This is a genomic window from Arthrobacter halodurans, assembly GCF_041877255.1.
Lineage (GTDB): Bacteria > Actinomycetota > Actinomycetes > Actinomycetales > Micrococcaceae > Arthrobacter_N > Arthrobacter_N halodurans.
The window spans coordinates 55894-111690 of the sequence record NZ_JBHDLJ010000008.1; the positions used below are offsets into that span (position 1 = coordinate 55894).

The 55797-nt window shown below is 73.1% G+C and carries 57 protein-coding genes (2 of these 57 cut by a window edge); 10 read left to right on the forward strand and 47 right to left on the reverse strand.

The window, feature by feature from the left end:
- The 3 genes in view from ACETWP_RS11050 to dapA are tightly spaced (at most 50 nt apart) and all read right to left on the reverse strand, a layout consistent with a single transcriptional unit that may run on beyond the window.
- Positions 1–1673, reverse strand: the 5' portion of a protein-coding gene (locus ACETWP_RS11050) for an FtsK/SpoIIIE family DNA translocase (RefSeq protein ID WP_373972299.1). 1243 nt of this gene lie to the left of the window's left edge; 1673 of the gene's 2916 nt are visible here — the first part of the coding sequence; it begins with the start codon at positions 1671–1673; its stop codon lies off the left edge, out of view.
- A gap of 50 nt (positions 1674–1723) precedes the next feature.
- Positions 1724–3430, reverse strand: a complete 1707-nt coding sequence (locus ACETWP_RS11055; protein ID WP_373972300.1) for a ribonuclease J — start codon at positions 3428–3430, stop codon at positions 1724–1726.
- 12 nt (positions 3431–3442) lie between these two features.
- On the reverse strand, positions 3443–4360 hold the full coding sequence (dapA, locus tag ACETWP_RS11060; RefSeq protein ID WP_373972301.1) for a 4-hydroxy-tetrahydrodipicolinate synthase: 918 nt from the start codon (positions 4358–4360) through the stop codon (positions 3443–3445).
- Positions 4361–4421: 61 nt separating this feature from the next.
- Between dapA and ACETWP_RS11065 the strand changes: the two genes are divergently transcribed.
- Together ACETWP_RS11065 and ACETWP_RS11070 are read left to right on the forward strand one after the other, a co-directional pair.
- Positions 4422–5108 (forward strand): class I SAM-dependent methyltransferase, encoded by a 687-nt coding sequence (locus tag ACETWP_RS11065; protein ID WP_373972302.1) that lies wholly within the window; start codon positions 4422–4424, stop codon positions 5106–5108.
- Positions 5105–6358: a heparan-alpha-glucosaminide N-acetyltransferase domain-containing protein gene (locus ACETWP_RS11070; protein ID WP_373972303.1), complete on the forward strand. Its 1254-nt coding sequence runs from the start codon at positions 5105–5107 to the stop codon at positions 6356–6358. The genes ACETWP_RS11065 and ACETWP_RS11070 overlap by 4 nt, the downstream gene beginning before the upstream one ends.
- 37 nt (positions 6359–6395) lie before the next feature.
- Here ACETWP_RS11070 and ACETWP_RS11075 read toward each other — a convergent pair whose 3' ends face one another.
- From ACETWP_RS11075 to ACETWP_RS11115, 9 genes are read right to left on the reverse strand one after another with little or no spacing between them, the layout of a single operon-like run.
- Positions 6396–6863, reverse strand: coding sequence for a hypothetical protein (locus ACETWP_RS11075; RefSeq protein WP_373972304.1), 468 nt, complete (start codon positions 6861–6863; stop codon positions 6396–6398).
- A 3-nt stretch (positions 6864–6866) separates the two neighbouring features.
- Positions 6867–7625, reverse strand: coding sequence for a 4-hydroxy-tetrahydrodipicolinate reductase (dapB, locus tag ACETWP_RS11080; RefSeq protein WP_373972305.1), 759 nt, complete (start codon positions 7623–7625; stop codon positions 6867–6869).
- 19 nt (positions 7626–7644) lie between these two features.
- Positions 7645–8091, reverse strand: coding sequence for a molybdenum cofactor biosynthesis protein MoaE (locus ACETWP_RS11085; protein WP_373972306.1), 447 nt, complete (start codon positions 8089–8091; stop codon positions 7645–7647).
- The gene (locus ACETWP_RS11090; RefSeq protein ID WP_373972307.1) at positions 8081–8593 is read right to left on the reverse strand and encodes a MogA/MoaB family molybdenum cofactor biosynthesis protein; all 513 of its coding nucleotides are present in this window, start codon (positions 8591–8593) and stop codon (positions 8081–8083) included. Before ACETWP_RS11090 ends, ACETWP_RS11085 begins: the two co-directional genes overlap by 11 nt.
- The gene (gene moaC, locus ACETWP_RS11095; RefSeq protein ID WP_373972308.1) at positions 8590–9147 is read right to left on the reverse strand and encodes a cyclic pyranopterin monophosphate synthase MoaC; all 558 of its coding nucleotides are present in this window, start codon (positions 9145–9147) and stop codon (positions 8590–8592) included. The genes ACETWP_RS11090 and moaC overlap by 4 nt, the downstream gene beginning before the upstream one ends.
- Positions 9144–10448, reverse strand: a complete 1305-nt coding sequence (locus ACETWP_RS11100) for a molybdopterin molybdotransferase MoeA (RefSeq protein WP_373972309.1) — start codon at positions 10446–10448, stop codon at positions 9144–9146. Before ACETWP_RS11100 ends, moaC begins: the two co-directional genes overlap by 4 nt.
- Positions 10449–10477: 29 nt before the next feature.
- The gene (locus ACETWP_RS11105) at positions 10478–11299 is read right to left on the reverse strand and encodes an ABC transporter permease (RefSeq protein WP_373972310.1); all 822 of its coding nucleotides are present in this window, start codon (positions 11297–11299) and stop codon (positions 10478–10480) included.
- Entirely contained in the window at positions 11296–12132 is an 837-nt protein-coding gene (locus ACETWP_RS11110) for an extracellular solute-binding protein (protein ID WP_373972311.1), read from the reverse strand. Before ACETWP_RS11110 ends, ACETWP_RS11105 begins: the two co-directional genes overlap by 4 nt.
- Positions 12129–12530, reverse strand: a complete 402-nt coding sequence (locus ACETWP_RS11115; protein WP_373972312.1) for a TOBE domain-containing protein — start codon at positions 12528–12530, stop codon at positions 12129–12131. Before ACETWP_RS11115 ends, ACETWP_RS11110 begins: the two co-directional genes overlap by 4 nt.
- A gap of 217 nt (positions 12531–12747) precedes the next feature.
- Here ACETWP_RS11115 and moaA point away from each other — a divergent pair, with 217 nt between their 5' ends.
- The 3 genes from moaA to ACETWP_RS11130 all read left to right on the forward strand — a co-directional run bounded on the left by moaA (position 12748) and on the right by ACETWP_RS11130 (position 14597).
- The gene (moaA, locus tag ACETWP_RS11120) at positions 12748–13818 is read left to right on the forward strand and encodes a GTP 3',8-cyclase MoaA (RefSeq protein ID WP_373972386.1); all 1071 of its coding nucleotides are present in this window, start codon (positions 12748–12750) and stop codon (positions 13816–13818) included.
- Positions 13819–14205: a MoaD/ThiS family protein gene (locus tag ACETWP_RS11125; RefSeq protein WP_373972314.1), complete on the forward strand. Its 387-nt coding sequence runs from the start codon at positions 13819–13821 to the stop codon at positions 14203–14205.
- Between the two features lie 92 nt (positions 14206–14297).
- Positions 14298–14597, forward strand: a complete 300-nt coding sequence (locus tag ACETWP_RS11130) for a hypothetical protein (protein ID WP_373972315.1) — start codon at positions 14298–14300, stop codon at positions 14595–14597.
- On the opposite strand, the gene ACETWP_RS11135 is transcribed toward ACETWP_RS11130, so the two are convergent.
- The 14 genes from ACETWP_RS11135 to rimP all read right to left on the reverse strand — a co-directional run bounded on the left by ACETWP_RS11135 (position 14590) and on the right by rimP (position 29899).
- Positions 14590–16083, reverse strand: a complete 1494-nt coding sequence (locus tag ACETWP_RS11135) for an alanine/glycine:cation symporter family protein (protein ID WP_373972316.1) — start codon at positions 16081–16083, stop codon at positions 14590–14592. The genes ACETWP_RS11130 and ACETWP_RS11135 overlap by 8 nt on opposite strands.
- A gap of 123 nt (positions 16084–16206) precedes the next feature.
- Positions 16207–17556, reverse strand: a complete 1350-nt coding sequence (locus ACETWP_RS11140; RefSeq protein ID WP_373972317.1) for a M16 family metallopeptidase — start codon at positions 17554–17556, stop codon at positions 16207–16209.
- Between the two features lie 50 nt (positions 17557–17606).
- Complete coding sequence (locus ACETWP_RS11145; RefSeq protein ID WP_373972318.1) at positions 17607–19841, reverse strand: polyribonucleotide nucleotidyltransferase; 2235 nt, start codon at positions 19839–19841, stop codon at positions 17607–17609.
- Between the two features lie 269 nt (positions 19842–20110).
- Positions 20111–20380 carry a 30S ribosomal protein S15 gene (gene rpsO / locus ACETWP_RS11150; protein ID WP_373972319.1) on the reverse strand — a complete coding sequence of 90 codons (270 nt, stop codon included), beginning with the start codon at positions 20378–20380 and terminating at the stop codon, positions 20111–20113.
- Positions 20381–20516: 136 nt separating this feature from the next.
- Positions 20517–21308, reverse strand: coding sequence for a class I SAM-dependent methyltransferase (locus tag ACETWP_RS11155; RefSeq protein WP_373972320.1), 792 nt, complete (start codon positions 21306–21308; stop codon positions 20517–20519).
- Positions 21305–22252, reverse strand: coding sequence for a bifunctional riboflavin kinase/FAD synthetase (locus ACETWP_RS11160; RefSeq protein WP_373972321.1), 948 nt, complete (start codon positions 22250–22252; stop codon positions 21305–21307). Before ACETWP_RS11160 ends, ACETWP_RS11155 begins: the two co-directional genes overlap by 4 nt.
- Positions 22253–22346: 94 nt before the next feature.
- On the reverse strand, positions 22347–22760 hold the full coding sequence (locus ACETWP_RS11165) for a hypothetical protein (protein ID WP_373972322.1): 414 nt from the start codon (positions 22758–22760) through the stop codon (positions 22347–22349).
- Positions 22757–23131 (reverse strand): hypothetical protein, encoded by a 375-nt coding sequence (locus ACETWP_RS11170; protein WP_373972323.1) that lies wholly within the window; start codon positions 23129–23131, stop codon positions 22757–22759. Before ACETWP_RS11170 ends, ACETWP_RS11165 begins: the two co-directional genes overlap by 4 nt.
- Before the next feature lie 75 nt (positions 23132–23206).
- Positions 23207–24115, reverse strand: a complete 909-nt coding sequence (truB, locus tag ACETWP_RS11175; protein WP_373972324.1) for a tRNA pseudouridine(55) synthase TruB — start codon at positions 24113–24115, stop codon at positions 23207–23209.
- A 139-nt stretch (positions 24116–24254) separates the two neighbouring features.
- A complete protein-coding gene (gene rbfA / locus ACETWP_RS11180; RefSeq protein WP_373972325.1) occupies positions 24255–24740 on the reverse strand; it encodes a 30S ribosome-binding factor RbfA in 486 nt (161 codons plus the stop codon).
- A gap of 101 nt (positions 24741–24841) precedes the next feature.
- Positions 24842–27715 (reverse strand): translation initiation factor IF-2, encoded by a 2874-nt coding sequence (infB, locus tag ACETWP_RS11185; protein ID WP_373972326.1) that lies wholly within the window; start codon positions 27713–27715, stop codon positions 24842–24844.
- A gap of 160 nt (positions 27716–27875) precedes the next feature.
- Positions 27876–28217 (reverse strand): YlxR family protein, encoded by a 342-nt coding sequence (locus ACETWP_RS11190; RefSeq protein ID WP_373972327.1) that lies wholly within the window; start codon positions 28215–28217, stop codon positions 27876–27878.
- Positions 28218–28353: 136 nt separating this feature from the next.
- Entirely contained in the window at positions 28354–29328 is a 975-nt protein-coding gene (gene nusA / locus ACETWP_RS11195; RefSeq protein ID WP_373972328.1) for a transcription termination factor NusA, read from the reverse strand.
- 1 nt (position 29329) lies between these two features.
- Positions 29330–29899: a ribosome maturation factor RimP gene (gene rimP, locus ACETWP_RS11200; RefSeq protein ID WP_373972329.1), complete on the reverse strand. Its 570-nt coding sequence runs from the start codon at positions 29897–29899 to the stop codon at positions 29330–29332.
- Positions 29900–30063: 164 nt separating this feature from the next.
- Here rimP and ACETWP_RS11205 point away from each other — a divergent pair, with 164 nt between their 5' ends.
- Positions 30064–31275 carry a hypothetical protein gene (locus ACETWP_RS11205; protein ID WP_373972330.1) on the forward strand — a complete coding sequence of 404 codons (1212 nt, stop codon included), beginning with the start codon at positions 30064–30066 and terminating at the stop codon, positions 31273–31275.
- A gap of 18 nt (positions 31276–31293) precedes the next feature.
- Here the strand turns inward: ACETWP_RS11205 and ACETWP_RS11210 are convergent, their stop codons facing one another.
- From ACETWP_RS11210 to ACETWP_RS11265, 12 genes are all read right to left on the reverse strand, one after another.
- Positions 31294–32121 carry a sulfite exporter TauE/SafE family protein gene (locus ACETWP_RS11210; RefSeq protein WP_373972331.1) on the reverse strand — a complete coding sequence of 276 codons (828 nt, stop codon included), beginning with the start codon at positions 32119–32121 and terminating at the stop codon, positions 31294–31296.
- 10 nt (positions 32122–32131) lie between these two features.
- Positions 32132–33931, reverse strand: a complete 1800-nt coding sequence (locus ACETWP_RS11215; protein WP_373972332.1) for a proline--tRNA ligase — start codon at positions 33929–33931, stop codon at positions 32132–32134.
- A gap of 128 nt (positions 33932–34059) precedes the next feature.
- A complete protein-coding gene (locus ACETWP_RS11220) occupies positions 34060–34860 on the reverse strand; it encodes a hypothetical protein (protein WP_373972333.1) in 801 nt (266 codons plus the stop codon).
- A 111-nt stretch (positions 34861–34971) separates the two neighbouring features.
- Positions 34972–35880, reverse strand: coding sequence for a GNAT family N-acetyltransferase (locus ACETWP_RS11225; protein WP_373972334.1), 909 nt, complete (start codon positions 35878–35880; stop codon positions 34972–34974).
- 122 nt (positions 35881–36002) lie between these two features.
- Complete coding sequence (gene ispG, locus ACETWP_RS11230; RefSeq protein WP_373972335.1) at positions 36003–37163, reverse strand: flavodoxin-dependent (E)-4-hydroxy-3-methylbut-2-enyl-diphosphate synthase; 1161 nt, start codon at positions 37161–37163, stop codon at positions 36003–36005.
- A 123-nt stretch (positions 37164–37286) separates the two neighbouring features.
- On the reverse strand, positions 37287–37586 hold the full coding sequence (locus tag ACETWP_RS11235; RefSeq protein ID WP_373972336.1) for a YciI family protein: 300 nt from the start codon (positions 37584–37586) through the stop codon (positions 37287–37289).
- A gap of 56 nt (positions 37587–37642) precedes the next feature.
- A complete protein-coding gene (locus ACETWP_RS11240) occupies positions 37643–39001 on the reverse strand; it encodes a M50 family metallopeptidase (RefSeq protein ID WP_373972337.1) in 1359 nt (452 codons plus the stop codon).
- Positions 38998–40224, reverse strand: coding sequence for a 1-deoxy-D-xylulose-5-phosphate reductoisomerase (dxr, locus tag ACETWP_RS11245; protein ID WP_373972338.1), 1227 nt, complete (start codon positions 40222–40224; stop codon positions 38998–39000). The genes ACETWP_RS11240 and dxr overlap by 4 nt, the downstream gene beginning before the upstream one ends.
- An 83-nt stretch (positions 40225–40307) precedes the next feature.
- Positions 40308–40712, reverse strand: a complete 405-nt coding sequence (locus ACETWP_RS11250; protein ID WP_373972339.1) for a universal stress protein — start codon at positions 40710–40712, stop codon at positions 40308–40310.
- On the reverse strand, positions 40709–42238 hold the full coding sequence (locus ACETWP_RS11255) for a tripartite tricarboxylate transporter permease (protein ID WP_373972340.1): 1530 nt from the start codon (positions 42236–42238) through the stop codon (positions 40709–40711). Before ACETWP_RS11255 ends, ACETWP_RS11250 begins: the two co-directional genes overlap by 4 nt.
- Entirely contained in the window at positions 42231–42737 is a 507-nt protein-coding gene (locus ACETWP_RS11260; protein ID WP_373972341.1) for a tripartite tricarboxylate transporter TctB family protein, read from the reverse strand. Before ACETWP_RS11260 ends, ACETWP_RS11255 begins: the two co-directional genes overlap by 8 nt.
- Before the next feature lie 2 nt (positions 42738–42739).
- Complete coding sequence (locus ACETWP_RS11265; protein ID WP_373972342.1) at positions 42740–43759, reverse strand: Bug family tripartite tricarboxylate transporter substrate binding protein; 1020 nt, start codon at positions 43757–43759, stop codon at positions 42740–42742.
- Between the two features lie 188 nt (positions 43760–43947).
- On the opposite strand from ACETWP_RS11265, the gene ACETWP_RS11270 reads away from it, so the two are divergent.
- Complete coding sequence (locus ACETWP_RS11270) at positions 43948–45573, forward strand: ATP-binding protein (protein WP_373972343.1); 1626 nt, start codon at positions 43948–43950, stop codon at positions 45571–45573.
- A complete protein-coding gene (locus tag ACETWP_RS11275; RefSeq protein WP_373972344.1) occupies positions 45570–46346 on the forward strand; it encodes a response regulator in 777 nt (258 codons plus the stop codon). The genes ACETWP_RS11270 and ACETWP_RS11275 overlap by 4 nt, the downstream gene beginning before the upstream one ends.
- On the opposite strand, the gene ACETWP_RS11280 is transcribed toward ACETWP_RS11275, so the two are convergent.
- The 8 genes from ACETWP_RS11280 to ACETWP_RS11315 all read right to left on the reverse strand — a co-directional run bounded on the left by ACETWP_RS11280 (position 46343) and on the right by ACETWP_RS11315 (position 54128).
- Entirely contained in the window at positions 46343–46687 is a 345-nt protein-coding gene (locus tag ACETWP_RS11280; protein ID WP_373972345.1) for a hypothetical protein, read from the reverse strand. The genes ACETWP_RS11275 and ACETWP_RS11280 overlap by 4 nt on opposite strands.
- Before the next feature lie 154 nt (positions 46688–46841).
- Entirely contained in the window at positions 46842–47264 is a 423-nt protein-coding gene (locus tag ACETWP_RS11285; RefSeq protein WP_373972346.1) for an organic hydroperoxide resistance protein, read from the reverse strand.
- Positions 47261–47731, reverse strand: coding sequence for a MarR family winged helix-turn-helix transcriptional regulator (locus tag ACETWP_RS11290; RefSeq protein WP_373972347.1), 471 nt, complete (start codon positions 47729–47731; stop codon positions 47261–47263). Before ACETWP_RS11290 ends, ACETWP_RS11285 begins: the two co-directional genes overlap by 4 nt.
- Positions 47732–47858: 127 nt before the next feature.
- The gene (locus ACETWP_RS11295; RefSeq protein WP_373972348.1) at positions 47859–48704 is read right to left on the reverse strand and encodes an HpcH/HpaI aldolase/citrate lyase family protein; all 846 of its coding nucleotides are present in this window, start codon (positions 48702–48704) and stop codon (positions 47859–47861) included.
- Complete coding sequence (locus ACETWP_RS11300; RefSeq protein WP_373972349.1) at positions 48701–49213, reverse strand: MaoC family dehydratase; 513 nt, start codon at positions 49211–49213, stop codon at positions 48701–48703. The genes ACETWP_RS11295 and ACETWP_RS11300 overlap by 4 nt, the downstream gene beginning before the upstream one ends.
- A 10-nt stretch (positions 49214–49223) precedes the next feature.
- On the reverse strand, positions 49224–50387 hold the full coding sequence (locus ACETWP_RS11305) for an acyl-CoA dehydrogenase family protein (RefSeq protein WP_373972350.1): 1164 nt from the start codon (positions 50385–50387) through the stop codon (positions 49224–49226).
- Positions 50388–50389: 2 nt separating this feature from the next.
- On the reverse strand, positions 50390–52510 hold the full coding sequence (locus ACETWP_RS11310) for an acetyl/propionyl/methylcrotonyl-CoA carboxylase subunit alpha (protein WP_373972351.1): 2121 nt from the start codon (positions 52508–52510) through the stop codon (positions 50390–50392).
- 10 nt (positions 52511–52520) lie between these two features.
- Entirely contained in the window at positions 52521–54128 is a 1608-nt protein-coding gene (locus tag ACETWP_RS11315; protein WP_373972352.1) for a carboxyl transferase domain-containing protein, read from the reverse strand.
- Positions 54129–54292: 164 nt separating this feature from the next.
- Here ACETWP_RS11315 and ACETWP_RS11320 point away from each other — a divergent pair, with 164 nt between their 5' ends.
- Both ACETWP_RS11320 and ACETWP_RS11325 read left to right on the forward strand, forming a co-directional pair.
- A complete protein-coding gene (locus ACETWP_RS11320) occupies positions 54293–54898 on the forward strand; it encodes a TetR/AcrR family transcriptional regulator (protein ID WP_373972353.1) in 606 nt (201 codons plus the stop codon).
- 17 nt (positions 54899–54915) lie between these two features.
- Positions 54916–55401 carry a GNAT family N-acetyltransferase gene (locus tag ACETWP_RS11325; RefSeq protein ID WP_373972354.1) on the forward strand — a complete coding sequence of 162 codons (486 nt, stop codon included), beginning with the start codon at positions 54916–54918 and terminating at the stop codon, positions 55399–55401.
- A gap of 51 nt (positions 55402–55452) precedes the next feature.
- Here the strand turns inward: ACETWP_RS11325 and ACETWP_RS11330 are convergent, their stop codons facing one another.
- Positions 55453–55797: the 3' end of a dihydrolipoamide acetyltransferase family protein gene (locus tag ACETWP_RS11330; protein WP_373972387.1), read on the reverse strand. 1053 nt of this gene lie beyond the right edge of the window; 345 of the gene's 1398 nt are visible here — the last part of the coding sequence; its start codon lies off the right edge, out of view — the gene reads right to left on this strand; the stop codon is at positions 55453–55455.

A 55797-nucleotide genomic window follows, 5' to 3' on the forward strand; every position in this document is an offset into this window, starting at 1 on the left:
TCCTTGCCCACGCCCATGACCATGGGGTGGTCCGTCTTCCGCGCGGCGTTCGAGCGGAGCACGTCGCCGAGCGCGACGACCTCCTTGTCCGCGTTGGGGATCTCGATGCCGATCGCGCTGCGTCCCGGGATGGGGCTGAGGATGCGCACGTCCGAGGACGCGACGGCATAGGAGATGTTCTTGCTCAGCGCGGTGACGCGCTCGACCTTCGTGCCCGGGGACAGCTCGATCTCGTAGCGCGTCACCGTGGGGCCGCGGCTGAAGCCGGTGACCTGCGCGTCGACCTTGAACTGGTCCAGGGTCTCGGTCAGCGCCTTGACGACGGCGTCGTTGGCCTCCGAGCGCTCCTTGGCGGGCGGTCCCGACGGCAGGAACTCCGACGCCGGCAGGGTGTACGCGACGTCGCCCGAGAGCTGGAGCTGCTCGGTGCGCTGGGGAATCGGTGCCAGCGGCGCCGGCTGGGCCACCGGCGTCGACGGGACCCGCGGCGCCGCGGCGGCGGCCGCCGCCAGCGCCGCGGTGTCGATCGCCTCGGTCGCGGGCTCGGCCGGCCCCCGCGCTTCCGACGCCGGTCCGTCCGGCGCGGGCGCGTCCGGCGCGGGCGCGCCCAGTCCCACGTCGTCCTTGATCTTCTGCATGGCGCGCTCGGCGGCCGTCGGGCGCCGCACCCCGGCCGGGACGCGCGGCTCGGCGGCGGCCCCGCCCGGCTCCACGTCCTCGTCGGACTCGCGGATCACGGCGTGGTCGTAGGCCTCGTCCCCGGCGAACCCGCCGTCGCCGCGTTCGCGGTCCTCGGCGTCCTTGTCCCGGCCGAACAGCCGGGCCTTGCGGCGCGGCTTGGGCTGCGTCCGGGAGTGCTCGTGCAGGTAGGACTGGTCGTGCGCATCCGCCGCCTCGCGGTCCTCCGCGTAGCCGCCCTCGGGCTGGCCCATGATCCATTCGTAGCCCTGCCGCAGCCGGCCCGGGATGTGCCGGAAGGGGGTGGCCGTGACGATCATGACGCTCAGGAGCAGCAGGACGACCATCAGCGCCAGGGCGCCCCAGACGGTGATGAGCCCCGCCAGCGGCGCGGTCATCAGGAAGCCGAGGATCCCGCCGGCGGACCACAGGACCTCGAACGGGTCGGCCAGCGACGGGAGGCCGCCGACCACGTGCGCGATGCCGGAACCGGCGGCGGTGGCCAGCGCCAGGCCGATGCCAACGCGGCTGTTGGCCCGGTGCTCCTCCGGTCGCCGGAACAGGCGGAAGGCCCCGACCAGGAGGACGAACGGGAGCACGACGGCCATGAAACCGAACGTTCCCCCGAAGACGTTGTGCACGGCGGTCCCGTACCAGCCCTGCCCGCGCAGCCCCCACCACTCGACGCTGGCCACGACCATCGCCACGATGACGAGGAACAGTCCGGTGCCGTCGCGCCGCAGCTCGCGGTCCGGGTGGACGTCGTGGCCGAGCTTCCGGAAGGCCCCCCCGACGACGCGCGCCAACCCCATCCACAGCCCGCGCACGGCGCGCAGGGGGAACGGCAGGTCGTGCTCGACGGGCGCCGGGGCCTGCGGGGCCCGGGGCGCGCGGGTGCGCGCCGCCGTCGTGGTCGTCTTGCTGCGCGCCCCTGCTGTGCCGGCCGTCTTGCGGCCGGAGGCCTTGGGCTGGCTGGGGGAAGTACGGGTCGCCATATGCTCCAGCCTACCGAAGTGCGCCGGCAAACCGGGGATCTACACCCGGACTACGCCTCCAGGACCACGGGCACGATCATGGGACGGCGACGCAGCTTGCGGCTGACCCAGGAGCCGATCACCCGTCTGACCACCTGCTGGAGCTGGTGCGTGGTGTGGCTCGGGTTGTTCCGGACCGCCTCCTCGAGCGCCGCCGCGATCCTCGGCTTGATGTCGTCGAAGACCGCGTCGTCCTCCGCGACGCCGCGGGCGTGGATGTCCGGGCCGGAGACCAGGGTCCCGGTCTGCCGGTTCACGACCGAGATCACGGAGATGAAACCCTCCTCCCCGAGCGTGCGCCGGTCCTTGAGGTCCTCGTCGGTGATGCCGCCGACGCTGGACCCGTCGACGTAGACGAACCCGCACTCCACCTGGCCCACCAGCCGCGCGGTCCCGTCGCGGAGGTCCACGACCGAGCCGTCCTCGGCCAGCAGCACGTTCTGCTCCGGCACGCCGCTCTGCACGGCGAGGCGGCCGTTGGCGACGAGGTGGCGGATCTCCCCGTGCACCGGCATCACGTTCCCCGGGCGGAGGATGTTGTAGCAGTAGAGCAGCTCGCCGGCCGAGGCGTGCCCGGAGACGTGCACCTTGGCGTTGCCCTTGTGCACCACCTCCGCGCCGAGGCGCATGAGTCCGTTGATGATGCGGAACACGGCGTTCTCGTTGCCGGGGATCAGCGACGATGCGAGGATCACCGTGTCGCCGGGGCCGACCGTGATGCTGTGGTCGCCGTTCGCCATGCGGGAAAGCGCCGCCATCGGCTCGCCCTGGGACCCGGTGGACATCAGGACCACGCGGTTCTCCGGCAGGCCGTCGACCTCCTTGAGGTCGACGAGGATGTTCGGCGGCACGTCGAGGTAGCCGAGCTTCGCGGCGATGGCCATGTTGCGGACCATGGAGCGGCCGACGAACGCGACCTTGCGCCCGTGGACGGCCGCGGCGTCCAGCACCTGCTGCACGCGGTGCACGTGCGAGGAGAACGACGCCACGATCAGCCGCTTCCGGGCGTTGCCGAAGAGCGCCTCCAGGACCGGACCGATCTCCTTCTCAGCCGTCGTGAAGCCCGGGACGTCCGCGTTGGTGGAGTCGGACATGAACAGGTCCACGCCCTCCTCGCCCAGGCGGGCGAAGGCGCGCAGGTCGGTGATCCGGCCGTCCAGGGGCAGCTGGTCCATCTTGAAGTCGCCGGTGTGCAGCACGTTGCCGGCCGCGGTCCGGATGAAAACCGCTAAGGCGTCCGGGATGGAGTGGTTCACGGCCACGAACTCGCACCCGAACGGCCCGAGGCGCTCCACCTGGCCCTCGGCGACGGTGAGCGTCACGGGCTTGATGCGGTGCTCCTGCAGCTTCGCCTCGACGAGCGCGAGCGTCAGGCGGGAACCGATCAGCGGGAGGTCCGGCTTGTGCCGGAGCAGGTACGGCACCGCGCCGATGTGGTCCTCGTGCCCGTGCGTGAGGACGACGCCGACGACGTCGTCCAGCCGGTCGCGGATGTAGCCGAAATCCGGCAGGATCAGATCGACGCCGGGCTGGAACTCCTCCGGGAACAACACCCCGCAATCCACGATCAGCAGCGAACCGTCGATCTCGAAGACGGTCATGTTCCGGCCGATCTCGCCGAGCCCGCCCAGCGGGACGATCCGCAGGGTCCCGGGCTGCAGCCCGGGGGGCCCGCTCAGCCGCGCGCCACCGTCCGGGCCCTCGGGGTTGTCGGTCATCTGGCTCCCTTTCTAGAGGTCCCAGCCGGCTTCCGCGAGGTCCGCCCGGACGGGGGCGAGCTCCGCCTCGGTCGCCTCGACCAGGGGCAGTCGCACCGCGGCGTTGGGCAGGACGCCCTGCCAGTGGAGGATGGCCTTCGCCGTGACGGCGCCCTGGAGGTGGGACATCACGGCCCGCTGGATCGGATCGAGCTCGAAGTGCAGGCGCCGGGCCCGCGGCAGGTCCCCGGCGTGCATCGCGTCGACGAGCTCGCGGTACTGCCGGGTCGCCACGTGCGCGGTCACGGAGATCACGCCGACCGCGCCGGCTGCCATCAGGGGCAGCGTCAGGCCGTCGTCCCCGGAGTAGACGTGCAGGTCGGTGCTGGCAAGGACGCGGGTGGTGCTCTGGTAGTCGGACTTCGCGTCCTTGAGGGCCACCACGTTCGGATGGTCCGCCAGCCGGATCAGGGTCTCGGCGGTGATCTCGATGCCCGCGCGCCCCGGGATGTCGTAGATCATGACGGGCAGGTCGGTGCAGGAGGCGATCGCCTCGACGTGCGCCCGCACGCCGGCCTGGCTGGGCTTGTTGTAGTACGGCGCGGTCACGAGGATCCCGTCGACGCCCAGCTCGGCCGCCGCCCGGGTCAGGGCGATCGAGTGCCGCGTGTCGTTGGTCGTGGATCCCGCGATGACCTTGGCGCGGCCCCCGACGGCCTCGCGGACGGCGCGGAACATGCCGAGGTTCTCGGCGTCCGTGAGCGTCGACGTCTCGCCCGTGGTGCCGGTGACGACGAGGTTGTCGCAGCCGTCGTCGACCAGTCGGCTGGCCAGCGCGGCGGCCTGGTCGTAGTCCACCTCCCCGTCGGCGGTGAAGGGGGTGACCATGGCGGTTCCCATGGTGCCGAAGGGGTAGTCGTTCCGCGGGGCATCGAGGTGGGAGGAAGGCATGATCCAACGTTACACTTACGCCCCCGCGCGGAAGGCGCGCCACGGGTCCTAGGCTGGGAACATGACGAACAGCACCCCGCCCGCGGAACCGCCCGCGCCCGGCGGTCCGCCGGAGGTGCCGCCGGGCGCCGGCGCCTCCGACCTCGAGCGCTGGCAGGCGCGCTATGCCCGCACGCGCGCGGCCGGTCCCCCGCACGACGGCGGCGCCCCGAGCTCCCTGTTGGCCGCCGAGCTGGGCGCCCTTCCCGGCGGCGGCCGGCGCGCCCTGGACCTCGCCTGCGGGGCGGGCCGGCACAGCGTCTGGCTGGCGGGCCGCGGCTGGCGCGTGACCGGCGTCGACTTCGCCCCGGCCGGGCTCGCGCGCGCCCGCGACGCCGCCGCGTCGCTGCCGGCGGCGGCCCGCCCGCGTTTCGTGTCCGCCGACCTGGAGGGGTGGCGGCCGGACGACGGCGGCTGGGACCTGATCGTCCTCGCCTACTTCCACCTTCCCGAACTGTTGCGCCGGGTCCCGGCCTGGCTGGCCCCCGGCGGCCGGCTGCTGGTGCTGACCCACGCCCCGGAGTCGCCCGCCGGTCCGGCGAACCCGCGGTACCGACCCACGCTGGCCGGGCTGCGGGAGTCGCTGGATGCCTCCGGGATCGCGTTGGAGTACCTCCGCGCGGACACGGCCGGGGATCCCGACGTCGACCTGGTCACCGTCGTGCACGCCCGGCGTCCGGAGGCCGGCGCGGCGGAGGGGGCGCGATGACGGCCACGCGCGGCCCCGCGGTCCAGCGGCGGCTGGCCGGCGTCGACGCGGCCCGCGGCCTGGCCCTGCTGGGCATGATGGCCACGCACATCGTGCCCCTGTCGCAGCCGGCGGCCGGCGGCGCACTGGCGGACGCGAGCCTCGCCTCCGTCGAGCCGACCTGGGCGGCCCTGCTCTTCGCCGGCAAGGCCTCCGCCCTGTTCGCGATCCTCGCGGGCGTGGGGCTGGCCCTGCTGACCGGCGGGCCCCACCCGCATGCCGCGGCGCGCCTGTCCGCGACGCGCCGGGGCGTGGCCGTGCGCGCCCTGGTCATCGCCGGCATCGGGTTCGCCTCGGGCATGCTCGACACCCACGTCGCCGTGATCCTGACCCACTACGGCCTGCTCTTCGTGCTGGCCATCCCGTTCCTCGGCCTGCCCGCGCGCCGGCTCGCCTGGTGGGCGGGCGGCTGGCTGCTGGTCTCCCCGGCCCTGTGGTGGGCGGCCCACCCGGTGGTGGCCGCGCTCGTCCGGCCCGCCGACGTGGGCGGCTCGCCGCAGTTCGCGGACCTCGCGCGGCCCGCGACCCTCGCGGCGGACCTGCTGGTCACCGGCTACTACCCGGTGCTGGTGTGGACGGGATTCATCCTGCTGGGCCTCACGCTCGGGCGCCTGGACCTCGCCCGCCCGCGCGTGGTGCTGGGCCTGCTCCTGGGCGGCGGCGCGCTCGCGCTCGCGGCCCGCTCGGCGTCGGACGCCCTCGTCGCGCTCCCCCAGGCCGCCGCGGCCCTGCGCGGCGCGACCGGGACCGACGGCGAGGGGCTGCGGCTGGCCCTGTCCACCGGCCAGGGGCTCGGCGGATCCGAGGGCACGGCATGGTGGTTCGCCCTGTCGGCGCCGCACTCGGGCGCGCCGCTGGACCTGCTGCACGTCTCCGGCACCGCCGCCGCCGTGCTGGGCGCGTGCCTCCTCCTCGCGGCGGCCCTGCGGGCGGTCCTCGGGGACGCCGGGGAGCCGGTCCTCTGGCCGCTCGCCGGCGCCGGGGCGGCGACGCTGACCCTCTACACCGCGCACCTCGTGGCCCTGGACCTGCTCAGCGGGCCGACCGCCCAGCTTCCGCGCCACGAGCTCTACCTCTGGTTCTGCGCGGGCGCGGTCCTGGCGGGCATCGGCCTGAAGTGGGCCGGGACGCGGGGCCCGCTGGAGTCGCTGGTGCACGCGGCCGCCGCGTCGGTCGCCTCCGGCGCGGCGGCCGCGCGGGACCGCCGCTAGCCGCGAGCCCCGCGGGACTCGGGCGCTCCCGCGGGACTCAGGCGTTCCCGCGGGTCCGGGAGTCGGCGGAGTCCATGAACGCGGCGATCGCGCTGCGCATGGTCTCGCGGGCCCGGCGCCGGTCGCCGGCGGCGTCGTAGGCCAGGGCGAGCCGGTGCAGGCCGCGCCAGCTCCCGGGATCGGCCTCCGCCTCTTCCCGGTAGCGCTCGAAGTCGGCGTCCGCCGCGTCCTTCACGATGCGGCCCGAGGGGGTGCGCGGCAGCGTGTCCTCCGGCAGCAGGCCCTCGGACTCCAGGATCCGGGCCATGCGTTGCGTGCGCGTGCCAAAGAGGAGCTCGCGGACGAGGATCCACACCCCGATCACGGGCAGGACGAACGCGGCGGCGCCGATGGCCTTCGCCAGCGGCTCGTCGGCCCGCAGGAAGGCGACGGAGCTCGAGAACGACGCGAAGAGGTACAGCACGAACAGGGCCAGGATGGCGCCGACCCACAGCTTGGTCTTCACGCGCTACCGGCCCAGGTCCAGGTAGCCGTCGAGCCCGTAGGTCAGGCCCGGGCGCACGCCGACGGTCCGCAGCCCCAGCAGGACGCCGGGCATGAACGAGGCCCGGTCGAAGGAGTCGTGGCGCAGCGTCAACTGCTCGCCGGCCCCGCCGAACAGGACCTCCTGGTGCGCGACCAGCCCGCGCAGCCTGACGGAATGCACCCGGACGCCGTCGACGTCGGCCCCGCGCGCCCCCTCCAGCGAGGTTTCCGTGGCGTCCGGTCCGGCGGGAACCCCCGCCTCGGCCCGCGCGCGGGCGATGAGCTCGGCGGTGCGGACGGCGGTGCCCGAGGGCGCGTCCACCTTGTCGGGGTGGTGCAGCTCGATGATCTCCACAGACTCGAAGTACTTCGCCGCCCGCGCGGCGAAGGCGCTCGCCAGGACCGAGCCGAGCGCGAAGTTCGGCGCGATCAGCACGCCGGTCTCCGGGTGCCCCGCCAGGAGCTCGCCGAGTTCGGCGCGCCGCCGGTCCGTCCAGCCGGTGGTCCCGACGACGGCGTGCAGCCCGTGCCGGACGGCGAAGCGCACGTTGGCCTCGGTGCTGTCCGGGACGGTCAGGTCCACGACGTGCGTGGCGCGGGCGTCCAGGAGCGATTCGAGGGGATCGCTGCGGCCGAGCGCAGCCACGAGCTCCATGTCGGGGGCGGATTCGACGGCACGCACGGCCTCGGCGCCCATGCGTCCGGTGGCGCCGAGGACGGCGACGTTGATCGGTGGGGTCATGCCCCCTAGGTTAGCCCGCTCAACCGATGCCGACCCATTCCGTGTCACCGTCCTCGAAGTGCTGCTCCTTCCACACGGGGACGCCGTGCTTCACGGCCTCGACCAGGTCCCGGCACGCGTCGAACGCCTCGGCGCGGTGGGCGGACGCGGCCGCGGCGACCAGGGCCGGGTCGCCGACGGCGAGGTCGCCGATCCGGTGCGCGGCCCACAGCCGGGTGCCCGGATGGCGGGCGGCCACCTCCGCGGCCAGCTCGCCCATGCGCGCGTCGGCGGTCGGGTGCGCGCTGTAGGCCAGTCGCACGACGGCGCGCCCTCCGTCGTGGTTCCTGACGATGCCGCCGAACGTCACGACCGCCCCCGTGCTCTCGGTCTCGACGGCGTCCCAGGCGCTGGGCACGTCGATCGGGTCGGAGCTGACGCCGGCGTAGACGACGACCCCGGGGGCCTCCCGCGGATCAGTGGCCATTTTCGCCCTCCATCTGGTCGCAGACGTGCCCGATGATGGGGTCCAGCACGGCCAGCGCGTCCGCGACGCCGCCCGGGGATCCCGGGAGGTTCACGATCAGCGCCGTGCCGGCCGTGCCCGCGTAGCCGCGGCTCAGCGCGGCGCGCGGAGTCTTGGCGAGACCCGCGGCTCGGATGGCCTCCATGATGCCCGGGACCTCGCGGTCCAGCAGCGGCAGCGTCATCTCCGGGGTCGCGTCGGTGGGGCTCAGCCCCGTCCCTCCGCTGGTGAGCACAACGCGCGGCGCGCCCAGCAGGAGGGCGCGCAGCGCGGCGCCGACGGCCTCGCCGTCGGGGACGACGACGGGATCGCCCGTCCGGAACCCGTGCCCGGCGAGCCAGTCGCGGATCACCGGGCCCGTCCGGTCCTCGTAGACCCCGGCGGCGGCGCGCGTCGAGGCGATGAGGACCTCGGCCCGGCGCTGCCCGGCGTCGTGCCCGGCATCGTGTCCGGCGGTGGTCATGGCGCTCCCTGGGTCGTGGTGCCGGCGGCGGCCGGCGCGTGCGGCGCCAGCGCCCAGTCCCCGCTCTTGCCCCCGGACTTCGCGAGGACCAGCACGTCCCCGATCACGGCGTGGGGATCCACCGCCTTGACCATGTCGTAGAGCGCCAGCGCCGCGACCGTGGCCGCGGTCAGCGCCTCCATCTCGACGCCGGTCACGCCGCGGGTCTTGACCGTGGCGAGGATGCGGACCGTGCCCGCGGCGGCGTCGGGTTCGAAGTCGACGGTCGCCTTCGCGAGCGGCAGCGGATGGCACAGCGGCACGAGCTCGGGGGTCTTCTTGGCGCCCATGATGCCCGCGATCCGGGCCACGGCCAGGGCGTCGCCCTTGGGCAGGGCGCCGGAGGCGATCAGCGGGACGACCTCGGGGCGCGTCGTCAGGACCGCCTGCGCCGTCGCCTCGCGCGAGGTCTCGGCCTTGCCGGAAACGTCGACCATGTGGGCGGACCCGTCGGGGCGGACGTGGCTCAGCGCGCGGGCGCCCTGGGCGGGCGCGGAGTCGCGGGGATGGGTCATGGGTTTTCTCCGATCAGCAGGGCTTCCACGGTATCGCCCGCGGACGCCGCCGTGGTCCCGGCCGGGACCAGGATCAAGGCGTTGGCGCTCGCGAGGGCGTGGAGGAGGTGGGACGCGGGCCCGCCGACGGGCCGGATCTCCCCGGCCCCGCCGGCGCCGCCCGGCGAGAAGACGGCGCGGAGCGCCTGCAGCTTGCCGGCGGGGGACGCGCCGATGCCCTCGGCGAGCCGTGCCTCGACAACGCGCCGGGGCGGCAGGCCGAGCAGGTCCGACAGGGCCGGGCGCAGCAGCAGCTCGAAGCTGACGAAGCTGCTCACCGGATTCCCGGGGAAGGCCAGGAACGGCGTCGGCCGCGCGCCGGGCAGCTCGAGCAGGCCGGCGCCCTGCGGACCCCCCGGCTGCATGGCCACCGAGCCGAAATCGACGCCGCGGGCGCAGAGGGCCAGCCGGACCACCTCGAAGGCTCCCTTGCTGATGCCGCCGCTCGTCAGCACCAGGTCGTAGCCGGCTTCACCGGAGCCGGCGACCGGGGCGAGTTCGCGCGCCAGGGCGTCCCCGAACGCCCCGACGGAGTCGGCGCTGATGCCCGCCGCGCGCACCTCCCAGCCGGCGTCCGCGAGCAGGACCGCGAGCAGCGTGGTGTTGGCGTCGTGGATCTGCCCCGGTCCCAGCGGCGCGCCCGGGGCGGCAACCTCGTCGCCGGTGGAGAGCAGCAGGGCACGCGGGCGCCGCAGGACGCCGAGCCCCGCCACCCCGAGCGCCGCCGCCAATCCGAGGTGCGTGGCGCGGAGCCGGGTCCCCGCGCGGAGGGCCGTCGCGCCGGCCGCGATGTCGCTGCCGGCGGCGCGGACGAACTGCCCCGCCGGGACCGCGGACGGGAAGGCGACCCGCGCGTCGGCGTCGTACGGCGCGTCGCCCGCGACGAACGCGGGAAAGGACGGGGGATCCGTGGCTTCCACGGGGACGACCGCGTCGGCGCCGCGCGGCAGCATGGCACCCGTCATGATCGGCGCGGCCGTTCCTGGCTCCAGGAACGGCGCGTCGGCGCCGGCGGGGATCGGCCGGGCCAGCGTCGGCCCCGGCCCCGCCGCGAGCTCGGCCGCGCGCACGGCGTAGCCGTCCATTTGCGAGTTGTCGAAGGGCGGCAGGCTGCGCGGGGCCCGCAGGTCGGCGGCGAGGATGCGCCCGGCCGCGGCCGCCAGCGGCACGGTCTCCGTGCCCAGCGCGGGCGCCAGCGCGGACAGCAGGGCCCGGACGGCGTCGCGGTGCTCGCCGACGGTGCGCCGGAAGGAGTGGTCCATGCGCTTATCCTACGGCCGGCGCCGCCGGCTCAGCGGCGGAAGACGCCGTTGACGCCTGCCCCGGCGAGGATCAGCACGATCAGGTAGAAGCCGATGAGGATGAGCGAGAGCCCGACGGCGGCCTGCGGGTCGTTGGAGTTCAGCGCCAGTTCGATCTGCAGCGGGAGCGTGCGCGTGCGGCCCTCCACCGAGCCCGCGAACGTGATCGTGGCGCCGTACTCCCCCAGCGAGCGCGCGAAGGCCAGCAGCGTCCCGACCACGATGCCCGGCGCCGCGAGGGGCAGCGTGATGTGGCGCAGGACCTGTCCGGCCCCGGCACCGGCGTTGGCGGCCGAGAGTTCCAGGTCGGCGTCGACCGCCTCGATGCTGCTCAGCGCCGCGACGACGAGGAAGGGCAGCGCGACGAAGACCTGGACCACGACGACGGCCGCGGGCGTGAAGCCGACGCCGAGCCCCGCGGCGTCCAGCCATCCGCCCAAAAGTCCCTGGCGGCCCCAGAAGTAGAGCAGGGCGAGTCCGGAGACGACGGGCGAGAGGACCAGCGGCACCACCAGGATGCCGCGGAGGAGCTGCAGCGCGGGCCCGCCCAGCCGCGACAGGAGCACCGCCAGCGGAAGCCCCAGCAGCAGGCACAGCACCGTGCTGGCGGCGGAGGTGGCGAGCGAGAGCCCGAGCGCGGTCCGCGACGCGGGACGCGCGAGGATCTCGGGCAGCTGCTGCCAGTCCGCGGCGCCGAGGAGCGCCACCAGCGGCCCGGCCAGCAGCACCAGGGCGACGGCGGCGGGCGCCCAGAGCCACCGCGGCGTGGTGGCGCGGCGGAGCCGCGGGGAGAAGGAGCGGCGTGACGTCACGGGCGTTCGAAGCCCGCTTCGGCGAGGATCCCGGCCGCGGTGTCCCCGAGGAGCCACGCGGCGAACGACTCGGCCGCCGCGGGCGCGTCCGCGGCGAGCAGCAGGGGGTAGGCGTTCGGCGCGATCTCCACGTCCAGCGGCACCGTCTCGACCGCGTCCCCGGCGGCGGCCGCGTCGGTCGCGTAGACGAACCCCGCGTCGACCTGTCCGCTGGCGACCTTGGACAGCACGGCGCGGACGCTGTCCTCCTCGGTCACGGTCGCCAGACGCAGCCCCTTGCGCTCCAGGTAGTCGCCGGCCGCCCGGCCGCAGGGGACGCTGGGCGCGCAGAGGGCGACGGCGCCGGCGGTGGCCAGCCCGCCGGCGTCGGCGATGCCCGATCCGGGCCTCACCGCGATCACGAGCCGATTCAGCGCCACGTCGCCCAGGCGGCGGAACTCCCCCGGCCGGGCGAGCGCGTCGAGGGACGCGGCGTCCGCGGTGACCATCACGTCCGGGACCTCTCCCGAATTGGCCTGCTGCACCAACCGGGCCGAGGACGCCAGGTTGATGGGGATCCCACGGGTGTCGCCCGTCTCGCGCGCGTACGCGGCCGTCAGCAGGGGTGCGACGTCGGTCAGCGAGGCGGCGGCGAAGAAGCCGATGTCGGAGGCCCCGCGCCCCTGGTCCGACGCGGCGGGGTCCGCGCCGGGGTGGGCGGCGCCGGGGGCTCCGCAGCCGGCGAGCAGGACCGCGGCCAGCAGCGCGGCCAGCGCGCACGCACGGCGCGCCGCCCGGAATGCCGCCCGGGATGCCGCGCCGACCGGGCGGGTTTTCGGGCGCCGGTGAGTCACTTCCTGCGCTCCGTTTCGATGATCACGCTGGTCGACTTCACGACGGCGGTCGCGACGGTCCCGGGCTCCAGGCCGAGCTCGCGGACAGCCTCGCTGCTCATCAGCGAAACCACGCGGAAGGGGCCGCACTGCATCTCGACCTGGGACATCACGCGGTCGGACACCACCTCGGTCACGAGGCCCACGAAGCGGTTGCGGGCGGAGCTGGACACGTCGATCCGGTCCTCGGGCGCCGCGGCGGCCGCGCGGATGTGCTCGGCGAGCTCCCTGCCGTCGACCACCGCGCGCCCCGAGCCATCCCGAAGCGCGGACAGGCGTCCGGCGTCGATGAGCCGGCGCACGGTGTCGTCGCTGACCCCGAGAAAGCGGGCCGCGTCCGAAATCCTCAACTGCGTCATGATCAGATGATAGGCGCCGCATATGCGACGCTCAAGACGGACCGGCGCGGCGGGTGGACGCGGCGCCGGAAGGGATCCGGCGCTCGGGCGCCGTCGCCGGCCGGCCGTCGGCGGAGAACCGCTGATTTCGCCGCGCGAGTGGTCTACGCTCGATGTCATGGAACAAACAGCGCAGCCCCCGGGAGCCCCCGACGGCCGGGCGCCGGTGGCGCTGGGCATGCCCGCGCTTCCGCCACCCGCACCGCCCGCCGCGCCGGCGGGCGATCAGCGGCTCGTCGACCGGTTCGGGCGGGTCGCCACCGACCTGCGCATCTCGCTGATCGACAAGTGCAACCTCCGCTGCACCTACTGCATGCCGGCGGACGGGCTCGCCTGGCTGCCCAAGGAGCGGCTGCTCACGGCGGCGGAGATCCGCCGCCTGGTGCGCATCGGGGTCCAGGACCTCGGCGTGCGCGAACTGCGCCTCACGGGCGGCGAGCCCCTGGTCCGTCACGACCTCGCGGACATCATCGCCGCGGTCCGCGGCGACCACCCCGACCTGCCGATCTCCATGACCACCAACGGCGTCGGCCTGGCCGAGAAGGCCCGCGCCCTCGCCGACGCCGGCCTGAGCAGGATCAACGTCTCCCTGGACACGCTGCACGCCGAGTCCTTCGAGCGCCTGGCGCGCCGCAACTTCCTCGGCCGCGTCATGGCCGGCATCGACGCCGCCTCCGCGGCCGGCCTCACCCCGCTGAAGATCAATGCCGTGCTGATGCGCGGTATCAACGACGCCGAGGCGCCCGAGCTGCTGGCGTGGTCGCTGCTGCACGGCTACGAACTGCGCTTCATCGAACAGATGCCGCTGGACGCCGACCACGGGTGGCGCCGCGACAACATGGTCACGGCCGAGGACACCCGCGAGCTCCTGCGCGGCGAGTACGACCTCACGGTCGACCCGGGCGACCGCGACGGCGCGCCGGCCGAGAGGTACCGGGTGGCCTCGAAGCGCGAACCCGGCGTCGTGCTGGGCACGGTGGGGATCATCGCCTCCGTGACGGAGCCGTTCTGCGCCGACTGCCGGCGCACCCGCATCACGGCCGAGGGACGCGTGATGAGCTGCCTCTTCTCGCGCGAGGAGACGGACCTGACGGCCCTGCTGCGCTCGGGGGCCACCGACCGCGAGGTCGCCGACCGCTGGCGCGCCGCGATGTGGGCCAAGCCGCGGGCCCACGGCATGGGCCACACCGGGCTCGGCGCCGACGACTTCGTGCAGCCGGACCGCTCCATGAGCGCGATCGGGGGCTAGGTGCCGCGCATCAGGTACTACGCCGCGGCGGCGGCCGCTGCGGGCGTGCGCGAGGAGCACGTGGCGCTGGGGGACATCGCGGACGGCGGAGGCACGCTCGGCGCGCTCCTGCGGCACGTCGGCGACGCGCACGCGGCCCCCGTCCTGGAGTCCTCCGTCTTGCGGTCCGCCGCCCCCCGGGGCCCGGCGGCCTCCCTGTCCGGGCCCGGGGGCAGCGGAACCGCACCGGGCCGCGGAACCGCACCGGGCCGCGCGGGCGCGCCACGGCTGGACCGCGTGATCTCGCGCTCCAGCTTCCTGGTCAACGAGGTGAACGAGCGGGACGCCGGGCGCCCGCTGGCCGAGGACGACGTCGTGGACGTCCTCCCGCCCTTCGCCGGGGGCTAGCCGCCCCGGTGTGGACTCCCGGCCGGCCCGGTCCTACGGTGGTGGCACCGGGCGGGGCGGCCGGCCCCGTCCCCGGACCGGGGAGGCTCGGGATGTACACGCTGCAGATCGAACACGGCATCTCGTCGTACGGAGCCTGGAGAACGGCCTACGACGCGGATCCGCTGGACCGCGCGGGCTCGGGCGTGCTGGCCGCGCGGGTGGCCCAACCCGTCGGGGACGACCGCCGCGTCGTCGTCGAGCTGGACTTCGCCGCCGAGGCGCAGGCCGAGCTGTTCCTCGCGCGCCTGCGCTCCGAGGTGTGGGGCACGGGGACCGCGCCGGCGCTGCGCGGCGGCCCGGAGACCCGCATCCTGCGTCTGCTGGACGCGGGCCCCGTGGCCGCTACTTGACGCCGTAGTGGTGGCTGGAGCCCACCACGTCGCCGGACTTCCACTGGTCCCAGCCCGGCTGGTCCTTCATGAACGCCTCGATCTCTTCCTTGCTCGCCTCGAGGCGCGGATCGTGCTTCAGGTAGTGGCGCGTCTCGCGCACGATCAGGCCGGACAGGAGGAGCAGGCCGATGAGGTTGGGCAGGGCCATCAGGCCGTTCATGACGTCGGAGAAGTTCCAGACGACGCCGAGCTGCACCGTGCAGCCCACGAAGACGACCAGCGAGAACAGCACGCGGAAGGGCGTCACGGCCCGGCGGCCGAACAGCCGCTCGACGTTCCGCTCGCCGTAGTAGGCCCAGCCGAGGATCGTGGAGAAAGCGAACATGACCAGGCCGACGGTCACGATCCCGTGGCCCCAGTCCCCCGGCAGCCCCGTGGTGAACGCCTCGCCTGTCATGACCGCCGGGGAGATCTGCTCGCCGGTCTCCGGGTCGGTCTGGTTCCACACGCCGGTGGTGACGATCACCAGGCCCGTGCAGCTGACCACGATGATCGTGTCGATGAAGGTCTGCGTCATCGACACCAGCCCCTGGCGCACGGGGTGGGTGGTCTGGGCGGCGGCCGCCGCGATGGCGGCCGATCCCATGCCGGATTCGTTGGAGAAGATGCCGCGGGCCACGCCGTACTGGACCGCGAGGATGATCGTCGACCCGGCGAAGCCGCCGACCGCCGACGTCCCGGTGAAGGCGTCCGAGAAGATCTGGGCGAACGCGGCGGGCACTCCCTCGATGTTCGCGATGAGGATGAACAGCGCGCCGGCGACGTAGAAGATGATCATGATCGGCACGAACGCGGCGGTCACGCGGCCGATAGACTTGATGCCGCCGACCAGGACGACCAGCGTCATCGCGGTGAGGATCGCGCCGGTGATCCACAGCGGGACGCTGAAGCTGCTTTCCAGGTTGGAGGCGATCGAGTTGCCCTGCGTCATGTTGCCGATGCCGAAGCAGGCGAGCGTCGCGAAGATCGCGAACGACAGCCCCAGGATTTTCCCAAGCGGGCCCCTGATGCCGCGCTCCAGGTAGTACTGGGGCCCGCCGGACTTCTCGCCGGCCGCGTCGGTGCCGCGGTAGCGCACACCCAGGAACGCCTCGGAGTACTTGGACGCCATGCCGAGCAGGCCGGTCACCCACATCCAGAACAGGGCGCCCGGGCCGCCGATGCCGATGGCCGTGGCGACGCCGACGATGTTGCCGGTGCCCACCGTCGCCGCGAGCGCGGTGGTCAGGGCCTGGAACTGCGAGATGTCCCCCTCGGCGCCCTTGTCGCTGCGGGTCAGCAGCCCGAGGCGCAGCGCCACGCCGAGCTTGAGGATCTGCAGCCCGCCGAGCCGGATGGTCAGGTAGAGACCCGTTCCGAGGAGCAGCGGAATCAGCAGGAAGGGTCCCCAGACGACGCTGCCGACGTCCCCCAGGAATGTCTCAACGGCGGACCAATCGATCATGACAGCACCTCTCCCAGCGAATGACGGAACAGCCGCGGCGGTGATCCGTGCCACAGGCACCGTCCATGGTAGCCCCCGGGGCGCCCATCCGGGCAATCCGTGGGCGCGACGGGCCCTCCGGCGCTAGAGGCCGAAGTCTGAGGCGTCGTCGAACGGGCCGACGACCGTGACCGTGCGGCGGCGCCCGGCGAGCTCGCGGGCCAGCGCCTGCACCTGCTCGCGGGTCACGGCCTTGATGCGGTCCAGCGACTCGTCGATGTCGTGGAAGACGCCCGTCACGAGTTCGGCGCGGCCGAGCCGCGACATCCGGGACCCCGGATCCTCCAGGGCCAGCACCATGCCCCCGGACAGCTGTCCGACGGCCTTGCGCAGTTCCTCGTCCGTGACGCCGTCGGCGGCGAGCTTGTCCAGCTCCGCGCCCAGCAGGGTGATGACCTGCCCCGTCTTGGCCGGGGAACAGCCGGCGTACATGCCGAAGTACCCGGCGTCGGAATAGGCCGCGGAGAAGGAGTAGGTGGAGTACACCAGTCCCCGCTTCTCGCGGATCTCCTGGAAGAGCCGGGAGGACATGCCTCCGCCGAGGACGGCGTTGAGGACGCTCATGGTGTGCCGGCGCTCGTCGGTGGCGACGATGCCGGGGCAGCCCATGATGATGTTCGTCTGCTCCACCGGGCGGCGGACGACGTCGATGGTGTGCTGGCCGTGGATCTCGGCGGGCTCCGTGGCGCGGCGCGGCCGGGGCCGGGCGTTCTCGTCCAGCTCCCAGCCGGACGCGCGCAGCGCCTCGAGGACGCGCGCGCAGACCTCGTCGTGGTCCAGGGATCCGGCGGCGGTCACGACGAGCTCGCCGGGCGTGTAGTAGCGCGCGTAGTGGTCCACGACGGACGCGCGCGGAACGGCCAGGATGGCCTCCGGGGTCCCGCCGATGGGGCGCCCCAGTGGGTGGTCGCCGAGGACCGCGGCGACGAACTTCTCGTGGGCGACGTCCCCCGGATCGTCGCTGTCCATCGCGATCTCCTCCAGGATGACGTCCCGCTCCTGCTCCAGCTCGTCCGGGTCCAGGACGGCGGAGGTGACCATGTCGGCGATGACGTCGATCGCGAGCGCGAGGTCCGAGTCGAGGACCCGCGCGAAGTAGCAGGTGTTTTCCTTCGCCGTCGCGGCGTTGGACTCCCCGCCGACCTCGTCGAAGGCCGACGCGATCTCGAGCGCCGTGCGGCGGGTGGTGCCCTTGAAGAGCAGGTGTTCGAGGAAGTGGGTCGAGCCGTGCTGGCCGTCGGCCTCGTCGCGCGAGCCGACGCCGATCCAGAAGCCGATCGTGGCGGAGCGCTGGCCGGGCATGGCCTCGGTCAGGACCCGGACCCCGCCGGGGAGGACGGAGCGGCGCACCAGCGCCCCTCCGGCCTCCCCGTGCAGGATCGTGGGGTCCCCGTCCTCGATGGGAGCGTGCGCTCCCGCCGGGGACGGGGACATTCCAGAGCCGTGGAGCGGCAGAGGAATCATTGCCATCGTGGGGTACGTGCCTACTCTGCGGGAACCGCGGCGTCGGACGCGTCCTCGGCGACGACCGGGGCGAGCGAGAGCTTTCCGCGGTCGTCGACCTTGGTGATCTCCACCTGGATCTTCTGGCCGACGGAGACGACGTCCTCGACGTCGTCCACGCGCTTGCCGCCGGAGAGCTTGCGCAGCTCCGAGATGTGCAGCAGTCCGTCGCGGCCCGGCGTCAGGGACACGAACGCGCCGAAGGTGGTCAGCTTCACGACCGTGCCCACGTACCGCTCGCCCACCTCGGGGACCATCGGGTTGGCGATGGCGTTGATGGCGGAGCGGGCGGCCTCGGCGGACTCGCCGTTGGTCGCGCCGATCAGCACGGTGCCGTCGTCCTCGATGGAGATGTCCGCGCCGGTGTCCTCCTGGATCTGGTTGATCATCTTGCCCTTCGGGCCGATGACCTCGCCGATCTTGTCCACCGGGATCTTGACGGAGATGATGCGCGGCGCGAACTCGGAGAGCTCGTCCGGCGTCTCGATCGCCGAGTTCATGACCGAGAGAATGTGCAGGCGCGCCTCGCGGGCCTGCGTCAGCGCGGCGGCCAGCACGGAGGCCGGGATGCCGTCGAGCTTGGTGTCCAGCTGGATGGCCGTGACGAACTCGGACGTTCCGGCGACCTTGAAGTCCATGTCGCCGAACGCGTCCTCGGCGCCCAGGATGTCGGTCAGCGCCGCGTAGCGGGTCTGGCCGTCCACCTGGTCGGAGACGAGGCCCATGGCGATGCCCGCGACCGGGGCGCGCAGCGGCACGCCGGCGTTGAGCAGCGACAGGGTCGACGCGCAGACGGAGCCCATCGACGTCGAGCCGTTGGAGCTCAGCGCCTCGGAGACCTGGCGGATCGCGTAGGGGAACTCCTCGCGGGACGGCAGCACGGGCACCAGCGCGCGCTCGGCGAGGGCGCCGTGGCCGATTTCGCGGCGCTTCGGGGACCCGACGCGGCCGGTCTCGCCGGTGGAGTACGGCGGGAAGTTGTAGTTGTGCATGTAGCGCTTGCGCGTCACCGGCGACAGCGAGTCGATCTGCTGCTCCATCTTGAGCATGTTCAGCGTGGTGACGCCCATGATCTGGGTCTCGCCGCGCTCGAAGATCGCGGAGCCGTGCACGCGCGGCAGGACCTCGACCTCTGCGGTGAGCTGGCGGATGTCCGTCAGGCCGCGGCCGTCGATGCGGACCTGCTCCTTGAGGATGCGCTGGCGGACGACCTTCTTCGTGACGGCCTGGACGGCCTTGCCGACCTCGCCCGCGCGTCCCTCGAACTCCTTGCCCTCGCCGGCGAGCTGCTCGAGCACCTCGTCGCGGTGGGCGCTGGAGGCGTTCTCGCGCTCCTGCTTGTCGGCGATGGCGAAGATGTCGGTGACCTTGCCGTAGGCCAGGGACTCGACCGCGGCGAAGACATCGTCCTCGTAGTCGCGGAAGACCGGGAACTCGACGGTCGGCTTGGCGGCGCGGGCGGCCAGGTCGGCCTGCGCGTCGCAGAGGACCTGGATGAACGGCTTGGCGGCCTCGAGGCCCTGGGCCACGACCTCCTCGGTCGGGGCGGTGGCGCCGCGCTCCTTGATGAGGTTCCAGGCGTTGTCGGTGGCCTCGGCCTCGACCATCATGATGTTCACGTCGTCGCCGGCAACGCGGCCGGCCACGACCATGCTGAACACGGCGTCCTGAAGCTGGGAGTGCTTCGGGAAGGCGACCCACTGGGCGCCGGCGCCGTCGTCGACCAGTGCGACGCGGACGCCGCCGATCGGCCCGGAGAACGGCAGGCCGCTCAGCTGGGTGGACATGGAGGACGCGTTGATGGCGACCACGTCGTAGAGGTCGTCCGGGTTGATGGACAGGATCGTCACGACGACCTGGACCTCGTTGCGCAGGCCCTTGACGAAGGCCGGGCGCAGCGGGCGGTCCATCAGGCGGCAGGCCAGGATGGCCTCCGTCGACGGGCGGCCCTCGCGGCGGAAGAAGCTGCCCGGGATGCGGCCGGCGGCGTACATCCGCTCCTCGACGTCAACGGTCAGCGGGAAGAAGTCGAACCCTTCGCGGGGGTGCTTGCCGGCCGTGGTGGCGGACAGCATCGAGGTGTCGTCGTCGATCGAGACGAGCGTCGCGCCGGCGGCCTGCTGGGCGAGGCGGCCGGTCTCGAAGCGGATGGTGCGCTGGCCATAGCGGCCGTTGTCGATGACGGCTTCGGCGAACTGGATTTCGGGACCCTCCATGGAGAGTCACCTCCGTTTCTGTTGTTGCGGAGGCAACCGGCATCTGTTCCGGATCGGCCGGAGGCGGCACCCGGTCTTCGATCGAGGCCCACGGGCGCCGGCTGCGTGCCGGGCTTCCCGTAGACCACTACCGAGGACCGCGAATGCGCGCGATGCGGGTTGGCTCCTGGTGTTTTCTCTGTGCGGTGGTGGGGCATGCGCCCCGACCGGGCTTCGGGCGGCGCCCCGCGCCGGGTTGGACCCGGCGCGGGGACCGCCCGCGCGTCCGGCTAGCGGCGCAGGCCGAGGCGCTCGATCAGCGAGCGGTAGCGCTCGATGTCGGTGTCCTTCAGGTAGCCCAGCATGCGGCGGCGGCGACCGACCAGGGCCATGAGGCCGCGGCGGGTGTGGTGGTCGTGCTTGTGCATCTTGAGGTGCTCCGTCAGATCCAGGATGCGACGGGACATCACGGCGATCTGCACTTCCGGCGAGCCGGTGTCGCCCTCGTGGGTGGCGTACGCCTTGATGATTTCGGTCTTGACTGCGGCGTCGAGTGCCACGTGAACTCCTAGAGTTGTACCGCGAACATGGAGCGTGCCGTCTCCGGCACCGGTGCCGCGCAACCGCGGACTGCAGCGGGCACCACCGGACAGTCTAGCATCAGCCTCCCGGCGGGCCCGCCCGCGCGCGGGACCGTCAGCGCCGGGCCGCGCGCCAGGCGTGTGTGAAGTACGGGAGCGCCAGTTCCGCGCGGGGGGCGTGTCCGAGGTGCTCGAAGAGGTACCAGCGCAGGTTCCCGAGGACCTTGGCGCGGGTGGCCTCGTTGGCGCGGAGGTAGTAGCTGCGGCTCTTCGCGAGCTCGAGCAGGCCCTCGGGCGTGGTCCGCTGGTCCCACCGCGCCCCGAGTGGCTCGGGTTCGGCGAACTGCGGCCCCACCGCCGGCCGGAAGTGCGGGCGGTGCACGTCGCCGGCGTGCATGATCCGGCTCAGGCGGTGCACCCACGGGACGGTCACGTCCAGCTGGTTCCACACCAGGCCCAGCGTGCCGCCGGGGCGCAGGATGCGCGCGGCCTCCGCGGACGCCGCGTCGGGGTCCACCCAGTGCCAGGCCTGGGCGCAGAGCACGGCGTCGAACGCGGCGTCCGGGAGCCCGGTCGCCTCGGCCGTGGCCTCGACCGCGGGGACATCGGGCAGCTTGCGGCGCAGCTGGGCCAGCATGTCCGCCGAGGGGTCGACGGCGGTGGCGCGCAGCCCCCGGGCCGCGAGCAGCGCGGTGAGGATGCCCGTGCCCGCGCCCAGGTCGGCCGCGTCGCGCGCGCCGGCGGGCAGCATGAAGTCCACGGCCGCGTCGGGGTAGCCGGGGCGGACGGCGTCGTAGTGCTCGCCCCCGGCGCGGAAGGCCCCGCCGAGCTCGCGGCGCGCCGCGCCGTCGAGCCCGGGGGCGCGGCCCGGGAGGTTGGGGACGGGTGGATGGTCGCGCAGGCTCAATCCGCGGCCAGGATCGCGCGGCTGTTCTCGACGTCGTCGCGCATCTGCTCGATGAGGGCCTCGACGCCGCGGTAGGCGACCATCGGCCGGAGCCGCGCGACGAACTCGACGACGACCTGCTGGCCGTAGAGGTCGAAGTCCTCCACGGCCTCCGTGGGCCGGTCGATCACGTGCGCCTCGACCTGGCGGCTGACGCCCTCGAAGGTGGGGTTGGAGCCGACGGAGATCGCGGCGGGCCAGCGGACGCCGGCCTCGTCCACCAGCCATCCGGCGTAGACCCCGTCCGCGGGGATGATGCCGGACGCGTCGGTGGACAGGTTGGCCGTGGGGAAGCCCAGCGCGCGCCCGCGCGCGGCCCCGTGGACGACCTCGCCGCGCATCCGGTGCGGCCTGCCGAGGATGTCGCTGGCCGTGTGGACGTCGCCGTTGACGAGCGCCTCGCGGATCCACGTCGAGGACCACCGGCGGTCCTCGCCGATGTCGTCGATGCCGAGGACCTCGAAGCCGTGGAGGCGGCCGAGCTCGACCATCGTGTCGAAGTCGCCCTCGTTGTCGCGGCCGAAGCGCACGTCGTGGCCGATGACGACGGCCCGGGCGCCCAGTCGGTCCACGAAGACCTCCTTGACGAACTGCTCCGCGGTGGCCTGGGCGAACTCCAGCGTGTAGCGGATCATCAGCAGCGCGTCGACGCCGCTCTCCGCCAGCGAGTCGATGCGGTCCTCGATCCCCATGATCAGCGGGGGGCAGGTCCCGGGGCGGTGCACCTGGGCGGGGTGGGGGTTGAAGCTGATGGCCACGGCCGTCGCCCCCCGCTCGCGCGCCGCGTCGACGAGTCGGCGCAGCACCGCGCGGTGGCCGCGGTGGACGCCGTCGAAGTTCCCCAGCGTCACCACTGAGGGTCCGTAGCCGGCCGGCACGGCTTCGAGGCCTTTCCAGTAGTGCACGGTGCTCCTTTGTGGGTCTGGCTTGCTGTTGGCGGGCGAACGCCTGTTCCATTATGGACGATGGGCGCGCCGCGACCCATTCGGGCGGCGCCCGCTACGGCCGGTGCCGGAAGATCCACCAGAGGCCGACGATCGGCAGGACCAGCGGCACGTAGCCGTAGCCCTGCCCGAAGTGCGACCAGACGGTCGGATGGGAGAACTGCCCGGGCAGCGCGTAGCTGAGCGCGCCGATGACCAGCACGCCGCCCAGCTCGATCAGCAGCGCCACCAGCGACAGCCGCCAGCTGCCGGGCTTGTGCGAGGCCAGCGCCAGCGTCGCCAGGATGTACACGAGCGCGGCGAGGGCGCTGAGCGAGTAGGCCAGGGGCGCCTCCTCGAACTTGGTGGCGATCTGGTACGCCGCGCGTGCCGTCGACGACAGCGCGAAGACGCCGTAGACGGCGATGATGATGCGTCCCAGGCCGCTCTGGCGCTGCCCGGCTTCGGGCCGGGGCGTGGTGTGGCTCATGCGGGGAGGGCTCCGTCCCAGATTTGTTCCATGCGGTACAGCATGACGAAGATCGTGGCGCCGGCGGCCGCCAGCACGACGTTGGACCAGCGGGTCTTGTCCGTCACGGCCCACCAGAACGCGATGACCGGCACCAGCAGGGCGGTGGCCAGGTAGCCCCAGAACTCCCAGGCCTCCCCCGCGGGGCCCTCCCCGCCCGCCTGCCGGACCGCGGCCGCGACGCCGTAGACCACCAGGAACAGTTCGACCGCCGCGAGCCCCAGGATGGCGAAGTCGTCGGGGTGGTTGCGGATCACGGCGGCGACGACGCCCAGGAGGACCGACGCGGCGCAGAGCGCGGCGCCGGCGATGAAGAAGCCGTCGACGATCACGGGGGGATGTTCCTTTCGGGTGGTGTGGCGGCGGCGCGGCGGTCTCGGCACGGCGGTCACGCCGTGGCGCGCCGGTCAGGCCGTGGCGAAGACGATGTCGGGTTTCGCCGCGTCGCCCTTGTTCTTCAGCAGCGCCACCAGGGTGCCGTCGGGGGCGAAGGCCGCGGTGACCGCGCCGTCGTCGTTCGGGGCGACGCGGCGGCCGAAGGACAGCTCGGTGGTCTCCTCGGCCGTGAGTTCCCGGTTCGGGAACAGGGCGCGCGCCGCGTCGTCGAGCGGGAGCATCTCGAAGTTCCCGGCCAGCTGCTCCATGGTCCTCGCGGCGTCGATCCCGTAGGGGCCCACGCGCGTGCGCCGCAGGGCGGTCAGGTGTCCGCCCACGCCGAGCGCCTCGCCGAGGTCGCGCGCGAGGGCGCGGACGTACGTTCCGGAGGAGCAGTCCACGGTGACGTCGACGTCCAGGACCTTGCCGCCGCGCTCGCGGCGGACGTCGTGGACCTCGAAGCGGCCGACCGTCACGGGGCGCGCGGCCAGGGCCACGTCCTCGCCCTTGCGGACGCGGGCGTACGACCGCTCGCCGTCGACCTTGATGGCGCTCACGCTGGAGGGCACCTGCAGGATCTCCCCCGTCAGCTTCAGCACCTCCGCGCGGATCATGTCGCCGGTCACGGCGGCCGCGATGCGGGCCTGGACCAGCTCCCCCTCGGCGTCGTCGGTCACCGTCGTCTCGCCGAGCCGCATGGTGGCGGTGTAGGTCTTGGAGACGCCGACGATGTAGGTCAGGAGGCGCGTGGCCTTGTTGACCCCCACGACGAGCACCCCGGTGGCCATCGGGTCGAGGGTTCCGGCGTGGCCGACCTTCCGGGTGCCGGCGAGCCGGCGCGTGCGGCCGACGACGTCGTGGCTGGTCCAGCCCTGCGGCTTGTCGACGATCACCAGGCCGGAGCCGACGCCGGACGGGGTGTTCTCGAGACCTGTTTTCACGCCCCCCAGTATAGGCGCGGCGGGGCGGCGCCCGGCGCACCGCGGCCGCGGAGCGCGAACGGTGGACCCGCCCGGGAACGCGTTCGGGGGCCGGAGCGCGGGATTCCTCCCGCGTTCCGGCCCCCGTGGGGCGCGACGGCTAGGCGCGGGGCGCGCCGTCCCCGTCCACGGACGCGTCGTCGTCCGCCGCGTCCTCGTCCGGCTCGTCCTCGTCCCGCTTGTACGGGTCGGGCTCCCCGGCATGGACGGCACCCTGGGCGAGCGCCGCGACCTCGGCGTCGCGCGCCTTGGCCTCGCGGAGCAGCTCCTCGAGGTGGGACGCGTTGACCGGGATCTCGTCCGGGACGAACTCCAGGCTCGGGGTGAGCCGCACGGTGACGTTGCGCCCGACCTCCTTGCGCAGGACCCCCTTGGCCTTCTCCAGCGCCGCGCGGGCGCCCTCCTTGGCCTCCTCGTCGCCAAAGACGGTGTAGTAGATGGTGGCGTGCTGCAGGTCGTTCGTGACGCGGGCGTCCGTGACCGTCACGCCCTCGACGCGGGGGTCCTTCACGACCTTGCCGAGCGCCTGGGCGACGACCACCTTGATGCGTTGCGCGAGCCGTGCCGCGCGGGCCGGATCGGCCATGGTGCCTCCTTCGGAGTGCTGTGGGGGGAAATTGCGGGAGCGGACGACGACGGCGGACACCCGCCGTGGCGGGGCCCGCCGTCGTCGGCCGACCGGTCGTGTTAGTTGCGCGGCTTCTCGCGCATCTCGTACGTCTCGATGAAGTCGCCTTCCTTGACGTCGTTGAACGACCCCAGGCCGATACCGCACTCGAAGCCCTCGCGGACCTCGGTGGCGTCGTCCTTGAACCGCTTGAGCGAGTCCACGGAGAGGTTCTCGCCGATGACCTTGCCGTCGCGGCTGACCCGCGCCTTGGCGTTGCGCCGGATGGTGCCGGAGCGGACGATCGAGCCGGCGATGTTGCCGAACTTGGAGGAACGGAAGACCTCGCGGACCTCCGCCGACCCCAGCTGGACCTCTTCGTACTCCGGCTTCAGCATGCCCTTCAGCGCCAGCTCGATGTCGTCGATCGCCGCGTAGATGACCGAGTAGAAGCGCATGTCGACGCCCTCCTTGTCGGCCAGCTCGGCGACGCGCTCCGCCGGGCGGACGTTGAAGCCGATGATGATGGCGCTGTCCACGGTGGCGAGGTTGACGTCGTTCTGGGTGATGGCGCCGACGCCGCGGTGGATGACCCGCAGCTGGACGCCCTCGCCCACGTCGATCTTGAGCAGGGAGTCCTCCAGGGCCTCCACGGCACCGGAGACGTCGCCCTTGAGGATGAGGTTGAGGGTGTCGATCTTGCCCTCCGCCACGGCCTGGTCGAAGTCCTCCAGGGTGATGCGCTTGCGGCGCTTGGCCAGGGCCGCGTTGCGGTCCGCCGCCTCGCGCTTCTCGGCGATCTGGCGTGCCGTGCGCTCGTCGTGGGTCACCAGGAACGTGTCTCCGGCGCGGGGCACCGTGGACAGCCCGAGGACCTGGACGGGGCGCGACGGCCCGGCGAACTCGAGGTTCTCGCCCTTCTCGTTGAACATGGCGCGGACGCGTCCGTGCGCCTGCCCGGCGACGATGGTGTCGCCGACGTGCAGGGTTCCGGACTGGACCAGCACGGTCGCGACAGCGCCGCGGCCCTTGTCCAGGTTCGCCTCGATCGCGATGCCGCGGGCGTCCTTGTTCGGGTTCGCCCGCATGTCCAGCGCCGCGTCGGCGGTGAGCAGGACGGCGTCGAGCAGCTCGTCGATGCCCTCGATCTTCAGCGCGGAGACGTGGACGAACATGGTGTCGCCGCCATACTCCTCGGGAACCAGGCCGTACTCGGTGAGCTGGCCCTTGACCTTGTCCGGCTTCGCGCCCTCCTTGTCGGTCTTGTTCACCGCGACGACGATCGGCACGCCGGCCGCCTGGGCGTGGTTGAGCGCCTCGACGGTCTGCGGCATGACGCCGTCGTCCGCCGCGACGACCAGCACCGCGATGTCCGTGACCTTCGCGCCACGGGCACGCATGGCGGTGAACGCCTCGTGGCCCGGGGTGTCGATGAAGGTGATGGCGCGGTCGGTGCCCTCGTGCTCGTGCTGGACCTGGTAGGCGCCGATGTGCTGGGTGATGCCGCCGGCCTCGCCCTCGATCACGTTCGTCTTGCGGATCGCGTCGAGCAGACGGGTCTTGCCGTGGTCGACGTGGCCCATCACGGTCACGACCGGCGGACGGGACATGAGGTCCTCGTCGCCCTCGTCCTCGAGCTCCTGGTCCAGGTCGATGTCGAAGGACTCGAGCAGCTCGCGCTCCTCGTCCTCCGGCGACACGACCTGCACCTTGTAGCCGAGCTCGGCGCCGAGCACGTCGAACGTGGCCTCGTCCAGGGACTGCGTGGCCGTGGCCATCTCGCCCAGGTGGAACAGGACGGTCACGAGCGCCGCCGGGTTCGCCTCGATCTTGTCGGCGAAGTCGGTGATCGACGCGCCGCGCCGCAGCCGGACGATGGTCTCGCCGTTGCCGCGGGGCACGCTCACGCCGCCCAGCGACGGGGCGCTCATCTGCTCGAGCTCCTGGCGCTTCGCCCGCTTGGACTTGCGCTGCTTGCCGCGGCCGGCGCCTCCCTTGCCGAAGGCGCCCTGCGTGCCGCCGCGTCCGCGGCCGGCGCCGCCCTTGAAGCCGCCGCCTGCCGGGGCGCCGCCCGGGGCGCCGCCCGGACGTGCCGGGCCTCCGCGTCCCGGCGCGCCGGGACGGCCGCCCGCGGGCGCCGCGGGGCGCTCGGTGCGGTTGGGCATCATGCCCGGGGTGGGACGCGGGCCGCCCGGACGGGGGCCTCCCGCTCCGGCGCCGGCCGGACGGGGACCGCCCGGACGCGCGGCACCGGCCGGACGGGGACCGCCCTGGCCCGCGGGGGGACGCGGTCCCGCGGCGCCGGCGCCGCCGGGACGCGGCGCGCCGGAGCGCATGCCCTGCTGCGGGGCGAACGGGTTGTTGCCCGGACGCGGCGCGCCCGGCTTGGCGCCCGGACGCGCTGCGCCGGGGCGCGGACCACCCGGACGCTCGGAGTCTCCGGCCCCGCGCATGCCCTGCTGCGTGGAGAACGGGTTGTTGCCCGGACGCGGCGCGCCGGGCTTGGCGCCCGGTGCCGGGCGGGTGCCCGGACGCGGAGCCTGGGACCGCGGCTCGGCCGGGGCCTCGGGCTGCGCCGCGGCGGTCTCCGGGGCGGCGGGCGCCTCGGCGGTCGGCTGCTCGGGCGCCTGGGCGGCGACCGGGGCCTCCGGCTGGGCCGCCGGCTTCGGGCCCGGCTTGAAACCGGACGGGGCCGCTGCGGCCTTCGGCGCGGTGTCCTGCGCCGACGGCGCGGCCGGGGCGGCGGGCTGCGCCGGGGCGGGAGCCTTGGTCGCCGGCTTCGCGGCCGGCTTCTGGCCTCCCGGGAAGGCGTCGCGGAGTTTCCTCACGACGGGCGCCTCAATGGTCGAGGATGCGGAACGGACGAATTCGCCCAGCTCCTGCAGTTTGGCGACTGCATCCTTCGAAGTGATGCCGAGCTCTTTGGCGAGCTCGTGTACGCGGACCTTAGCCACATTTCTCCTGTCTCGGTCCGCCCCCGCACTCACTTCTGCCAGGTACGAACCGTCTTTGGTTTGCTTGCGCGGCCGCCGTCGGAGGACGGCGTGCCGATTGCTGCGCTTAACTGCCGTGTCATAGCTAGGCGCTCATCGCTTGACACTCATCGGGTTTCCATCAGTTTTCTGACCCGCTTTCAGGTTGGACGGTTGTTTCGGCGCGACTCCCACGGGGGAACGCGCCCAGCGCTGCCAGCACCGCTTCCAGCGTGACGGCGTCTGCGGGGGCCCGGAAGGCCCGCGCGAACGCCCGCCGCTTCACGGCGAGGGCTGCGCATTCCGGAGAGGGGTGCAACCAGGCACCCCGACCGGAACGGCGGCGGGAAGGATCGGCGACGATGGCGTTCCCGCCCTCGCCCGCCTCCACGACCCACCGCGTCAGCTGGTCCTGTTCGCCGGTGGTCCGACAGCCGATGCACGTGCGCCGCGGCTTGTGCTGCGCACTCACGTTCGGAAACACTCCTGCTTCGGGCTGTCGGCCCGGACCCGGACCATTGACCAGTCTACCGCGTTTCGCGTTCGGCGGCGCGCAGGCCGCTACGCGGGAGGGCGGCGTCCCGTCGGGGACGCCGCCCTCCGGCGCGGGGCACGGCGCGCTACTCCGGCTTCGGCGCGTCCGAGACGATGTCGATGCGCCAGCCGGTCAGCTTGGCGGCGAGGCGGGCGTTCTGGCCCTCCTTGCCGATGGCCAGCGACAGCTGGTAGTCGGGCACCACGACGCGCGCCTGCCGGGTGGCGGGGTCCGTGATGGTCACCGAGTTCACCCGCGAGGGCGACAGCGCGCTCGCGATGAACTTCGCCGGGTCCTCGTTGTAGTCGACGATGTCGATCTTCTCGTCGTTGAGCTCGTTCATGACCGCGCGGACGCGCGATCCCATCTCGCCGATGCAGGCGCCCTTGGCGTTCACGCCGGCGACGCGGCCGCGGACCGCCATCTTCGTGCGGTGCCCGGCCTCGCGGGCGAGGGCCACGATCTCCACGGACCGGTCGGCGATCTCGGGGACCTCCAGCTCGAACAGCTTCCGCACGAGGTTCGGATGCGACCGCGAGAGCGTGATCGACGGGCCCTTGGTGCCCTTGTGCACGTCGGTGACGTAGGCGCGGATCCGGGAGCCGTGCGTGTACTTCTCCCCCGGGACCTGCTCCGGCGGCGGCAGCACGGCCTCGACGGTGCCCAGGTTCACCTGGATCATGTGCGGGTTGGAGCCCTGCTGGATCTGGCCGGAGACCAGTTCGCCCTCCTTGCCGCGGAACTGCCCCAGGATGTTGTCGTCCTCGGCGTCGCGCAGCCGCTGCAGGATGATCTGCCGGGCCGTGCTTGCGGCGATGCGGCCGAATCCCGACGGCGTGTCGTCGAACTCGGCGAGCTCGTTGCCGTCCTCGTCCGTGTCGGTCGCCCAGATGGTCACGTGGCCCGTCTTGCGGTCCAGCTCGGCGCGGGCCTTCTCGATGGCGCCCGGCGACTTGTGGTAGGCCATCAACAGCGCCTGCTCGATGGTCGGGATGAGCAGCTCCAGCGGGATTTCGCGTTCGCGCTCCAACAGGCGCAGCGCACTCATGTCGATATCCATGTCAGGCCTCCTCTTCCTCGTGGTCGATCTGCGGCGTGTGGGCATCCGGCTCTTCCGGACGGGTGAAATCGACATCGACCGTGCCGCGGCGGACGCGGTCGAACCCGAGGGCGAGCGGGGCGCCCTGCTTGGGCTTCATGCCCTTCTTGACGGGCAGGTCCGGGACGACGACGATGCCGTCCTCCGTGGCCTCGACCAGCCGGCCGGCGATGTTCTCCTCGCCGATGAGGTTGACCTTGACGAGGCGGCCGACGTTGCGGCGCCAGTGCCGCGGCTCGGTCAGCGGCCGGCCGACGCCGAAGGAGGAGACCTCCAGGTCGTAGGCCGCGCCACGGTCTCCCGGATCGGCGTCCATGGCCTCCGACAGCGAGCGCGAGACCTCGGCCAGCGAGTCGAGGTCCACGCCCTCGGTGCCCTCGCGGCGGTCCACGACCACGTGCACGGTCCGCTGGTCCGCCGTGGCGCGCACCTCGACCTCCTCCAGATGGAGGTCGTGGGAGGCGACGGTGGGCTCCAGGTAGTTCCTGAGGCGCTCGGCCTCCTGCTGGGTGTCTGCCGACTGGCCGGACATTCTTTCCTCCCACGTGATGATGTTGTGCCTAACAGAGTATCGACTTTCCGGGGCGAATGGTTCCGCCCGGTGGCCCGGGGCGCCCGCCGGACGCCGTCCCGGGCGCGGCCCGCAGCCGGAACGGGACACGACGGCGCCACGCGCTCCGTGGGATGATCGAACCGATGTCTTTCCTTCCCCACGCCTCCGCCGCGCGCCGCGGCGCCGGCGACCGCCCGCTGCGCCGCGCCCTGCGCCGGTGCCGCCGGGCCGCGGGACTGGGGATCGTCGTGGCCGTCGTCGCCGGCCTGTGCACCGCCGCGGGGCCGCAGAACGGCGCCGCCCCGGGGCCGCCGGGCGAGGTCGCGAACCCGCCGTCGCGGACGGCCGAGGAGCTGCTCCCCGGCCTGCTGGCGGCCGCGGAGCGGATGGCCGCCCGTCCGGACCCCGGGACGGAGTCGGAGCCCGTCGGCGGCGTGGCCCCGGTCGGGAACGCCGGCCGCGGGAGGCCGTGGCCTGCCCCCGAACTGTCCGCCGTGCACAGCGTCGTGGGACGCCATGTCGATTTGCTCACACCGGGCGGCCGCGCCGCGGCGGCCCTGGCCCTTCCGGCCGTTCCCGACCCGGCGGCCGCCGGTCCGCTGGGACTCGCGGCGCGCGTCGCGGAGTCGGGCAACGCGCTGGTGTCGGCCTCCTTGGCGACCGAGGGGACGCGGTCCCGGGCCCTGCTCGGCGCGGGGCTCGAGGAGGCGCTCGCGGCCCGGCGCCTGGCCGCGGCCGTCGGCGGACCCCGGGCCGCCGACGCCCTGCCCTCCCCGGTCTTCGCCGCCCCCGGCGCGGCGGACCCCGCGGACCCCGACGCCGTGTGGGACGCGGCCCAGGCGGCGGCGGCCGTGGACGGCGCCTGCCCGGACGCGCCGGACAAGCCCGGCTCGGCTCCCGTGGGCCCTCCCCCGGGCGTGGCCCCGGACCCGGTCCCGGACGTCGGCGCCTCCGATCCGCGCGCCGCGGTGCCCGACCTCGCCGCCGCCGCCGACGCGGCCTACCGGCTGGCCTACGCCTACCAGGTCGCCGGCGCCCGGCTCGGGGCCGTCCGGCCGGACGAGGCGGACCTCGCGTGGGCCTCCGCCCGGTCGCGCGAGGTCCTGGCCCATCGCCTCGAGCGCCTGGTTCCCGCCGCATGCGGGCCGCGTCGCCTGGCGGCCTATTCCCTGCCGCCGGACTTCGGCGTGGCGCCGGTGGCCCGCGCCGCCGCCGGCGAGGAGCAGCTCGCCGCGGCCCTGCGCGACGCCGCCGCGACGGCGCCGGACGCCCTGCGCCCCGTGCTCGCGGCCGAGGCCTGGCGGGCCGCGCTCGGCGCCGTGCACCGCGGCGACCGGTTCCCGCGCCTGGGCTGACCCCGACGCCGCCCGCGGTCAGGCATTGTGGAGGATGTTCTCCCGCACGACGTCGTAGCCCAGCCGCAGGATGAGCGCGCCGACCACCACCAGGAACACCACGCGGATGAAGCGGCTGCCCCGGCTCACCGCCATGCGCGCGCCGAGGTACCCGCCGACCATGTTGGCCACGCCGAGGACGAGGCCCAGCCCCCACAGCAGGTGGCCCGAGGGCAGGAAGAACGCCAGCGCGCCCAGGTTCGTGGCCAGGTTGACGATCTTGGCCTTGGCGCTCGCGGCGAGGAAGTTGTAGCCGAGGAACACGACCATCGCGATGATCAGGAACGAACCCGTGCCGGGGCCGATCAGCCCGTCGTAGAAGCCGATGACCAGCCCGATCAGCGCGGCCACGGCGTGGTGCGTCCGCCCGTGGTGGCGCAGCGCGGTGAGCTCCCCCACGGTGGGCCGGAAGGCCGTGAACAGCGCGACCGCGACCAGCGCCGCCACGATGATGGGCTTGAAGACGCTGGGGGGCAACACCGTGGCCACCATGGCGCCGCCGAAGCTGCCGGCCAGGGCGACGGCGGCCATGGGCAGCGCCGTCCTCAGGTCCGGATGGGCCCGCCGGTAGTACGTGACGGCGCTGGTGGCCGTCCCGAAGACGGACCCCAGCTTGTTGGTGGCCAGCGCCTGCACGGGGGTGATGCCGGGGACCAGCAGCAGGACGGGCAGCTGCAGCAGGCCGCCGCCCCCGACGACCGCGTCGATCCATCCCGCGGCGAGCCCGGCCGCGACGAGCAGCAGGAGGGTGCCGGCCTGGATGTCCTGGAGTCCGGACCCCTCGAGCGAACCGAGCCAGTCGAGCACGCGGAGCCCGCTAGCCGCGGACGGCCGACACGAGGTACTCCACGACGTCCGCGACGGGCACGTTCTCGGCGGTGCCCGACGCGCGGTCCTTGACCTCGACGACCCCGTCGGCCAGGCCGCGCCCGACGACGGCGATCGTCGGCACGCCGATAAGCTCGGCGTCGCCGAACTTCACGCCGGCCGACACCTTCGGGCGGTCGTCGAAGATGACCTCCACGCCGCGGGCCTCGAGCTCGGCGGCGATGCGCTCGGCCTCCGCGAAGAGCTCGGCCTGCTTGCCGGTCACCATCAGGTGCACGTCGGCCGGGGCGACGTTGCGCGGCCACACGAGTCCGCGGTCGTCGTGGTTGGACTCGGCCAGCGCCGCGACCGCCCGGGTCACGCCGATGCCGTACGAGCCCATGGTGACCGTGACGAGCTTGCCGTTCTGGTCCAGGACCTTGAGGTCCAGCGCCGCGGCGTACTTCCGGCCGAGCTGGAAGATGTGGCCCATCTCGATGCCGCGCGCCGTCTCCAGCGGGCCGGACCCGTCCGGCGCGGGATCGCCCTCGCGGACCTCCACGCACTCGATCGTGCCGTCCCAGCCGAAGTCGCGGCCGGCCACGAGCCCGAACACGTGCTTGCCGTGCTCGTTGGCGCCGGTGATCCAGCTGGTCCCGGACACGACCCGCGGGTCGACCAGGTAGGTGATGCCGGTGGAGCCCTCCGCGCCGAGCACGGCCCGCTCGGTCCCGAGCGCCGGGCCGATGTAGCCCTTGACGAGTCCCGGATGCCTGCGCAGGTCCTCCTCGGACGCGGCCTCGATGCCGATTTCCCCGCCGACCGGCAGGTGGGCCCCGATGTTCGCCTCGACGCGCTTCAGGTCCACGGCCCGGTCCCCCGGGAGGCCGATGACCACGAGGTGGCGCTCACCGGTGGGCAGGAGTGCCGCGAGCACGACGTTCTTCAGGGTGTCCGCCGCGGTCCACGCGCCGGACGCGCGGGGGGCGAGGCGGTTCGCGGCCTCGACGAGCGTGTCGATGGTCGGGGTGTCCGGGGTGTCGCGCACCTCGAACGGCGGCAGGCCCGCCGGGTCGATGTCCTCGGGCACCACGGTCGTGACGGCCTCGACGTTGGCGACGTAGCCGCCGGCGGAGCGGACGAACGTGTCCTCGCCGATGTCGGTCGGGTGCAGGAACTCCTCGCTCCGCGAGCCGCCCATGGCCCCGGCCGTGGCCAGCACGGGCAGGACCTCGAGGCCCAGCCGCGCGAAGATCCTCAGGTAGGCCTCGCGGTGCTTGGCGTACGCCGTGTCGAGACCGGCGTCGTCGACGTCGAAGGAGTAGGAGTCCTTCATGATGAACTCGCGCCCGCGCAGCAGGCCGGCGCGCGGACGGGCCTCGTCGCGGTACTTGTTCTGGATCTGGTAGAGGTAGGCCGGGAGGTCCTTGTACGAGTTGTAGAGGTCCTTGACGAGCAGCGTGAACATCTCCTCGTGGGTCGGCGCCAGCAGGTAGTCCGCGCCCTTGCGGTCCTTGAGCCGGAAGATGCCCTCACCGTACTCGGTCCAGCGATTGGTGGCCTCGTAGGGCTCCTTCGGCAGCAGCGCCGGGAAGTGGACCTCCTGGCCGCCGATGGCGTTCATCTCCTCGCGGACGATGGCCTCCACCTTGTTCAGCACGCGCAGGCCCAGCGGCAGCCAGGTGTAGATGCCGGGGGCGGCGCGGCGGATGTAGCCGGCCCGCACCAGCAGCTTGTGGCTGGCGACCTCGGCGTCGACGGGGTCTTCGCGCAGCGTGCGCAGGAACAGGGTGGAAAGTCGAAGGACCACGCGTGATGTCCGTTTCCGCGGCCGCGGGCCGCAATCGGTGGGATGGCTCCCGGAGGGAACCCTGTCTAATTTACCCGCCCGGCGGGCCGCGGCCGAACGGCGGCACGGCGCCGCACGGGCCGGGCGGCTCAGCGCGAGCGCAGCGCCTCGAGCCCGCGCTCTGCCGCCTCGGCGGCGAGCCCGAGCGCCTCGGCCTGGTCGGCGAGTCCGGTCACCGACCCCGACACGACGACGTGACCGTCGCGTGCCGCGACGGTCACGGTGGACAGCTCCCGGTCGGCGGCCAGCACGGTCGTCGCGTTAGCCGTCGTGGACTCCGCGGAGGTCTCCGCCTCCAGGGCGGACACGGTCGTGGTCACGGTCTGCCCGCCGAGGTTCATGGTGAACTCGCCGCAGTCCTCGACCATCCCGGCGCCCTTGCCCTGGTCCTCCTGGAGCTCGGCCCGGTCCTCGTAGGAGGAGAAGTTGACGGTGGTCTCCTGCGTCTCGGACGTCCCGGGCAGGCTCACCCCGGCGACCTCGGCGCGTTCGAGCTGGTCCGCGACCGACACGTTCATGAAGACCGCGCAGGCGGCGGGCGAGACCTCCATGCGCTGGAGCAGGGCCTCGCCCGCCGGGGCCAGCTCGGCGATCTGGGCCTCGTTGGTGACGCGGGCGCCGGCCTCGCCGTCGGCGAGGTCGCGGGCCACCGCCTCCAGCTCGTCCGCCGTGAAGTGGCGCAGCCGGCCCGCCGCGTCCGGCGCGCCGGACGACGGCGCCGACGAGGTGGGCGACGATGCCGACGGGGCGGGGGCCGACGCGGAAGCCGAGGCGCCGGGGCCGGTGGCCGGCGCGCCGGTTCCGGACGGGGCGTCCCCGCCCGGGTCCGGGGCCGAGCAGCCCGCCAGCAGCAGCGCCGCGGCCAGCGGCAGCGCGAGTGTTTTCCTCATGGGTCCCCCCGGGGTTCGGGTCCGGCGTCCGGCCGGATGGCGGCGTCGTCCCCAGATTACCCGGCGGCAGGCGCCGGCCGCGCCGCCATGGTCGCGGACGTCCGCGGACCCTCAGAAGAGGACGGTCGCGAACTCGCCCGCCTGCCGGAAGCCGACGCGGCGGTACGTGGCCAGGGCCGCCGCGTTGTAGTCGTTGACGTAGAGGCTCGTGACCGGCGCCAGCGAGAGCGCGTAGCCGGCCACAGCCGCCATGTAGGGGGCAGCCAGGCCGCGGCCCCGGTGCCGCGGGTCCATCCACACGCCCTGGATCTGCGTGGCCCGCGGGGACACGGTGCCCAGTTCGGCCTTGAAGCGGACCGCGCCCGACGCGTCGAAGTCGACCAGCGAGTGCCCCTGGCGGATGAGGGAGCGGACGCGCGACCGGTAGTACGAGCCCCCGCCGGTCAGCGGCGAGTAGCCCAGCTCCTCCTCGAACATGCGGGCGCAGGCCGGGAGGACCGCGTCGTAGTCGGATTCGAGCGTGGGGCGCAACCCGGTCGCCGGGCCCGCCGGCGGGGCGTGGTCCAGGATCATCAGAGGCTGGCGGGCACGGATGTCGAACGCGCGCTGCGGGCCGTCCTGCAGCCGTGACCAGATCGACAGGACGGCCTCGGAGAGCCCGAAGACCGAGGAGAAGCGCCGCCCCAGCGGGAGGATGGCGTCCGCGAACTCGACCGCGGCCTCGGCGGACGCCTCGATGGGCACGACGTTCGCCCCGACCCAGCAGGCGGAGTCCAGCATCCCGCCGTCGAACCTCCCCAGCACCATGCCGCCGCTGGATGTCGGCGCGGCCGATCCCGAGGCGGCGAGCTGAGCGTCGATGAAGACATTCGCGACCGGATCGCGCGCCACGAGCTCCCCGAGGAGTCCGGTGTCGGAGGCGCCGAGGACGCGGACGGTGCCGGTGAGGCACTCCCCCTCGAGCCGGCGGCTCGGGGCGGAGGGCAGCCACGGGGCGACCCTCGAGAGAATCCTGGCCACCGCTGCCACCCCGTTCCCGCCGCGTCGGTCGCGGCCTGCGCACCAGTGTCTCAAAAACCGCCCCGATCGGAACAGCCCCGCGCCGCAGATGACCTCCGCGCCGCGCGGGACGCCCGCAAGGGTCAGGAAACGCTGACCGTCGGCTTGGCGGCCGAGCCGTCCTCCGGGGCCTCCATGCTCTCGGCGATGCGCATGGCCTCCTCGATGAGCGTCTCGACGATCTGGTCCTCGGGAACCGTCTTGATGACCTCGCCCCGGACGAAGATCTGGCCCTTGCCGTTGCCCGAGGCGACGCCGAGGTCCGCCTCGCGGGCCTCGCCCGGCCCGTTGACGACGCAGCCCATGACCGCGACGCGCAGCGGGACCTCGAGCCCCTCGAGCCCGGCGGTGACCTGGTCCGCCAGCGTGTAGACGTCCACCTGCGCGCGCCCGCAGGAGGGGCAGGACACGATCTCGAGCTTGCGCGGGCGCAGGTTCAGCGACTGCAGGATCTGGTTGCCGACCTTGATCTCCTCCACCGGCGGCGCGGAGAGGGAGACCCGGATGGTGTCGCCGATGCCCTTGGCCAGCAGGGCGCCGAAGGCCGTGGCGGACTTGATGGTGCCCTGGAACGCCGGTCCGGCCTCGGTCACGCCCAGGTGCAGCGGCCAGTCGCCGCGTTCGGCCAGCAGCTCGTAGGCGCGCACCATGACGACGGGGTCGTTGTGCTTCACGGAGATCTTAAAGTCGTGGAAGTCGTGCTCCTCGAAGAGCGACGCCTCCCAGACGGCCGACTCGACGAGGGCCTCCGGGGTGGCCTTGCCGTATTTCGCCATGAGCCGCGGATCCAGCGAACCCGCATTGACGCCGATCCGGATGGACGTGCCCGCGGCCTTGGCCGCCGCGGCGATCTGCTTGACCTGGTCGTCGAACTTCCGGATGTTGCCGGGATTGACGCGGACGGCGGCGCAGCCGGCGTCGATGGCCGCGAAGACGTACTTCGGCTGGAAGTGGATGTCGGCGATCACGGGGATCTGCGACTTCTTCGCGATGATCGGCAGCGCCTCGGCGTCGTCCGCCGAGGGGCAGGCCACGCGGACGATGTCGCAGCCCGAGGCCGTGAGCTCGGCGATCTGCTGCAGGGTGGCGTTGATGTCCGTGGTCGGCGTCGTGGTCATCGACTGCACGCTGATCGGGGAGTCCGAGCCGACGCCGACGGACCCCACCTTGATCTGGCGGGTCTTGCGCCGGGGCGCGATCACTGGCGGCGGTGCGGACGGCATTCCGAGGCTGACCGGGGTCAAGGCTTCCTCCGTGGGTTGCGGTGCTGGTTCGGTCCCCATTATCCCCCGGGCGGGGGCGGCGGGAACCGGCCGGGCCGGGCGGCCCGGTCTGCGCTGACCGGCCCGCGGGGCCGGTCGCCGCGGTCAGGCGTGGTGGGCGAGTTCGCCGGTGACGGGAGACCAGGCCGTGATGCGCAGACCCGCGACCAGGTGCTGGGCGTTGAACGGGTCCCGGGTCAGCGTGGCCGCGAGCTCCTGCTCGGAGCCGGCCTTGAGGATCAGGAGCGCGCCGCTGCCGTCCCCGTAGGGCCCCGAGGCGACCAGCGACACGCCGCCGGCCTCCTGGGTCAGGGAGGACAGGAAGGAGCGGTGGCCGGGCCGGTGCCCGTCACGGGCGGCCTCCGTCCCGGCGGCGTACACGTACTCGACTGCGAAAATCGTCATGCACGCCAGTCTACGGGGCGCCGGGAGGCCCGGGGTCTCCCGGCGCGGCCGCTCGCCTACCCGAAGAGGTTGACGGGCTTGACGATGTCGGCGTAGATCAGCAGGAGGCCCATGCCCAGCATCAGCGCGGCGACGACGTAGGTCAGCGGCAGCAGCTTGGCGATGTCCACCGGGCCCGGGTCGCGGCGGCGGAACACCTTGGCGACGCCCCGCCGGAGGGCCTCCCAGAGGGCGCCGGCGATGTGTCCCCCGTCGAGCGGCAGCAACGGCACCAGGTTGAAGACGAACAGCGCGATGTTCAGGCTCGCGACGAGGCCGATCAGCGTCGAGACGCGGCTCTGCAGCGGGATCTCCTCCATGGCGCTCACCTCCCCGGCGATGCGGCCCACGCCGACGACGGAGATCGGGCCGTTCGGGTCGCGCGGCTCGTCGGAGAACGCGGCGCGGGCGACGGCGGCCAGGCGTGCCGGGAGGTCCAGGACCACGCCGGCCACGGCGCGGACGTTCTCCCCGACGAGTCCCGGCACCTCGGCCGGCGGCAGCGTCATGAGGCGCTGCTCGGATCCCATGCCGACGAACCCGACCTGGACGGTCCGCGTGCTGCCGTCCGGGTTGGCGATGCGCTGGCCGTTGATGTCCACGGCCGGGCGCTCGGTGAGGAGGGGCGTGAGGGTGGTCGCGCGCTCCTCGCCGTCGCGAAGGTAGCCGATCGTCACCTCGCGCCCGGCGGCCGCGCGGATCAGCTCGGTGAGCTCCATCCAGCCACGCTCCTCCACGGCCTCGCCGTCGAAGGACGTGATGGTGTCGCCGGGCCGCAGGCCCGCGGCGTACGCGGGCGCCTCGGGGTCCCCGGGCTGGCACGCCTCGGTTCCTGCGGCGGCGCGGCTGGCCTGCTCGTCGTCGGCGACCACGCACTGGTAGACCTCGGAGACCGTGGAGGTCAGCTGGACCGTCCCGAATCCGGTGACGACGACCCCGATGAGGAGCGTGCCGATCAGCAGGTTCATCAACGGCCCGCCGAGCATGATGGTGATGCGCTTCCACACGGGAAGCCGGTAGAAGAGCCGGTTCTCGTCCCCCGGCCGGAGCTGCTCCGCGGCGGCTTTCCGCGCGTCGGCGGCGAGCTGCTGGAACATCCCGGTGCTGGACTGCCGCACGGCCCCGTCGTGGTCCTGTGCCGGGGGGTACATGCCGATCATGGACACGTAGCCTCCCAGCGGGAGGGCCTTGAACCCGTACTCGGTTTCGCCGCGCCGGAACGACCAGACCGTCTTGCCGAAGCCGACCATGTACTGGGGCACGCGGACGCCGAACAGCTTGGCCGGGACCAGGTGCCCGACCTCGTGCAGGGCGATGGACAGGGCGATGCCCACGGCGACGAGGGCGACGCCCAGGATGAAGAGCAAGACGGTCACAGTTGTCCCCAACGTCGGTGGGCGCGGTTTCGTGCCCAGTCCTCGGCGTGCAGCACGGCGTCCAGCGTGAGTTCGGCGTCCGGGGGGGCCTCCGCGCCGTACTCCTCGACGACGGCGGCGACGCCGTCCACGATGTCCAGGAAGCCGATCCGGCCGGCGTGGAAGGCCTCGACGGCCTCCTCGTTCGCGGCGTTGTAGACCGCCATGTGGGTGGGCGAGGCGGCGGACGCGGCCTTGGCGAGGCGGATCGCGGGGAACGCGTCCTCGTCCAGCGGTTCGAACGTCCACGAGGCCGCGGAACCCCAGTCGCACGCGGCGGCGGCCCCGGGGACGCGGGCGGGCCAGCCCATGCCCAGGGCGATCGGCAGGCGCATGTCCGGCGGGGAGGCCTGGGCGATCGTGGAGCCGTCGACGAACTCGACCATGGAGTGCACCACGGACTGCGGGTGGACGACGGCCTCGATCCGCTCCAGCGGCACGTCGAAGAGCAGGTGGGCCTCGATCACCTCGAGCGCCTTGTTCACCATGGTGGCGGAGTTGGTGGTGATGACCCGGCCCATGTCCCAGGTGGGGTGCGCGAGCGCCTCGGCCGGCGTCACGTCGCGCAGCCGGTCCCGCGTACGGCCCCGGAACGGTCCGCCGGACGCGGTGACGACCAGGCGCGCGACCTCCTCGGGGGTCCCGGCGCGCAGGGCCTGGGCGAGCGCCGAATGCTCGGAGTCCACGGGGACGAGCTGGCCCGGGGCCGCGGCGGCCTTCACCAGCGGTCCGCCGACGATGAGCGACTCCTTGTTGGCCAGCGCGAGCAGGTGCCCCGCGCCCAGCGCCGCGAGCGTCGGCGCCAGCCCGATGGAGCCGGTGATGCCGTTGAGCACGACGTCGGCGTCGGGCCACGCGGCGACGGCGGAGGCCGCGCCGGGCCCGGCGAAGAGTTCCGGCCGGTAGTCCCGCACACCGGCCGCGGCGGCCCGCTCGGCGATCGCCGCGGCCAGCGCGTCGATCGTTCCGGACGCGATCCCGACGGCCGACGCGCGGGTGTGCACGGCCTGCTCGGCCAGCAGGGCCGTGTTGGATCCGCCGGCGAGCGCGACGACGCGGAAGCGCCCGGGCGCAAGGTCCGCCACGGAAATGGCCTGCGTTCCGATGGAACCGGTGGAGCCGAGCAGCACCACGCGGCGCGGGGCGTCCGCGGGCGGAGGGGTAAACGGATGGGCGGAAGTCACCCGTCGATTATCCCCCACGCGGCGGCGGGCGGGGCCGGCGCCGCGCTCGCGCGCCGCACCGGTCCCACCCGCGGTTTCGAACCTCAGGCCTTGACGGCCAGCACGGAGCACTCCGCGTCGAGGATGATGCGCTGCGCGTCCGAGCCGAGGATGAGCTTGCCCACCGGGGTCCGCCGGCGGACCCCGACCACGATGAGCTCGGCGCCGGTCTCCTCGGCGGCCTCGAGGACGTCCTCCGAGGCCAGCTGCTTCGAGGTGAAGTGCCGCACCTCGAAGTCAACGCCGCTCCCCCGCAGCGTGGCGTCCAGCTCCTCCATGGCCGGGGCGTGCGCGTAGTTGGGGTCCACGAGCCGGTCGGCCCGCGTGGTGTTGAGCACGAGCAGCCGCGCGCCGCGGCGCCCGCACTCCTCGATGGCCGCCGCGAGCGCGGCCCGCCCGATCTCCGTGGGCACGAAACCGAGCACCACCGTCTTGTCCGTTGCGGTCACGCCGCCACCTCCAGGGGTTCCTCTTCCATGGCCTTCTGCCTCTTCTTGATCCAGAACGACGCCGCGAACAGCAGCACCAGGGCCGAGTAGACGAACCACGTGAACGGCGTGGAGACCAGCGCTCCCAGGTCGTTCTGCGAGATCTGCAGCGACCGGCGGAGCTGGACCTCGAACATCGGGCCCAGGATCATGGCCACCACCATGGGCGCCACCGGATAGCCGTACTGCCGCATGAAGAAGCCCAGGATGCCGACCACCAGCAGGATCACGAGGTCCATGGTGGCGAAGTTCACGGAGTAGGCCCCCAGGCCGGCGAAGACCAGGATGCCCGAGTACAGGTACGGGCGCGGGATCTGCAGGATCTTCACCCACAGGCCCACCAGCGGCAGGTTGAGCACCAGGAGCATCACGTTGCCGATGTACAGGCTGGCGATCAGCGCCCAGACGAGCGCCGCGTTGGTTTCCATCAGGAGCGGGCCGGGCTGGATCTGGTAGCGCTGGAAGGCGGTGAGCATCATCGCGGCGGTCGCCGTCGTCGGGATGCCCAGCGTCAGCAGCGGCACCAGGACGCCGGCGGCGGCCGCGTTGTTGGCGGCCTCCGGGCCGGCGACGCCCTCGATGGCTCCGCGCCCGAACTCCTTGCGGTTCTTGCCCTTGGCCAGCTTGCGCTCCGCGGCGTAGGACAGGAACGTGGACACGTCCGCCCCGCCGGCCGGGACGGTGCCGATCGGGAAGCCGATGAACGTGCCGCGCAGCCAGGGCTTCCAGGAGCGGCCCCAGTCGTCGCGGGTCATCCAGCCGGTGCCCTTGCCCTTGCCCACGGACATGACCTCGACCGGTCCCCGGCGCAGGCGGCCGGCGACGTAGAGGGCCTCGCCGAGGGCGAACAGCCCGACGGCGACCAGCACGACGTCGACGCCGTCGGCCAATCCCGGGACGCCCATCGTGTAGCGCTGCTGGGCGGTGGTGTCGTCCACACCCACGAGCCCGATGAACAGGCCGAGGGTCAGCGACGCCATGCCGCGCAGGACCGAGGAGCCGAGCAGCGCGCCGATGGTCAGGAACGCGACGACCATCAGGGCCACGAAGTCGACAGGTCCCAGGTTGATCGCGTATTCCACGATGACCGGCGCCAGGAACGTCAGCAGGACGGTGGCGATGGTGCCGGCGACGAAGGAGCCGATCGCGGCGGTCGCGAGGGCTGCCGCCCCCCGGCCGACCTTGGCCATCTTGTTGCCCTCGAGGGCGGTGACGATGGACGCCGACTCCCCCGGGGTGTTCAGCAGGATGGATGTCGTGGAGCCGCCGTACATGCCGCCGTAGTAGATGCCGGCGAAGACGATCAGCGCGGCCGTCGGCTCCAGCGAATAGGTGATCGGCATGAGCAGCGCCACGGTCATGGCGGGGCCGATGCCGGGCAGCACGCCGACGGCGGTGCCGACGAACACGCCGAACAGCGCGTAGAGGAGGTAGATGGGCTGCGCCGCGGTGGCGAAGCCCTCCATGAGCAGGTTCAGGTTATCCATGGAGGATGTCGATTCCTTCCAGCAGCGGGCCCGGGGGCAGCGAGACGCCCAGGAGGCCGCCGAAGAGGTACTGCAGGAGCAGGGACAGGCCGGCGGCGATGAGCACCGAGCGCCAGAACGGCTTCGCGCCCAGCGTCCAGGCGGCGCCGGCGAACAGGACGGTGGCCGCGACGGGCCATCCGGCCGGTTCGATGAGCAGGATGTGCAGGATCACGAAGCCCACGAGCTTGCCGATCGTCAGCCAGTCGATCGACGCGTCGGCGTCGACGTCCTCGCCTTCCTCGGCGGCGCCGTGGCGGCCGCGGAGCGCCTGGAGAACCAGGCCCACCCCGACGGCCGCCAGCAGGCCGCTCACGATGTACGGGAAGGCCCGCGGGCCCATGCCGGTCTCCAGCTCCGGGACCTCGATGGATCCGGCGAGCACGATCCCGGCGATGCCGAGGACGACGAAGACCAGCGCGAAGAGCACCTCACCGGGATTCCTCTGCGTGGTCTCCATGGCTACTTGACCAGGCCGATGTCGGCGAGCGTGGTCTTGACCTTGGCGATGTCCTCTTCGAGGAACTCGTCGAACTCGTCGCCGGCGAGGAACGCGTCGTCCCAGTTGTTGGTCTCGAGGGTGTTCTTCCAGTCCTCGGTCCCGTGCAGCGCGGTGACCATCTCGGTGAGCTTCTCCTCCTGGGCCTCGTCGATGGTGCCGGAGGCCACGACCCCGCGCCAGTTGGTGAGCACGACGTCGATCCCCTGCTCGGTCAGCGGGGCCACCCCCGGAAGCGCCGGGGCCTCGGCCTCGCCGGAGACGGCGAGCGCGCGGACCTTGCCGGCCTTGACCTGCTCGGCGTATTCCCCGACGCCGGAGATGCCGGCCTGGACCTTGTTGCCGAGCAGGGCCGCGAGGGACTCGCCGCCGCCCGAGTAGCCGATGTAGTTGAGCTGGTCCGGGGAGATGCCCTGCTCCTGGAGGATCTGCCCGATGAGGATGTGGTCCGCGCCGCCGGCGGAGCCGCCGGTGACGGCGACGCCCTTGCCCTTGGCCTTGATGTCCGCGACGAGGTCGGCGGTGGTCTGGTACGGGCTGTCGGCCGGGACGACGAGCACCAGCGGCTCCTCGGTCAGGCGGGCGATCGGGGTGGTGTCCTCGATGCGGCTCTCGGACTTGTTGGTCTCCACCGAGCCGACGAGCACGTAGCCCATCACCATGAGCGTGTTGGGGTCCTTCTCGGTCGCCAGCTTCGCGAGGCCGTTGGTGCCGCCGGCGCCGCCGATGTTCTGCACCTGCGCCGATCCGACGAGGTCGTTCTCCTGCAGGTCCTTCTGCATGGAGCGGCCGGTCTGGTCCCAGCCGCCGCCCGGGTTGGCGGGGACGATGATGTTCAGCTTCTCGATCTGCCCGTCCGCGGATTCCGCCCCCTCGCCGGAGCCGCCGCAGGCGGAGAGCGCTAAGACGGCGGCCGCGGCGGTGACGGCGAGGGCGGTGCGGCGGGCGGCGCGGCGGACGGCGGGGGTGCTGGGGTTGCTCATGGATCTTCCTCGATCTGTGGGTGCGGTCACACCGGAGTGACGGTCGTCACTCTGGACTGCGTCTCACCGTAGGCGGGTCCGCAAGGGCGGGGAAGCATGTGGTGATACTGGTGGTATTGGTCATATTGGTCGCGCCCCGAACCCGGTGCCGGCGGCTTGTGAAGTCCGTCACGTGGGAGAATCTCAGGGTGTTCCGAACCGTCAGCCTCCGCAGCCAGCTCCTGCTCCTGCAGGTGGTCATCATGCTGCTTGTCATCGGCGTCGTCGGCGTCGTCGCGGCGAGCCTGCAGGCCGCCAGCATCCGCGAGGCCCACCAGCAGCGGATGGTCGGCGTCGCCGGGTCCGTCGCGCGCCTCCCCTCCGTCGTCGAGGCGTACGACGACGCCGACCCGGCACAGGCGATCCAGCCGATCGCCGAGCTGATCCGCCAGGCCACGAACGTCACCTACGTGGTGGTGACGGACACGGAGGGGCTGCGCTACTCCCACCCCGTCCCCGAACGCATCGGCGAGCGCGTCTCCACCGACCCCTCGGTGCCGCTGTCCGGCGAGACCTTCGTGGGGACGGAGACCGGGACGCTGGGGTCCTCGTGGCGGGTCAAGGTCCCGGTGCGCGGGGCGGGGGACGAGATCATCGGCAGCGTCTCGGTGGGGATCCTGGAAAGCGAGATCACCGACGACCTGATGGAGAGCCTGCCGGCGCTCGCCGCGTGGCTGGCCGTGGCCGCGGTGGTCGGCGGGGCCGGCGCCTTCTACGTGTCCCGCCTGGTGTGGCAGCGGATCCACCGCCAGGAACCGGAGCAGATCGCCGAACTCCTCACCGCCCGGGACGCCATGCTGCACAGCATCGGCGAGGGCGTGGTCGCCACGGATTCCGAGGGTCGCGTGACGCTGGTCAACGACGAGGCGTCCAGGCTGCTGGATCTGGGCCAGGACGCCGTGGGGCGCCCGGCCGGCGAGGTCATGGACGCGTCGGTGGCCCGCGTCCTGGAGGGCACCCACGGCACGGCCGAACTCGTGCTCTCCGGCGAGCGCGTGCTGGTCGCCAAGGCCACGGCCGGCGTCGTCGGCGGTCGGACGGTGGGCGGCATGCTGATCGTCCGGGACCACACGGAGCTGCACCGGATCCTCGGGGACCTGACCGGCGAGCGCGACGTCACGCAGGCCCTCCGCGCCCAGGCGCACGAGTACGCGAACCGCATGCACGTGATCTCCGGACTGCTCGAGACCGGGCAGGCCGGGCGCGCCGTGGACTTCATCGGGCGGATGGACGCCGGGGGCGCGCTGTGGGGCAACAGCGCGCTCGCCGGGATCACCGACCCGGAGGTCACGGCCCTGCTGCTGGCCAAGACCGTGATCGGCCGCGAGAAGGACATCGAGGTGTCGGTGGACCCGGAGTCCGCCTACGCGCCCGGCGACGCCCGCATGAGCTCGGACCTGGTGACGATCCTGGGGAACCTGGTGGACAACGCGCTGGAGGCCGTCGGCCACGACGGACGCATCGAGGTGCTCGTCGCGGCGGAGGAGGACGGCTCGGTGGTCGTCGAGGTGCACGACGACGGGCCCGGGATCCCGGCGGGGCGCTCCGCGGCCGTGTGGGACCTCGGCGTGAGCGGCAAGCCGGACCGCCCCGGGGCCTCCGGCGGGCGCGGCATCGGGCTGGCGCTGGTCCGGCGCGTCGTGGACCGCCGGCGCGGCACGGCCGTCGCGACCCGGTCCGACCTCGGCGGCGCCTGCTTCACGCTGCACCTGCCCGCGGGCGCCCGCTCGGTCTCCCCGGCGTACGCCGCCACGGACGGAGGGGATCGCGCGTGATCCGCACCCTGATCATCGACGACGACCCGGCGGTCGCCGGGCTCCACGAGGGCTTCCTCATGGCGCACGGGGGGTTCGAGGTCGTCGGGACGGCCCACACCGGCGAGGACGGGCTCCGCCTGTTGCGCGGGCTCACGCCGGACCTGGTCCTGCTGGACATCCACCTTCCCGGCATCAGCGGGCTCGAGGTCCTGCGTCGCCTCCGGGGCGACGACGTCCCCGCGATCGACGTCTTCGCGATCACCGCGTCGCGCGAGCTGGAGACCGTGCGGGCCGCGCTCGCCGGGGGCGTCGTCCAGTATCTGGTCAAGCCCTTCTCGGCGCGCGAGTTCCGCGAGCGGCTGGACGAGTACGCGGCGCACCGCGGCGAGCTCGCCACGCACCTGGAGACACCGGGGAACCTGGACCAGGCGGCGATCGACCGGCTCCGCTCGCGGCGCCGCGGCGCCGTTGCCCCCCGGACCCCGGGGTCCGGGGTCGGCGCCGACCGGCACGGTCCGGCCCGAGGTCCCGCATCGGACGCCCCGCCGGCGCCCGCGCCGCCGCTTCCGAAGGGGTTGTCCCCGGCGACGCTGCAGGCGGTCGTCGCCGAGCTCAGCACGCTCGGCGCGGACACCTCGGCCGCGGAGCTGGCCTCGCGCCTCGGCATGGCGCGCGTCAGCGCGCGCCGCTACCTGGAGCATCTGGTGTCCACGGGCAACGCGCGGCTGACGCCGCGGTACGGTTCCGCGGGCAGGCCGGAGAACCGCTACGTCTGGACGGGCGGAGGCTAGTCCGCGTCCTCGCCGGGCATCCCGAACGGGTGCAGCACCATCCGGCGGACGCGCTCGGCGGCCGCCGCGTTCCGTGCCGGGACGTCCGCGTGGAACACCCACGGATCGGCGAGCGACCAGCGGAGCCGGCCGTCGGCGCCGCCCCACAGGTCCCCGGCGTCGACCGGGCACCCGAACTCCACGGCGAGCCCGCGGCCCAGGTGCTCGGCCAGCAGGATGGCCAGCAGGGCCCCCTCGGCGACGTGGCGCTGCACCACGGGTTCCGCCGGGCGGCCGTCGTGCCACGCCGCGCGGTGGGCGGACTCCCAGGCGCGCAGGCGCCCCTCCAGGTCCTCCGGCAACGCCAGATCCCCGTAGCCGACGGGCTCTCACGCCCACACGGGGCTCTCGCCACCGTCGGCCGCCAGCCGCACCAGCGGCACGCCCTCGAGCGTCGTGGACGCCGGGTCCTCCCAGTCGTCCTCCACGGGGCCGTCCTCCCTCATCCCCGGCCGCTCAGTCGTCGCCGACCTGGATTTCGACGCGGATGTTGCCGCGCGTGGCGTTGGAGTAGGGGCAGACCTCGTGCGCGCGGTCGGCGAGCTCCCGGGCCACGTCCTCCCCCACATCGGGCAGGTTGACCTCGAGCGTCACGGCGAGGCCGAAGGCGCCGCCGTCGGCGCTGCCCAAGTGGACCTGCGCGCCGACGCTGGATCCCTCGATCGAGACCTTGCGTTCGCGGGCGGCGAGCTGCAGGGCGCTGTGGAAACACGCGGCGTACCCGGCCGCGAAGAGCTGTTCGGGGTTGGCCCCGTTGCCGGAGCCTCCCATCGCGCGGGGGACGGCGAGGTCCAGGTCGACGAGCCGGTCGGTGGTGGCGACGTGTCCGTTGCGGCCGCCTCCGGTCGCGAGCGCCTCGGCGGTGTAGAGCGTGTTCATGGTGCGTCCTTTCCTCGGGGGGCCTGGGCCGCTGCGGCCCGGCCGGTGGAACAGATCTTGCCCAGCAGGCGCCCCAGCTCGGCGGCCTCCGCGGGGTCCAGGCCCATCCGGGCGAACAGTTCGCCCGGGACGGGCAGCGCGTCGCGCCGCAGGGCCGCCCCGGCCGCCGTCAGGCGCGCCCGCACCACGCGTTCGTCGGCGGCGTCGCGGTCCCGCCGCAGGTGTCCGGCGGATTCGAGCCGCTTGAGCAGGGGCGACAGCGTTCCGCTGTCCAAACCGAGCCGGCGACCGAGGCCGGAGACGGGCTGGCCGTCCTCCTCCCAGAGGGCCAGCATCACCAGATACTGCGGATAGGTGAGACCCAGCGGCCCCAGCAGTTCGCGGTAGGCGGCGGAGACGGCCTTCTCCCCCGAGTAGAGGGCGAAGCACAGCTGGCGGTCGAGGGCCAGCGGGTTGTCGGTGGGCATGGGATAAACATAGTGCACAATTCAATTGTGCACAATTGATAAAGGCGGACGGCACCCGTCCCGCAGCCCCAGCCCCAGCCCCAGCGCGACGCCGCACCGGGCGCGGGCGCGGGCGCCGGAGGTCCTCTCAGCCCCCGGCGCGCGCCACCAGCCGGCGCGCGTGGCGCAGCAGGGGTTCGTCGATCATCCGGCCCCCGAACGCGAATACCCCGTGCCGGCCCGCGGCCGCGGCCAGGATCTCCCGGGCCTCGGCGACCCGTCCCGGATCCGGCGCGTAGGCCGCCCGGATGACGGGCATCTGCGCCGGATGGATGGAGGCCTTCGCGGCGAACCCGGAGGCCGCGGCGTCGCGGGACTCCGCGGCCAGGCCCTCGTGGTCGCGGATGTCGATGTAGACCGAATCGATCGCCGCCTTGCCGAACGCACCCGCGGCCAGCAGGACGGCGGAGCGGGCGTGCAGCGCCACGTCGCGGTAGCCGGCGCCGTCGTGGCGGCTCGACGTCCCGCCGAGGGAGGCCACGAGGTCCTCGGCGCCCCACATGAGTCCGACGACATTCGGCTCCGCGGCGATCCCGGCCGCGTTGAGCACCCCGGCCGCCGTCTCGCACAGCGCGAGGACCCGGCGCCCCGGCAGCGCCCTGGTGTCGCGGGCGGACTCCGTCTTCGCGAGCATCACCGTCGTGTAGGCGGTCTCCGCCAGCGCCGCCAGGTCCTCGGCGAAGTCGGCAGTCCCGGCCGGGTTCACCCGGACGATGGTGCGGCGGGGATCCAGCGGGTTCCCCACCAGCGCGCGCCGGGCCGCGGGCTTGTCCGCCGCCGCAACGGCGTCCTCCAGGTCGATGATCACCGCGTCGGCGCGCTCGGCGGCCTTGCCGTAGCGCTCGGGACGGTCCGCCGGGCAGAACAGGATCGCCGGGCCCAGATCGAACGCGGCGTCCGCGGCGTCCACGGCCTCTCCCGCCGCCGCGCTCACGCCCGGTCCCCGTGACCGGCCGCGGCGGCGGCCGCGTGGCCGTCGGCGGTCCACATGAGGCAGGTGCGGGTGGCCTCGGCGACCACGGTGCCGTCCTGGTTGCGGCCCGTGTGGCGCATCGTGGCGATGCCCTGCCCGGGGCGCGACGCCGAGCGCCGGACGTCGGTGACCTCGGTCTCGGTGTACAGCGTGTCCCCGTGGAAGAGCGGGTGCGGGAACCGCACGTCGGTCAGCCCGAGCTGCCCCACGATGGTCCCCTGCGTGAGCTGTCCGACGGACTGCCCGACCACGGTGGCGAGCGTGAACATGGAGTTCACGAGCCGCTGGCCGAACGGCTGGGTGGCGCTCCATGCCGCGTCCAGGTGCAGGGCCTGGGTGTTCATGGTCATCGTCGTGAACAGGACGTTGTCCGTCTCGGTGACCGTGCGGCCCGGCCCGTGCGCGTACACCGCCCCGACCTCCAGCTCGTCGAGGTAGAGGCCGCGCTGCTCGATGCGCTTCGCGCCCACGCCGCCGCCCCTAGAGCCCGAGCTCGCGGGCGATGAGCATCAGCTGCACCTCGGTGGTGCCCTCGCCGACCTCGAGGATCTTCGAGTCGCGGTAGTGGCGCGAGACGCGGAACTCGTTCATGAACCCGTAGCCGCCGAAGACCTGGGTCGCGTCGCGGGCGTTGTCCATGGCGGCCTCGCCGGCGACCATCTTGGCGATCGCGGCCTCGGTCTTGAAGGGCTTCCCGGCGAGCATCTTGGACGCGGCCCCGTAGTAGGCCAGACGCGCGGTGTGCGCGCGGGCCTGCATGCGGGCGATCTTGAACGCGATGGCCTGGTAGGAGCCGATGTTCCGCCCGAACGCGCTGCGCTCCTTGGCGTAGCGCACGGACTCGTCCACGCAGCCCTGCGCCGCGCCGGTGGCGAGCGCGGCGATCGCGATGCGCCCCTCGTCCAGGATGGACAGGAAGTTCGCGTAGCCGCGGCCCTCCTCCCCGAGCAGGTTCCCCTCCGGGACGCGGACGTCCTTCAGGGTCAGCGGATGCGTGTCCGACGCGTTCCAGCCGACCTTGTTGTAGGCCTTTTCCGCCGTGAAGCCCGGGGTGCCCGCCGGAACGAGGATCGTGGAGATCTCCTTCCTCACCGATCCGTCCCCTCGCGTGGACGTGCCCGTGACGGCCGTGACGGTCACGAGCCGCGTGATGTCGGTGCCGGAGTTCGTGATGAACTCCTTGTTGCCGTTGACCACCCACTCGCCGTCCTCGCGCCGCGCGGTCGTCTTCGTGCCCCCGGCGTCGGAACCGGCCTCGGGTTCGGTCAGGCCGAAGCCGGCGAGCGCCTGGCCGGAGGCGAGCATCGGGAGCCACTGTTCCTTCTGCGCCTCGGTGCCGAAGCGGTAGACCGGCATCGCGCCGAGGGAGACCCCGGCTTCGAGCGTGATGGCGACCGACTGGTCGACGCGGCCGAGCTGCTCCAGCGCCAGCGCCAGGGCGAAGTAGTCGCCGTCCATGCCGCCATACTGCTCGGGGAACGGCAGGCCGAACAGGCCCATCTCGCCCATCTGGGCGACGACCTCGTACGGGAAGCTGTGCTCCTCGTCGTGCTTGGCCGAGACCGGGGCGACCACCTCGTCGGCGAATTCGCGGACGGTGTCGACGAGGTCCTGGTACTCCTCTTCGAGCTCAAAGTTCGGCATGGCTAGTTTCCTTCGCTGGACTGGCTGGTGGTGGACGATGCTGCCGGCGCCCCGGGGGCGGAATCCGGGTGGACCGTCGCGAGGACCTGGTCCTTCTTGACCCGGTCGCCGACTGCCACGTGGACGGTGACGGTCCCGGCGACGGCGGCGGTGAGGGGGTGCTCCATCTTCATCGCCTCGACGCCGACGAGCGGTTGTCCCGCCGCGACGCGGTCCCCGGTCGCGGCGGACACGGAGACGACGGTGCCGGGCATCGGCGAGCGGGCCTCCGGGTCTCCCCCGGTGTCCGCGCGCTCGATCGCTGCGAGCCGGCGGTGGAGCAGCTCGCGGCGGCCGGGCCGGCGCACGGACGTGCTCCAGCCTCCGGTCGAGACCCAGAGTTCCCCGAAACCGTCGCCGCCGTCCGGCCCGAGGGCGAGCGGGAACGAGGTGCCGTCGACGCGGGCCGTGCCGAACCCGAAGGCCGCGGTGTCGACCGTGTGGTCCGTGCCGTCGACCTCGATGACGGCGATGCCGCGGAGCCGGTCGCCGCCCTTGAAGGTGACGGTGCGCAGGCCGTCCCGCGTCTCCAGGACGACCGGACGCGCGCGGGCGCCGCCGACGCGCCAGTCGTCGTTGAGGCCCCACGGCCCGTGCGGCCACGGGCGGCCCGCCTCCGCGGCGCGGTCCGCCTCGTCCTCGAGGAAGCGCGCGGCGACGTGCGCCAGCTCCTCGTCGGAGATCCAGCGTCCCGGTTGGACCCCCTTGCGCGCGATGAGGTTGGTGTCCAGCCGCCCCGCACGCACGTCCTCGTCGGTGGCGAGGAAGCGGAGGAACTCGAGGTTCGTCGCCACGCCCAGCACCACGGTCTCGCCGAGGGCGTGGTCCAGGCGCGCCAGCGCCTCAGCGCGGTCCGCGCCCCACGCGATGACCTTGGCGATCATCGGGTCGTAGTGCTCGGAGACGCGGCCGGAGGAGTCCATCGAGGAGTCCACGCGGACGCCCTCGCCGTCGGGCTCCACGATGCCGAACGCGAGGCCGATGGAGGGCAGGAAGCCGTTGGCCGGGTCCTCGGCGTAGACGCGGGCCTCCACGGCGTGGCCCGCGAGCTCGACGTCGCCCTGCCCGAAGTCCAGGGGCTGCCCGGCGGCGATCCGCACCTGCCACTCCACGAGGTCGATCGGCGCGTCGTCGACGAGCACGACCTCCTCGGTGACCGGGTGCTCCACCTGGAGGCGGGTGTTCATCTCCATGAAGAAGAACTCGCCGGGCTTCTCGTCGGACACGAGGAACTCGACCGTGCCTGCGCCGACGTAGTCCACCGACCGCGCGGCCTCGACGGCCGCCGCGCCCAGCCGCGCCCGGATGGCCTCGCCGTCGGGCAGGCCCTCCAGCAGCGGCGACGGCGCCTCCTCGATGACCTTCTGGTGCCGGCGCTGCAGCGAGCACTCGCGCTCGCCCAGGTGCACGGTGTTGCCGTGCCGGTCGGCGAGGATCTGCACCTCGATGTGCCGGGGGCTGCGCACCAGGCGCTCGAGGAAGAGGGTGTCGTCGCCGAACGCCGCGAGCGCCGTGCGCCGCGCGCTGGCCAGCGCGGCCGGCAGCTCCTCCGCGGTGTCGACGGCGAACATCCCCTTGCCACCGCCGCCGGCTGAGGGCTTGATCAATAGGGGGTAGCCGATGGCCGCGGCCTCCTCGACGAGGCGCGCGTCGGTCAGGCCGGGCTCCGCGATGCCCGGGACCACGGGGACCCCGTGGGCGACGACGTGGTTCTTGGACCGGATCTTGTCGCCCATGAGGTGGAGGGAGCGGACGTCCGGGCCGATGAACACGATCCCGGCCGCCTCGAGCGCCCGGGCGAAGTCCACGTTCTCGGACAGGAAGCCGTAGCCGGGGTGCACGGCCTGCGCCCCGGTGCGGCGGCACGCCTCGACGACGGCGTCGATGTCGAGGTAGCTTTGCGCGGCCGGCGCCGGGCCGATGCGCACGGCGAGGTCGGCCTCGCGGACGTGGCGGGCGTCGTCGTCGGCGTCCGAGTAGACGGCGACGCTGCGGATCCCGAGGCCGCGCAGGGTCTCGATGACGCGCACGGCGATCTCGCCGCGGTTGGCGACGAGGACGGTGTCGAACAGCTCGTGGTTCATGGGTTTCCGCCTACATCCGGAAGACGCCGAAGGAGGTCTCCGGCAGGGGCTGGTTGGCGCAGACGTCCAGGGCCATGCCCAGGACGCGGCGGGTGTCGGCGGGATCGATGATGCCGTCGTCCCAGAGCCGGGCCGTGGAGTAGTAGGGGTTGCCCTGCGACTCGTACTGCTCCTTGATGGGCGCGGTGAAGGCGTCCTCCTCCTCGGCGCTCCAGGACCCGCCGCGGCCCTCGAGCTGGTCGCGCTTGACGGTGGCCAGCACGGAGGACGCCTGGTTGCCGCCCATGACGGAGATGCGGGCGGCGGGCCACATCCACAGGAAGCGGGGCGAATAGGCCCGCCCGCACATCGAGTAGTTGCCCGCCCCGAAGGACCCCCCGATGACGACGGTGAGCTTGGGGACGCGGCACGTGGCGACGGCCGTGACCATCTTCGCGCCGTTCTTGGCGATGCCGCCGGCCTCGTAGTCCCTGCCGACCATGAAGCCCGAGATGTTCTGCAGGAACACCAGCGGGATGCCGCGCTGGTCGCACAGCTCGATGAAGTGCGCGCCCTTGAGGGCCGACTCGGAGAACAGGACGCCGTTGTTCGCGACGATCCCGACCCGGTGTCCGTGGATCCGCGCGAAGCCGGTCACCAGGGTCTGTCCATAGCCGGACTTGAACTCGTGGAAGCCGCTGCCGTCGACGATCCGCGCGATGACCTCGCGCACGTCGTACTGCGCGTTCACGTCCACGGGGACGGCGCCGTAGAGCTCGTCCTCGTCCACCAGCGGGGACTCGGCCGCGCCGATCTCCCACGCGGGGGCGGCCGGCCGCGGCAGGGTCTCGACGATGTCGCGGACGATCTGCAGCGCGTGCTCGTCGTTCTCCGCCAGGTGGTCGACGACGCCGGACGCCGTGGCGTGCAGCTCGCCCCCGCCGAGCTCCTCGGCCGTGACGATCTCGCCGATCGCCGCCTTCACCAGCGGCGGCCCGCCCAGGAAGATCGTGCCCTGGTTGCGCACGATCACGGTCTCGTCGCTCATCGCCGGGACGTAGGCCCCGCCGGCGGTGCACGAGCCGAGGACGGCGGCGATCTGCGGGATCTTGCGCGCCGAGAGGTTGGCCTGGTTGTAGAAGATGCGGCCGAAGTGGTCGCGGTCCGGGAAGACCTCGTCCTGCCGGGGCAGGAAGGCCCCGCCGGAGTCGACCAGGTAGATGCACGGGAGGTTGTTCTCGAGCGCGATCTCCTGCGCGCGCAGGTGCTTCTTCACCGTCATCGGGTAGTAGGTGCCCCCCTTGACGGTCGCGTCGTTGGAGATGACCAGGACGTGCCGCCCGTGCACCAGGCCGATGCCGGCGATGACGCCCGCGCCGGGGCACTCGCCGTCGTACATGTCCTCGGCGGCCAGCGGTGCGATCTCGAGGAACGGCGAGCCGTCGTCGAGCAGGACGTCGATGCGCTCGCGCGGGAGCAGCTTTCCCCGCGCGACGTGCCGCTCGCGGGACGCCTCCGGGCCGCCGAGGGCGGCGGCGGCCAGGCGCTCGCGCAGCCGCCCGACGAGTTCGCGCTGGGCGCCCTCGTTGGCCCGGAACGTGCCCGCCGCGGCATCGACCCGCGAAACCAAGGTCTCCATTGACGTCTTCCTCTAGCTGGGGCGCCGTCCCGAGCGCGGCGGGCGTAGGATGACGCACGTGGCATTCGGTTAGCATTGACTAACTGAAATGACGTTAGTGTCCATTAACTGAATTGTCCAGCCGAAAATGTGACCCGCGGCACCCGCGCGACGGAAGGAATGCCATGACCGGCCCCGACACCGCGACCGGCCGCAGCCTGGCCAAGGCCAGCCGCCGGTCCAGCCTGCTCGCCGAGGCGGCCCGCCTCTTCGCCCAGCACGGGTACAACGGAGTCTCGATCGAGGACCTCGGCGCCGCCTCGGGCATCAGCGGCCCCGCCGTGTACCGCCACTTCGCCGGGAAGGCGGCCGTGCTCGGCGCGCTCCTCGTCGGCGTGAGCCGCGACCTGCTCGAGGGCGGCCGCGCGGTGGCGGCGGACGGCGGGACCCCCGGGACGGTGCTGGCGCGCCTCGTGGACTTCCACGCGGACTTCGCGCTGTCCCACCCCGACGTCATCCGCATCCAGGACCGCGACATGGACAGCCTGTCCCCCGGTGACGCGGCGGAGGTGAGGCGGCTGCAGCGCGCGTACATCGACGTGTGGGCGGACCAGCTCCGTGGCCTGCACCCCGGCGAGGACCGGGCCGCCGCTCGGTTCCGCGCGCAGGCCGTCTTCGGCCTGCTGAACTCCACCCCGCACTCCACCCACCGGGCGGACGCCGACCCGGCCGCGCGCCGCGAGCGGCTCGTGCGGATGGCCGTGGCGGCCCTGTCCGCCCCGGTAGGCTAGTGGACAGGAACAGTGTCGTGACGAGAGAGGTATTGACCGTGGAGCTACGCCCCGTCGAGTCGGCGGACCTGGATAGGTTCTTCGAGCACCAGCAGGATCCGGAGGCCAACCTGATGGCCGCCTTCACCGCCAAGAACCCGGCGGACCGCGGCGTGTTCGACCACCACTGGGGCCTGATCCTGCGCGACCCGGACATCACGGTGCGCACGATCGAGCACGAGGGCAAGGTCGTCGGCTCCGTGCTCGTCTACCCCAACGAGGGCTTCCCGGAGATCAGCTTCTGGACCGATAAGGCGTACTGGGGCCAGGGCATCACCACCTCGGCCGTCGACGCGTTCCTGCGCGAGATCACGCAGCGGCCGATCCGGGCCCGCGTGGTCACGGACAACATCGGCTCGCAGAAGGTCCTGGAGCGCCGCGGCTTCAACGTCGTCGGCGAGGCCGAGGGCTTCGCCAACGCCCGCGCCGCCGTGGTCAAGGAATACATCATGGAGCTCGCCTAGCACCAGGGCGGAACGGCGGGGCGGGCGCGCCAGGGGCGCGCGCCCCGCCCGCTACACCATCGCCAGGAGCATCCCCGGGTCCGCGAGGATCGTCCCCACGTCGGCCAGGAAGCGCGAGCCCTGCTCGCCGTCGACCAGCCGGTGGTCGAAGGACAGGCTGAGCGTCATCACCTGGCGCAGCGCGACCTCGTCGCGGTACTCCCACGGCATCCGGCGCACCTGCCCGACGGCGAGGATCGCCGCCTCGCCCGGGTTGAGGATCGGCGTCCCGGCGTCGATCCCGAACACGCCGATGTTGGTGATCGAGATCGTCCCCCCGGCGAGGTCGGCCGGGGTCGTCCGGCCCGCGCGCGCCGTCTCCGCGAGGCCGGCCAGCGCCCGCCCGAGGCCCGCGAG

Coding starts and splice junctions, on each gene's coding strand:
- ACETWP_RS11055 (WP_373972300.1), bottom strand. CDS start 3,430: ATGACCGACAACCCCGAGGGCCCGGACGGTGGCGCGCGGCTGAGCGGG.
- dapA (WP_373972301.1), bottom strand. CDS start 4,360: ATGCCTTCCTCCCACCTCGATGCCCCGCGGAACGACTACCCCTTCGGC.
- ACETWP_RS11065 (WP_373972302.1), top strand. CDS start 4,422: ATGACGAACAGCACCCCGCCCGCGGAACCGCCCGCGCCCGGCGGTCCG.
- ACETWP_RS11070 (WP_373972303.1), top strand. CDS start 5,105: ATGACGGCCACGCGCGGCCCCGCGGTCCAGCGGCGGCTGGCCGGCGTC.
- dapB (WP_373972305.1), bottom strand. CDS start 7,625: ATGACCCCACCGATCAACGTCGCCGTCCTCGGCGCCACCGGACGCATG.
- ACETWP_RS11085 (WP_373972306.1), bottom strand. CDS start 8,091: ATGGCCACTGATCCGCGGGAGGCCCCCGGGGTCGTCGTCTACGCCGGC.
- ACETWP_RS11090 (WP_373972307.1), bottom strand. CDS start 8,593: ATGACCACCGCCGGACACGATGCCGGGCACGACGCCGGGCAGCGCCGG.
- moaC (WP_373972308.1), bottom strand. CDS start 9,147: ATGACCCATCCCCGCGACTCCGCGCCCGCCCAGGGCGCCCGCGCGCTG.
- ACETWP_RS11100 (WP_373972309.1), bottom strand. CDS start 10,448: ATGGACCACTCCTTCCGGCGCACCGTCGGCGAGCACCGCGACGCCGTC.
- ACETWP_RS11115 (WP_373972312.1), bottom strand. CDS start 12,530: ATGACGCAGTTGAGGATTTCGGACGCGGCCCGCTTTCTCGGGGTCAGC.
- moaA (WP_373972386.1), top strand. CDS start 12,748: ATGCCCGCGCTTCCGCCACCCGCACCGCCCGCCGCGCCGGCGGGCGAT.
- ACETWP_RS11130 (WP_373972315.1), top strand. CDS start 14,298: ATGTACACGCTGCAGATCGAACACGGCATCTCGTCGTACGGAGCCTGG.
- ACETWP_RS11135 (WP_373972316.1), bottom strand. CDS start 16,083: ATGATCGATTGGTCCGCCGTTGAGACATTCCTGGGGGACGTCGGCAGC.
- ACETWP_RS11140 (WP_373972317.1), bottom strand. CDS start 17,556: ATGTCCCCGTCCCCGGCGGGAGCGCACGCTCCCATCGAGGACGGGGAC.
- ACETWP_RS11145 (WP_373972318.1), bottom strand. CDS start 19,841: ATGGAGGGTCCCGAAATCCAGTTCGCCGAAGCCGTCATCGACAACGGC.
- ACETWP_RS11165 (WP_373972322.1), bottom strand. CDS start 22,760: ATGAGCCACACCACGCCCCGGCCCGAAGCCGGGCAGCGCCAGAGCGGC.
- rbfA (WP_373972325.1), bottom strand. CDS start 24,740: ATGGCCGATCCGGCCCGCGCGGCACGGCTCGCGCAACGCATCAAGGTG.
- nusA (WP_373972328.1), bottom strand. CDS start 29,328: ATGGATATCGACATGAGTGCGCTGCGCCTGTTGGAGCGCGAACGCGAA.
- rimP (WP_373972329.1), bottom strand. CDS start 29,899: ATGTCCGGCCAGTCGGCAGACACCCAGCAGGAGGCCGAGCGCCTCAGG.
- ACETWP_RS11205 (WP_373972330.1), top strand. CDS start 30,064: ATGTCTTTCCTTCCCCACGCCTCCGCCGCGCGCCGCGGCGCCGGCGAC.
- ACETWP_RS11220 (WP_373972333.1), bottom strand. CDS start 34,860: ATGAGGAAAACACTCGCGCTGCCGCTGGCCGCGGCGCTGCTGCTGGCG.
- ACETWP_RS11235 (WP_373972336.1), bottom strand. CDS start 37,586: ATGACGATTTTCGCAGTCGAGTACGTGTACGCCGCCGGGACGGAGGCC.
- ACETWP_RS11255 (WP_373972340.1), bottom strand. CDS start 42,238: ATGGATAACCTGAACCTGCTCATGGAGGGCTTCGCCACCGCGGCGCAG.
- ACETWP_RS11260 (WP_373972341.1), bottom strand. CDS start 42,737: ATGGAGACCACGCAGAGGAATCCCGGTGAGGTGCTCTTCGCGCTGGTC.
- ACETWP_RS11265 (WP_373972342.1), bottom strand. CDS start 43,759: ATGAGCAACCCCAGCACCCCCGCCGTCCGCCGCGCCGCCCGCCGCACC.
- ACETWP_RS11285 (WP_373972346.1), bottom strand. CDS start 47,264: ATGAACACGCTCTACACCGCCGAGGCGCTCGCGACCGGAGGCGGCCGC.
- ACETWP_RS11290 (WP_373972347.1), bottom strand. CDS start 47,731: ATGCCCACCGACAACCCGCTGGCCCTCGACCGCCAGCTGTGCTTCGCC.
- ACETWP_RS11305 (WP_373972350.1), bottom strand. CDS start 50,387: ATGCCGAACTTTGAGCTCGAAGAGGAGTACCAGGACCTCGTCGACACC.
- ACETWP_RS11310 (WP_373972351.1), bottom strand. CDS start 52,510: ATGAACCACGAGCTGTTCGACACCGTCCTCGTCGCCAACCGCGGCGAG.
- ACETWP_RS11315 (WP_373972352.1), bottom strand. CDS start 54,128: ATGGAGACCTTGGTTTCGCGGGTCGATGCCGCGGCGGGCACGTTCCGG.
- ACETWP_RS11320 (WP_373972353.1), top strand. CDS start 54,293: ATGACCGGCCCCGACACCGCGACCGGCCGCAGCCTGGCCAAGGCCAGC.